The organism is Paenibacillus sp. R14(2021) (assembly GCF_019431355.1).
GTDB lineage: Bacteria > Bacillota > Bacilli > Paenibacillales > Paenibacillaceae > Paenibacillus_Z.
In genome coordinates this window covers 5,888,014-5,945,684 of record NZ_CP080269.1, presented here as the reverse complement: position 1 = coordinate 5,945,684, position 57,671 = coordinate 5,888,014, and the positions used below count along the sequence as shown (strand labels likewise).

Below are 57,671 nucleotides of genomic sequence, written 5' to 3'. Positions count from 1 at the left end.
TTTCCATTACGCCGAGCGTATGCTTCCAGCGCCGCGCGGGCATCTCGGCCTGGACAGCCGCCATCATCTCATTCCGATTCATAGAGTCTATTCCTTCGGATGAACGAATGCACCTTCTCCGGTACCATAAATCGAATGGAACGGCCCGAAGCAATTCGCGCCCGGATATCCGTTGAGGATATCTCAATCAGCGGCATCTCCACAATCGTCAACTTTTCTGTGATGAATGCCGGCAGTCCTTCCAACTGGAAGACTTCGCCTGCACGTGTCACGCCGATGAATGAGACCAGATCGGCCAGTTCTTCGATCTCGTGCCATTGCGGCAGATCGTTGACGCGGTCGGTTCCGATAATGATGCTGAAGGTTCGGCCAGGGTACAACGCATGCAGCGACTTGATCGTATCGATCGTGAAGCTGATACCTTCCCGCTCCAGTTCAACGTCCATTGCGCGGAAATGAGGTTGAAAATCGATCGCCCGGTATACCATTTCGAGCCGTGCAGCGCCTTCCGCTTGAGGACCATTATCCTTCAGCGGCGGCTGTCCGGATGGGAAGAACCAAATCTCGTCCAGGCCGCATGCTTCCCTTGCCGTCTCGGCAGCTAGCAGATGTCCGTAATGAACGGGGTCGAACGTGCCCCCCATAAATCCTACTTTTGTCACTAGCCGAAGCTCCTCTCGCATCCATCTACAAGCAAGCCCTCTTAGGGAAGCTCGATCGTTTTATGATCCTTGGATTCTTTGTAGAGTACAATTGTTTTGCCGATGACTTGAACGAGCTCTGAGCCGGATTCTTCTGCAAGCCATTGACCGACTTCCCGCGGATCGTCCGAGCTGTTATTGAGCACGGAAACTTTGATCAGCTCGCGAATTTCGATGGCTTCTACGATATGGCGAACGAGATGATCGTTCGTGCCGCCTTTGCCAACTTGGAAGATAGGCTGAAGATGATGCGCAAGAGAGCGCAAATGACGTTTTTGTTTGCCTGTTAACATAGGTTGTGTTCCTTCTCTCATGAAATTAACTATTGGACTGGAGCGCCGCGAGCACTGTTTCCCGCATCGCTGCCGCCGGTGCCGGCTGTCCCGTCCAATATTCGAACGCGTAAGCGCCTTGATAAATAAACATACCAAGTCCGCCGTGAATACGGCAGCCCTGTTCCTTCGCTTCTGCCAAGAAACGCGTCGTCAGCGGGTTGTAGATCAAATCGCTGGCAACGGTTCCCGGTCTCAGCCAGACGCTTTCAAGCGGCGTCGCCTCCACATTCGGGTACATGCCGAGCGAGGTCGTATTAATGACAATATCGCTCTCGGCGCAAGCATCTCGAAGTTCGTCTTGGCCAATCGCCCGAATGGAAGGCACGAGACCGCGGAATGCGTCGGCAAGCTCCTGCGCGCGGGCAACCGTCCGATTCGAGATGGTCACGGAAGCGACGCCTTCCCCGGCCAGCGCGTACAGTATCCCTCTCGTCGCTCCGCCCGCACCGACAATGAGCACGCGCGCTCCCGTCAAATCAGGCTGCACTTCTTCTTTGAGGGACCGGACATAACCAATCCCATCTGTGTTATAGCCGACCAGATGACCGTCATTGTTGACAATGGTGTTTACGGCTCCGATCGCGTGGGCGCTCTCGTGAACTTCATCCAGCAGCGGCATGATATCCAGCTTATGCGGAATCGTCACGTTAACGCCTCGAATGCCCATGGCTCTGACGCCAGCTATGAAATCGCCGAGACGTTCCGTCGTAATATGAAAGGCGGTGTAGACCCCATTAATGCCGCATTCCCGAAAAGCGCGGTTCATCATGATCGGCGATTTAGAATGCCGGATCGGATCGCCGATTACGCTGTATAGCACGGTATGACTGTCCACCGCGTTGCCCATTGTCCCTCTCACTCTCCCCCAAACCTCCATGAACCATCCATGCCCTGCTTAGATAAGCGCCTCGCGGGTTAGGACGCGAATGCCCTTGGGTACGTGCATGTCAATCAGAGCTCCGCTGGCGCCATTCACATGAATCCACCCCAAACCCGAGACGAAGATATCCGTGTCGGTGCCGCGGCGAATATTCAGCCGATGGCGTGTCCACGCAGGCATTTCTTCCAGCTGCTCCCGTGACGGCGGCGCAAGCATCTCGCCTTTATGTTCCGCGAACAGCTCGTCCGCCCGTTCCAGCTTCGTCCGATGCACCTGAAGCGCATTGGATACATAAAGCGAGAAGGATTGACGTTCCCCTTCGATAAAATCAAACCGCGCCAGCGCACCGAAAAACAGCGTCTGCCCTTCGTTCAATTGATAGACGAGCTGCTTAATCGGTTTGTCCGGCAGCAGCGCGCCCAGCACGTCGCGCGGAACGATTTCCGTCATCCGATGCATGTAGACGATGCCCGGCGTATCAATGATTTCCTTGCCGTCATCAAGCGGAATATGAACCGCGTCAAGCGTCGTTCCCGGGTAACGGGATGTCGTGAGCTCGCGTTCCAAGTCGCTGTAGTCATGGATTAACCTGTTAATAAGCGTAGACTTGCCCACATTCGTCGCCCCGACCACATATACATTCCGGTCGCCGCGATGTCTGCCGATTGATTCAATGACGCGCTCGAAGCCGATATTCCGCTTCGCCGAACAGAGGACGATATCCACGACCTTTAGGCCCTGCGCCTTGGTCTGCTTCTGCACCCAATTGAGCAGCCGGTTCGGGTTAATGCTCTTCGGCAGCAAATCGATCTTGTTCACGACAAGCAGCACGGGATTATTGCCGACGAACCGCTGGAGACCGGAAATCAAGCTGCCTTCAAAATCGAACAAATCCACGATATGCACGACAAGGCTGTTCGTGCCGGCAATGCCGCTCAGCAGCTTCAGGAAGTCGTCCTGATCAATGGCGACGGAGGCCGCTTCATTATAATTCTTAATGCGGAAGCACCGCTGGCAAACCGGCGGTTCTTTGGCTAGTGCCCCTTCCGGAATGTAACCGAGCTGGTCTACAGATTCGGTCTGCAGCTTTACGCCGCAGCCGGCGCAGGACCGGCCTTCTGCTTGCTGTTTCGTCATGACTTACGTTCCTCCTCGGGCCAGAGCCCTTTTTTCCTCAGACGAGACAGGGCGAGTTTCTCGAGCATCCGATTGAAACGGGTCATGATTCCTTCATCATTAGGCGCGATCGGGCTGACCAGAATGGTGAACAACCCCATTCGCCGTCCGCCGAGCACGTCCGTCATCATCTGGTCGCCGATGACGGCGGTCTTCTCCGCAGGCAGTCCAAGCTCAGCGAGCGCCCGGTTGAATGCCCGGTTCGCAGGCTTGCGCGCAGCATGTACGTACGGAATGTTCAGCGGCTTGGCGAATTTGGACACGCGCGTCTCGTTGTTGTTGGACACGATGACGACCTTGAAGCCCGAATCTCGCACATCGTCCAGCCATTGCGTAAGCTGCGGCGTTGCCAGAGGCACCTTTGCGCCGACAAGCGTATTATCGAGATCGGTAATGATTCCGATGATGCCCTGCTCTTTCAGGGCATTCAGATTGATATCATATATGGTATTGACGCGCATTTGCGGCAACAGCCGTTCAAACATAGTTTCGACTCCCCTGTTATCGCTATCACGCAAACTATACCATAACTTGCGAATTTGTTGCAAAAAAGCCGGCTCGATGCTTTCACATCTTCGCCGGCTGCAGCTTAACGCCCTAAATGCTCGCGGATTTGCTTCATCATGGCAGCTGCATGGTCCGCTTCCTGCTGGGATATCGCCTTGCTGCCGTACATAGCTTGCTCGAATGCATGCTGCACGATCCGGAATTGAGGCTGGAGCGCAGTCAATCGCGTCGACCAGCGTCCCATCGTTTCGCGCACCGTTTCATGGTCTTCAAAATCCAGTCCCTTCTTGCGGCAGTAACGCATCAGACGGTTCGTCTCATTGACGATTCGCGCATTTACGGAATCCGAGCCGCCGCGATAGCGCCAGAACACGGCCGTCAGCCTGCGATAATTCATCCCTGCCAAGAACAGAACAAGAATTCCGGCTGCTGCCCAGAACATCCAAGGCTGTAAATGGAACCCCTCGCTGCCTGGATCAACTTGAGTAAGAGGAGCATCGTCCGCAGCCCCCGTATCCGGCACCGTAACCGGCGCATCCTTCGGAAGCGAGTACGGATACGCAAATCCTGCCGTCGCTTCGAACGGGAGCCACCCATACCCATTGAAGTAGATTTCGACCCACGAATGCGCATCCGAGTTTCGGACCGTATACGTGCCTGCGCCATCGGGATTTCGATCGATCTCAGGCATGCCCTGAATCCGAAGCGCATCGGGATCGACGGGCAGCGATCCTGAGGAATAGCCTTTCACCCATCTTGCCGGAATCCCGATGGAGCGCGCCATGACCGCGAGCGATGTCGAGAAATAATCGCAATAGCCTTCCTTGATTTCAAATAGAAACGCATCAACGAAATCATTGCTTTCCTTCTGGTTTAAGTCCGGCGTATTCGTATAGCTGTAGTTCACCTGCAGATAAGTAACGAGCGCCTTCACCTTGTCATAAGGCGTCGCTTCATTCCGCGTCAGGTCTATGGCCAGCGTCTTAACGCGATCAGGCAATTCCTCAGGCAGCTGCATATACATCGGGTCGATCCCTTCAGCAGGCTGCACCGCGTCACCGGCACGCAGCCGCTTCTCGTCCAGCACCGGCACGTTCGACTCCACCGTATAGGTACTCGGATATCGAGGGACTGATTTCGCAAGACGAAGCTCCCACGAAAGCTGCAACCAGCTCAATGCCGGAAACGATGTCAAGCTGTTATTGATCGTATCCACCTTCGTAATCGGTCCAGCGCCGAATAAGACAGGAAATTTATCCTTACGCACCATTTCAATAGCTTGCTTCACGACTTCGACATTGGCTTCAGACGGCTGTCCGCCTGCTGGAAGCACCGAACCGTTAGCAATGCCAGTCAGCGCTTCTTCCTTCTTCTCATCAGGAGCCTCTACCCAGCCGCTGCCGCTGTAAAGCGCCTTGGTCTCACCGCGCCAATAGCTCTTCTTATTCGTCGTAACGGTCATAACCGGCGTGTAGTCGAACGTGAAGCCTCCGCCCAGCACGCTGTCGTTGCGGCCGTAGCCTGAGCGGGTATCGGCATCGCTCTTGGTCGAGGCAATTGTGATTGCCTTGTCTCCAAGCAGGGAAGTAATCGGCTCCCCGCGCGCTTCCTTCCAAGCCGTATAGGGGTCCGTCAGCACCGGCTTGATCGAGGGAACGAATAATCCGGCGCCCATCACAAGCGTAATGATGAGCAGAATCGGAAGAAACAAGCTGACGGGGTATTCCAGCAGCTGCGCCCAGTTCTCGGGATGGCGCTTCTTGAAGGCAGCGAAGTGGCTGACCACGAGCCACCCGAGGCCGATGAATACCAGCCATGCGATTTCGTCCCAAAGATAGAGCGGCGTAAGCATGGAGTCGGCCACTGTCAGCGAAAACACCGCACTGCCTATAAGAAGCATGATATAGATGCGTCTATGCCTCAGAAGAACGATCAGATGGAAAACCAGCCATACGCCTAGGCTGATCCAGAGAAACGGACTGAGCTGCGTAATTTGGTCGCTGATCCAATGCAGCCATTCGGAGGCAGACTTCCGATTTCCTTCGAATGGCATCCAGGCATAGCCCGAGTAAGCGACGTTCAGCACCAGCAGTATAATCAGCTGCACGGCGCCGGAGACGAGCTTGGACGGCAGGAGCAGATTCGCCGCAGCGGCAGCAAGCAGCACGCCGTTCACGATCGTAAACGTCTCGCTCCACCAATAGTCACCGAAGGAGCGGATCCATTGGTAGACAATCATCGAAGCAAAAATGGCGGATAGTTTCCGATAGGCTTCGGCAGTTATCCATCTTATTGCCGTCCGTCCAATAGCCGTCATACCCGGCCTCCTTCCAGCACGTCCGGCAGCTCCTGCAGGCTGCTAATACCATAGACGGCAAAGCCGCTGCGACGGAGCAGCCGCAGCCATTCGCCGGAGCGTATGTCGCTGACCTTGCCCTGCGCGCCTGCTTCGGCCTGCTTCAAGTGAATAAGCAGCGGCACAACGCCCGTCCGGTTCATCCATTCCATTGCACGAATCGTATCCTCGCCCGGCTGCGGGCTTACGATAATGACGAAGGTTCCTGCAGCCGCAAGAGCGCCGGACTGCCGAAGCGCGCGATACAGCGGCTGATCGCCGTCGGCCTGTACGCGGACGAGATGCTTCATCATCAGCTCGCGCTGTTCGGCGGAAGACTGCGGTGCATAGCCCTCGCTCTTCGAACCAACGGAAATCAAGCCAACCGCAGTCGAACGGCGAAAGCCGAATTCCAGCAGGGAAGCGGCCGTCGATACGGCAAGCTCAAACTGTTCCTTATTCGCGTATGCCCCGGAATAGCGGTCCAGCATAACGATCGTGCGCGGAAGCGATTCCCGTTCGAACTCTTTGGATTTCCATTGGCCCGTTTTGGCCGTAGCATTCCAGTGAATGCGGGACAAGCGGTCGCCATAAATATATTCGCGCACGCCGTTGATCTGCGTTGTTTCTTTCGCAGACTGGCGCGAGGCCGACGTGGAATACGGTCCCTTGGAGCCTCGCTTCAGCTGCTGCCAGTTCCGGATCGGCGCCGTTCGCGGATAGACGCTGAACGGAACCGAGGAACTAAAGGCACCGGTATGTTCGAACAAGCCGAAAATATCGCGGGTCGAGCATTCCGTTGCTTCAAAATGGTAGACTCCTCGTTCGAGCGGCGGCGTCATATAGGTTACATTCCCTGCCCGCCGGTAATTGGGCACGAACGAGGCTTCGAACGGAATCACGCTTCCGTTCTGACCGACGAGCCGGTCGCGGACCAGTACGTAAGGAATCGGCCAGACGCCTGGAATTTGCACGTCGATGTTCACTTCAAGCCGGGTTCCTGCGACGAGCGCCTGTTCCGTCAGCGAGCTTGCGCCGTTGTGCAGCCTCCGCTCGCCCGATACCTTCGCGATGCCGCTCCAGCGGCCGAATACCAAATAAATGAGCAGCACATTAAAGATACAGAAGAGCATAAAGGACGTTTTGCCGCCTTGAAACAGGACAAATAGCAGAGCGGATACATATAGAAAGCCGATCAGCCGCCACCTGTGCATCGCTGCTTTAGCCGTAAGCATGAGCGTTATCGCTCCATCCGAACGGGAACGTGCGTCTCACGTATGACCGTTTCGACGACCTGCTCCGTTGTCATGCCGTTCATCCTGGATTCCGTGTGAAGAATGATCCGATGAGCGAGCACGGTGGAAGCAAGCTGCTTGATATCATCTGGAATGACGTAGTCCCGCTCCTGCAAAAAAGCACTTGCTTTGGCGGCTGCCGTAAGCGAAATTGCCGCCCGCGGGCTGGCTCCCAGCTGAACGCCGCTGTGCGCGCGCGTCCCGCGGACGATGCGAATGATATAATCCGCAACCGCATCATCGAGATGGACGCGTTTCACTTCCTCCATCATTTGCGCTACCTGCTGGGCCGTAACGACGGGCTCCAGCAGCTCTGCCGGCGAAGTCGCATGCGGCGACGTGATCATCTGCCGCTCGGTTGCCGCATCGGGGTAGCCGAGCGAGATTTTCATCATGAAACGGTCAAGCTGCGCTTCGGGCAGCGTATAGGTGCCATCGAATTCGATCGGGTTCTGCGTTGCAATCAGGGTGAACGGAACCGGAAGCTCATAGGTATCGCCGTCGACCGTAACATGGCGCTCCTCCATCGCTTCCAGCAGCGCGGACTGCGTCTTCGTCGTGGCCCGGTTGATTTCGTCGACAAGGACAAGATTGGCCATGACTGGGCCAGGACGGAACATGAAGGTTTCATTCTTCGGATGGTAGATGGCAACGCCCGTAATGTCCGTTGGCAGCAGATCGGGGTTGCATTGAATACGGCGGAACTGACCGCCGATCGTTCGAGCCAGCGCTTTCACAAGCTGCGTCTTCCCCGTGCCGGGCACATCCTCGATCAAGACATGGCCGCCGGCCAGAAGCGCTGTCAGCATGCGTTCGATTTCGGCTGCCTTTCCCAGAATGCAGCTTTCCAAATTGCTGCGGATTTCTTTGGTCAACTGGTATTCCGCTGTGCGTGTATCCATGAACATTCCTCCCGGATGATGCTAGAAATAAGTGCGGATGCAGGTCCTATTATTTTACAAAATATACAACTTCCCGTATAGTCGCAGAAGCGCCAAAAAAAATTGGAGATTCCCACAGGGAACCTCCAATTTATGACGGTTGGATGACGCTCGGATTACATTTGGATATCGCTTGCATTACCCCTTCGGCCTGACGGCAAGCGCCGCGAGGAAAGAGAAAATAATCGCCGCCGATATGCCGGCGCTGGTGATGTCGAAGATTCCCGTAATGATCCCGATCCATCCATCGCGATTCAGCTCCGTGATGGCGCCGTGCACCAGCGCGTTGCCGAAGCTAGTGATGGGAACCGTAGCTCCTGCTCCGGCAAAGCTGATCAGAGGATCATACCAGCCAATGCCGTCCACGATGGCTCCGATGACGACCAAGACGGCCATCGTATGTGCCGGCGTCAGCTTCACCACATCGAACATCAGCTGCCCGATGAGGCAAATTCCGCCGCCGACTATAAAGGCCCACAAATAAATCATGCTGCTCCGCTCCTTTGGCGTTTAATTGTGCACTGGACTTTCGATCGCGACCGCATGCGCGATGCAGGGAATGGATTCGCCTTGCTGATACGATAATGGCGACAGCAGCGCCCCCGTGGCGCAGACGAGAATACGTTTCAGCTCGCCCTTCTGCAGCCGCTTCAGAAGGTGGCCGTACGTCACGACGGCGGAACAGCCGCAGCCGCTTCCTCCTGCCTGCACCTTCTGCTTCTTCACGTCGTACACCATCAGCCCGCAGTCGCCGAACACCGTATCCTCCATGGGCACGCCGTCCCTTGCCAGCAAGTCCTTCGCGATGCCATGGCCGACAGTCGCGAGGTCACCCGTCACGATCAGATCATAGTCCTTCGGCTGGCGCCCCGTATCGTTGAAATGCGCCTGCAGCGTGTCCACCGCCGCCGGAGCCATCGCCGCACCCATGTTAAACGGGTCCGTAATGCCCAGATCCACGATACGGCCGATCGTCGCGCATTCGACGATCGGCCCTGCGCCGTTCGCCGCCACAACCGCGGCGCCGGCGCCGGTTACGGTATACTGTGCCGTAGGCGGCTTCTGCGAGCCGTATTCCGTCGGATACCGGAACTGCTTCTCGGCCGTGCAATTATGGCTGCACGTTCCTGCCAGCACGTAATCGCCCGAGCCGGAATTCACAATCAAGGACGCAATCGCCAGTGACTCCATGGAGGTCGAGCACGCGCCGAAAACCCCCAGATAGGGAGCACCGATCGTTCTCGCAGCGAAGCTGTTGCTAATGATTTGGTTCATCAGATCGCCGCCGACGTAGAACTGGAGCTGCTGCTTGTTTACCTTTGCGGATTGCAGCGCCATGTCGGAGGCTTGCTCCAGCAGCAGCCGCTCCGCTTTCTCCCAGCTCTTCTGCTGCATATCCAGCTCGGGATGGACGAGATCGAATTCCGCCGCAAGCGGCCCTTCGCCTTCATCCGGACCGACAACGGTAGCTGCGCCGATGATGACGGGACGTTGGTCGAACCACCAGGTTTGTTTGCCGCGCAGCATGATCAGTGCCCTCCGATTCCGAAGATGAGATAGACCAAGCCCACGAAAAACGCCGCAACGACGCCAAACACGATTACTGAGCCCGCCAGCTTGAACATATTGGCCCCAACGCCGAGCACAAGACCCTCGCTGCGGTGCTCAAGCGCTGCAGAGCACATGGAATTCGCGAAGCCCGTGACAGGCACTGCCGTACCCGCTCCCGCCCACTGGGCGATCTTATCGTAGACGCCTAAGCAGGTCAGAATAACCGAGAGCAGGATGAGCACCGCGACGGTGGGATTCCCAGCTGCCTGCTTGGACATATGCAAACCATAAATAAACACTTCGGAAATGGCTTGTCCGACGACGCAAATTGCTCCGCCGACCACAAACGCCCGAATGCAGTTCATCAGAATCGAGCGGGAAGGCTCTCGCTGTTTGGCAAAGTTTTGATATTCCTTGGGCGACATAGCCATCTTCTTGTATTTGTTCTGTCCTGCGTTCTTTGTTGCGATGATCGTGCCCTCCTTATAAACGTCCTTATAGAAGTATGTGTCAATCCGGATATCCTTATGCCGAAAATGGAAGCCGTCTGCGCTGTGACGAAACAAAAAACCCCCGGCTCCGCGCGGCGGTGCTGAAGGTTTAGCCTCATTAGAATAGGGCGACGAACAACAGAACGACTAGCAGGACATAGAGCACAAGCGCGAGCAGCATGATCATGAAGCGCAAGTCGCGTTCCAGTTGCATGAATGGAAACTCCTCTCGGCCAGGTATAGGCTTCTGATGTATCCTATGCGGGCGAATGCGGAAGCGCGACATGTCCAGCGGTTTATGCCCTGCTCTAACCCGATTTGCGGACGAGCAGACGAGCGGAGAGAATGATCTTCTCCGGCTGGGCCTCAGGCTGCCGGGCTCTGCGGATGAATGCTTCAACGGCGCGGATGCCGAGCCATTCCTTCGCCAAATCGACTGTCGTGAGCGGAACGGACGCCTCCATGCCGGGTGCCGTATTGTCGATGCCGACAACACGGATGCCAGGATGCAGGCCGCGCGCCGCCAGCACCTGCAGCGCATGAAGCGCGATATCGTCATTCGCGCAGATAATGCCGTCCGGCAGGCTGCCTTCCGCGGAAGCGGCCTCAATTCGCCGCTCCAGAGCCGGCTGCCACGTCCGCACCGGCATATTACCGTAAGGCAGGGTCCACTTCTTCAACTGCAGTGCTCTCGGATCGCCTGCTGCGCCTCTGCCGGCATAGACGAAGGTGGGCATCGCTCCCGTATCTGCAGACGTCTGAGAACGCCGGGGTTCCTTCGCTTCCTCCATCGCCTGCCGGCAGCCCCACCAACGCTCCCGAAAACTAACCGCGAAGCTGTCGCGTCCTGCGAATACTAGTGACCGGCAGCCCTTTGACAGCAGATGGCGGCAGGCCATCCGGCCGGCTTCCGTATTGGCATTCAGCACGGCGTCCGCGCCGGTAAGGGGCTCTTCGTGATCGGCCAGAACCATTGGCAGGCCGAAATGTTTCAGCTGCAGAAGCGTGCTCAGCGGGCAGCTGCCGGCAATGAGGAAGCCTGCCCCGTCTGCCGCCGCGTCTTCAATGCCAAGCTGCGCCGGGAAATCCGCTGCCGAATAGGCATGCTGACCGAATGCGAAGAAATGCGGAGCAAGGCCGTGCAGTCGACAGCCGGCTTCCAGTCCTTCGATGACGCGCTGCCAGAAATTTGGTTCTTTGACATGCCGCTCGTCCAGACCGATATAGAGCTTCTTCGTATCGTTTGGCGATAATCGAGCGTCTGCCGGCGATGTCTTCAAGCCGTAGCCCAGAGCTGCGGCAAGCGCCGTCACCTCCCGGCGTGTCGCCTCGCTGACGCCGGGCTTGCCCGAAAGCGCCTGCGAGACCGTATATTTGGATACACCAAGCCGATCCGCAAGCTGCTGCATGGATATTTTTTGTGCCATTTGGACGCTTCTCCGTTTCGAAGGGATTGAGGGGAAATCGTGTTGACATTTCTCTAGTTTACCTCTAAAGTGGGCCGCGGATAAAGAGTCGATTCACCTAACAAACCTAACAAAAACAAGAAGCATGACATCGAAATCATTCCTAATTCGAGAGGCAGTGGCGATTATGAGCCGTTTGGTTCTGTTTTATGACGAAAGCTTTCCTTATGCGGGCGAACGCCCGAATCCGGTCGCGCTTGCAAGGCTCAAAGAAAATTTCCGCATTGTCGATGCATCCGAGCTCGAGGAAGCGCTGAACGGAGGCGCGGCCGCTTATGTCCATCTGCATGGCCCGTACTTCCCGAAATCGGCGTGGCCGGCCATTCTGGCACATGTCAGCCAAGGCAAAGGGCTTCTTGCCGCAGGCGGCGCCCCCTTCAAGACGCCGGTTACGGGTTCGACAGGAAGCTGGACGGCTGAGCCTGACCAAACCGCTTATCATCAGCAGCTGCATATTCATGAGGCGCTTCCTGTCGGTGTCGATGGCATCGCCAGCTTGAGGCATCACCGCGATATTCCGATCTTCGAAGGCTATGAAGCCCTCTTCGAGATTGAGCCGACTTACGGTCTCGTCCTGCACGTATCGCGAACCGACGATTGCCCAGGGGAGCTTGGCTCGAGCGGCCCGATCGATGCGCACATCTACCCGCTTCTTAAAGGCATCAGCGGCGACGGCTTGGCCCGCGAACGTTCGGCGCCCGCCGTGCTGCTCGAGCATACGAAAGGCCCGTTCGGCGGAAGCCGGATGATCTTCATCAACCAGCCGATTCGTTCCGGCTTCTGGTCCGGCAGCGGCGCAGAGGCACTTGCCGCATGGGCGGATTTTACGGCGAAAGGCGTTACGGAATTATGGCTGAAGCCCAATTACGGCTCTTACGAGCTTGGCGAGCTTCCGGTTCTGATGCTGCAAGGCCAACAGCTGCTGCAGTCGCGCACGGAGCGCATCAGCGCATCGACCGCGGCATGGAGCTTCAAGCTGCGTGTACTGAAGGCCAACCACAGCACGGTGAACGAGCCCGAGCCATTGTTCAACTACGATAACGGCGAATTTACGCAGGTATGGAGTACGGAAGCAGTTCTTGAGATCGGCCGCGAGCTGGTCATTCAGCGGATCGTCACACCGCTGGACGCGGAAGCAGGCTTCTATGCGGTGGAATGCGAAGCCGTGTCTCCTTCGGGCGAGCGCCGTCTGCTTCGCCAAGGCTTCTGGGGAATGGACCGCGAGCTGCTGCAGGCCGGCGAGATGATCTCGTGCGACCGCGACTATTTCCGCAAGAACGGCAGGCCGCTGCCGATCGTCGGCATGACGTACATGACGAGCGACGTCGCGCGCAAATTCCTGTTTCTGCCGAACGCAGCCGTATGGGACCGGGACATGGCGCAGATGAAACGTGCGGGTATCAACTCCATCCGCACAGGTGTATGGACGGCTTGGCGCAGCGTCATGTTTGTCGACGGCCATCCTTACGAGGAAGTGCTTCGCGCAATCGACGCGTTCTTCTTAACCGCGAAGCGCTATGACCTAGAGGTGACATTCAATTTCTTCGCCTTCACACCGGAGACGTGGCAGGGGGTCAACCCTTATCTCGATCCGCGCAGCGTAGAAGCGCAGAAACGGTTCATCACTGCCGTCGTCTCCCGTCACAAGGATTCGGCGCATGTACACTGGGATCTGATCAACGAGCCGTCGATGTTCGATCCCAAACGGATCTTCAGCGGCCCGCGCTCCGCGCAGGACGGTTTCGAGAAAGCCGCCTATATCGAATGGCTGCGGAAGCGTCATGGTTCGATTACGCTGCTGCAGGAGCGCTGGAACATGACGCCGGCGGAGCTGCCTTCCTTCGAAGCTGTCACGCTGCCTGAAGCAAGCGACATCAACTTTAATACGACCGAAATGCTCGCGAAACGCGGTGGTACTTGGCTCGACTACACGCTCTTCACGATGGACATGCACAACCGCTGGGCATCGCAGCTGATCGATACGATCCGCTCCATTCAACCGAAGCAGCTCGTAACGGTCGGTCAAGACGAAGGTCTTGGCGGTCAACGTCCTTCTCCGTTCTTCTACGCGGAAGAAGTCGACTATACGACCGTTCACTCCTGGTGGAAAATGGACGATCTCGTCTGGGACGGCGTCTTCACGAAAGCGCCGGATAAGCCGAATCTCATTCAGGAGACCGGTATCATGTACGTGGAAACGCCGGACGGCCGCGCGAAACGAAGCGAAGAAGAGCTGCGCAACATTCTCGAGCGCAAGTACGCTTACGCCTTCTCGACTGGTGGCGCAGGTGCGGTCCAGTGGATATGGAATATCAACTTCTATATGAACAATGTCAATGAATCCAACATCGGCGCGCTTCGCGCAGATGGCACGGAGAAGCCGGAAGCAGCCGTATCGTATGACTTCGGCTCCTTCATGGCCGAGATCCGCGACCTGTTCGAGGACAGGAAGCTGGAAGAAGTCGCCGTTATTTTCCCGTATTCCAACGACTTCTCCAACCGGAAGCTCGCGTTCGCTGCTACTACACGCGCCATTCGCACGCTGTCGTACACGATGAACGTGCATGCCTTCGGACTGGGCGAATATCAGCTGGATGCACTCGCGGCTACGAAGCCAAAGCTTATTATCGTGCCAAGCGCGCATAATTTCAGCGGCGCGGCACTTGAAGCGTTGACGACACATGTGAAGACGCATGGCGGGACGCTGCTCTTCACTGGCCCGCTGGGGCTTGACGAGTACTGGCGTCCGGCACAGCGCCAAGCGGATGCGCTTGGCCTTGGCGCCGTAGGCAATCTGCTCCGCGAGGAGCTCCTAGAGCTCGGCGGCAGGCTCCTGCCCGTCTCTTTCGGCGGTACGCGCATTGCGGACAGCTGCAAAGGCTTGCCGGCAAACGGAGCCAAAGGCCCTGCAGAGCTGGCGGAAATCGCGCTCGGCGCAGGCCGCCTGCTCTACTGCCCGCTTCCGCTTGAGCTTAACGAACGGCTGGAGCCGCTGCAAGCCGTCTATGAAGCCGCGCTCTCGCAAGCCGGCGTTGAATCGGAGCTGGAGTGGCTGCTCGCCGGCGACCTGCCAGGCGTATACGGGCGCAAGCTGTCCTTCGCAGCCGGCTCGCTCTATATCTTCGTCTCGGAATTCGGCTGCGATGCCGCGGTTGAAGTCCGCGATCCGAAGACCGGCACGGGCTATGCCTTCGACCTTCCGCAGGAGCGAACCGTTATGTTCGCCGCCGATGCCGACGGCAAACTGCTGGCAGTCTACCGTCCGCAGGAAGTCAGCATCACCGTGAAATAAGGCAAGTAAACGCAAAAAGAGGCGAGCATGCGGATCAACCGCTGCTCGCCTCTTTCTCGTTTAGTTGTCGATCCAGGTCGTCTTCGAAGCCGCCGGCGCCCGTCTCGCTGCAGGCGTCTCCATATCGGGTACGCCAAGATAGATGAAGCCCAGCATCTTGTCCTGCGGCCGCAAGCCGAAGCAATCGTTCATGATCGGATTGTAGCAAGGCTCGCCGCTGCGCCAAATAGCGCCGAGTCCTAGGGCGTGGATAGCCAGCAGCATATTCTGAATGGCCGCATTCACCGCGCCGTATTCCTCCAGCTCGATCACGTCGCGTCTATCCGACGGTACAACAGCTGCGCCAATGATGACCGGCGCGCGGTGCGCTTTTTTCATCGCGCCTTCGAGCCTCGCTTCCCTTTCTGCCGGGATCGCGTCTTCTGGTTCATTCGCTATCGCGATGGCACCGAGCGCCTCGCCAAGCTTGTTTCGTCCATCGCCCGTCAAGACGAAGAACCGCCATGGCTCCGTCAATCGATGGTTCGGCGCCCAAACGCCGGCCTCCAAAATTTGCTCGATCGTCTCTTTGGCGATCGGCTCCTGCGTAACTTTCCCCATGCTTCTTCTTGTGTGAATCGCTGTTATGACGTCCATGCGTTTCCCCTACCTTGATTCGGATTCCTTGTTCTAATTGTAGCATAGATGGAAGCAAATTTTGATCGGCACCTGACGTTCTTCTGCAAATTCATGCCTCGCGAAAAAATCCCGTTCAACCCGCTTGCCGCAGATTGAAACGGGATCACGCTGAATCGAGAGATTAGGCTAAGCCAAACCTGCCGCTCTATACACCTTGTCGAAGCCGGCTTTGGAACGAGCCAGTAGCTCCGTTGGCGAAGCTGACGGCGCTTCGGCCGTCAAAATCTCCTGCGATACGGAGCCTTTATAGCCAATGGCGCTCAGGGCACGGAGGAATCCGGCCAGGTCAATGACCCCTTCGCCCGGATAAATTCTTCCGTTGTCGCGCGCATCCTCGACAGGCACGTCCGGCGCATCGTTGATGTGCACGTGAACGAGCCGATCCGGCGTCAACGCTTCGATGTCCGCAACGGTATGGCCGTTCGTGTACCAGTGATACGAGTCGAACAGGAGGCCGACATTCGGCTCGCCGATGGCGTCGATCCAATCCAGCGTCTCGTGCATCGTCCACAGGAACGGGTTGGCCCATGCCGTGCGCAGATGATGCGGGCCGACGAACTCAAGACCGAGACGAATACCGTAAGCGCCGAGAATTTGCGCGCAGATACGGAGCCTGCGGGTTGCCAGCACCATAAAATGCGCGGCCTTGTAATCCGTCGCAGGCAGTACGTAAGTGCAGCAAACTTGACAGCCAAGCGCCGCCGCTGCAGCCGCTTCCTCGGACAGCCGTGCCAAGCCGGCACGGAACGACTCGTCCGTCGTACGCCAGTCCACCGACAAGCCGAACGCACCCATGGTGATGTTATGGCGAGCCAGCAGCTCGCGCGCTCCGTCCACGCCGTTACGGTCGATCAGCCCTTTGGCATCAATGTCGACCGTTTGAAAACCGTATTCATGGGCGAGTGCAATGAATTGCTCGTCGCTGCCGATATTGCCGAGTCCGGCATGGGAAAGTCCTCTTAACATAAGTTCAGCCTCCGATTCTTATAAGTTCCAGTCCAGCTTCACTTCATGGTCCATACGGGATGATTCTCAAATCGCGTCATGCACGTAAACAGCTCAGACGCACAATAACGCATATGACGTATTTATGATAAAGTAAATCATAGAAAAAAGCTTGTCTCATATTTCGATAAACGTCCCATTTCTTCGGAGGATCCAAAGAAACGATGACTCATTTTCCAGCTTATCTGAAAACCTACCCGAACGCGGACTCGACCTTTCCCTTTCATATCGGGCTTCATTCCCTGGAGCGCGGCTATCCGGCGCATCGGCATGACTTCCTGGAGCTGTCCTATGTCATTAAGGGCAGAGGCTCGGAGCTCATCAACAATGTCCGGCACGAAATGGTACCCGGCACGTTCACGTTCGTTCAGCCTTACCAGGTGCATGAGCTATTTACGGAACCGGGAAGCACGCTCGTGTTGTACAACTGCATGTTCAGCATGGATTTGCTCATGGATGCCGGCGGCCAAGGCGACGGCTTGTCCGACTTGGTCGAACCAAGCGCGATGGCGCCTTACATGACGTTTACGGGTGCGATGGCTGAGCGGACACGGTTTCTCATCGAAGATATGATGCGCGAATATCAAGGGGATGACGCTTGGCGGCTGACCATGCTGCAGGCACGGTTGAAAGAGCTGCTCATCTGCTTCGACCGCGAACGCAGGAGGCATCAGCTGGTCCCCGAGACGCCGCTTAGGCCAGGCAAGAGCGGTGCTTCCGTCTGGCCGATCATCCATCATATTCACCGCAATTACCAGGATAATCTGACGCTCTCTCAGCTGTCCGGCTTATTCGGCATGAGCGTCTCGCGCATCAGCGAGGTCATCAAGGAGAAGACTGGGCAGACGTTTCTTCATTTCCTGCAGGACCTGCGTCTGCGTCATGCCAGCTCCCTGCTCGTCTCCACCGATTACAGCGTCATCGAGGTCGCGCTTGAAGTGGGCTTCGGCTCGTACAAGACATTCGTCAAAATCTTCCGGGAACGCAAGGGCATGGCCCCGCTCGCATACCGTAAGGCGAAGCGGCCTAGCTAAGGGAAGATAAACAGCCTGCGTCCGAATCGGGTCTTCACCCCCTAGACCCGGTGCAGCTTTCTTCCTTTCACCTCTTTGGCAGCCTGCCACATGCGGCGCCATTCGGCCCAATCGGTAAGGACGCTTTCCGGCCTGGAGGCGCTTCGCACAGGGAAGGACGGCTGGAACGAGCGTCCGGAATTGGCTCCTGTTTTGTGATAGCGCAGGTCAATTGACCATCTGATGATGTCCGACCTGTTGCTGATGCCGCGATGCGGTGTATATTTGTTCATGATGACAAGACTGCCTTTCGTGCAGGCCGCTAGAATGGGCTCCACGTCCGGAAGCTTGACGGGGTCAATCGTCGTGCCGCCTTCGGCACGATGGTTGATATAGCCTTGCTTGAACACGCGCGGCATGATTTCCATGCAGCCCGTCTCTTCCGTTGCATCCACGAGCGGCATCCAGAACGTGATAATTTCCGAGGCTTCGGAATCCTGCGTGGTGACAGCGCAATCCTGATGCCAAGGGACATTTTGAAAATAATCCGGTTCGCCGCTTGTCGATCGCGACGGCAGCTTCGCGCGCACATGCTGAATGGGATTGCAGCTGAGCTCGCTTCCGAGCAAACATTCCGCAACGTCCAGCAGCTGCTCGTTCCCGAGATGCCGGAACATCGCTTCACCCAGGTAATCCGCGATATCAAGGCCGCCGGCAAACTCCCGGCACTGATCGTACAGCCGCGCATATCTGCGTTCGAACGGCTCGTCTTCGTGCAATTCGCTCAGTTTCCCCTCCGCGTAGAGCCTTCTGGCGCGCGCATCAATTTCCCTTTCCAGCTCCTCAATTACCGGGCGAAGCGCTTCGCGGCTTAAGACATCAGGCACGATCAAATAACCTTCCGTTTGATAGGTAATGATTTGTTCGACAGTTAACCGCATGTTGGCCGACCTCCAAGGACTGATATCCATTGCGCCTTTCTTACTGCTCTTATCGTAACAGTCGAAAGCGCTTCCTTGAAGGGATAAAACAACGCCGCATGCGGACGATCTTATCCTCCTGTGCGGTATACGCTTGGCGCGCGCCCGTAATAACGTTTGAACAGCCGCGCAAAATAAGACGGGTCCTCGTAGCCCAGCATGTCCGCAACCGTAAACACCGGTAGATCCGTGTACAGCAGCAGCTTCTCGGCTTCCGTCATGCGCAGGCGCTGCAAATAAGCGAGCGGCGTGCAGCCGGTTCGGGTCTTGAACACGCGGCATAAATAATTTGGGGTCCAGTGCACGAGACGAGCGAGCTGCTCCAGCTGAACGGCATCCCCGAGATGTGCTGCCATATATTGCTGCAGCACGGCGATTTCTTTGGCACCGCCCTCGGAGCTCGGACTTGTGCTTGACGAGACCAGCTGCCACAGCAGCTCTTCGACCCGCAGCGCCAAATCGAGCGTCATGAGTGACATATGCTCAGCCGTCACATAGCGATTGCCTGGATCCAGCAGCCGGTTAAAGCCCTCGAGCAGGAATGGCCGCAGCTGCACCGGTACGTCAATAGGTTCGTCCCGAAGCGCCGCAGGAACTGCAATGCCCCGTTTCTCCTCGAACCATGCGAAGAAATCGACTTCCGCGGGTGCATGATCTTCGCTTCGCAGCATAAAGGTGCATTCCAAATTATGAAGCCGCTTAGCTTCATCGGCATAGAATTGATGCCACTCATTCGGGCTGATGATATACAGGCAGCCAGGCATCGCGCGCGTTACGCGATCATTCAGATGGAAGCTGCCTTCGCCGTCCAGGATGTACATCAGATGAAAGACGGGATGACGATGCCGGCTGTTCAGCGTACCTATTCGTTTCTTCTGGTGATTTGTCGCAATATGCTCGATCCTTAGATATCGGTTATGGATCAGAAGCCTTAAACCCATGGGCGGAGCCTCCCGAGTCCGGTGTGTTTTCTCCTTATTTTAGAGGAAGACAGGAACGACGAATAGACCGGAATTCGAAAATTCCGGCCATTCTTATAGGAGCCTCGCCATGCTTAGCGCATTTGGCCGAGACGGTTGCGATGGGGCAGGAAGGGGGTATTGCCGTCATCCGCGCTGCCGTCTTGTTGAAGGACGGCATGAAGCCGCTCCGTCAGCTCCTCGAACCATTCCGAGTCCCGCGTCGACAGGGCCAGCTCGATAAAATCAAGGATCGGCTCTTCATAATCCAACACCGACAGCGTTGGCTGTTCTTTCAGCCAGCTGCTCAGAACAGCAACCGTAGTGCCTACGGCAGCATCGTTATCGGATTGAACCACATAGACGCTCGCAACATTGTGTCCCGCATTAATCGCAGTAATAAACCCTTGAATAAGCTCTCCATCCTTGGTTCTGCCTTGTACCCAATCACTGATTGCAAAGCTCATCGTCAGCACCACCCGTCATTAGATTCGAATTGCACGAACTGTAACAATTCCAGTTACATTATATCTTAAAAGAGAGGACGATCCGCAGGTCTAGCTCGTCGTCCTGTTCTCTTGTTACTGTAATTATATGAGTTACAGTTAATAATGTCAAGCAACTTACTTAAATAAAGTAGAGTGTGTTTACAAGACCTTATGAATACGCTCATAACCGATCAGACGGCTCTTGCCACCTGTACTTTACCGGAGAAGAAGGTCGCACCGTTCCCCATGTCGGCCACCCGATCGGGCGTAAGCGCGTTAACGCCCGCCATGCCCGACTTACTATCCGCCCAGAGACCTTGGCTGACCACGACACCGGGCAGCACGTCTTCCCCGACGACCGCCGTGAGCTCGCATTCGCCCCGGCTGTTCCATACGCGCACTTGTTCGCCGTCAGTGATTCCCAGCCCTTCGGCATCGCTGACGTTCATATAAAGCTTAGCCGTTTTCTCCATCGACTTATGCTTCTCGTTATGCGCAAACGTGGAGTTCAAGAAGTTATGGTTCGCGGTCGGTATAAACAAAAACGGATAAGGTCCGTCATCGACGAGCGGCGTATACGTTGGCAGCGCCGGCAGACCATGGCGCTCCATGCTCGCCGAGTACAGCTCGATTCGGCCGCTCGCCGTGCGCAGCTTACCTGGGAACAGCGGCTTGACGCTCGCTTTGACAAATTGCTTCTCAAGCAATAATTCAGCCGTGATGCCTGCCAGCGCCGGGTTGTTGGGATTGCTGAGCCCTTGTCCGATCAAATCCAGATCGCTGTCGAGGAACATCTCGTCCACGTAGCCCATCGCTTCCGCAAGCAGACGAAACACATCCGTATTGGACTTGCTCTCCCCGTAAGCCGCAATGACCGGCTGCTGTACCTGCACATAGTGGTGCCAGTACGATGTGTAGAAGTCCGTATTCTCAAACGTAGACGTTGCGGGCAGTACGATATCGGCGTATTTCGCCGTCTCCGTCATAAATAGCTCGTGTACGACGGTGAACAAATCCTCGCGGGCCAGCCCTTCTCGAACCTTGCTCGCGTTTGGTGCAACCACAGCCGGATTGGAGTTGTAGACATATAAGGAAGAGATCGGCTTATCGAGCTCCAGCAGCGCTTCGCCGATCAGGTTCATGTTAATCTCGCGCGGCCGATTATCTCCCCTTGGCATCGTATCCGGCCGCTCCAGCGCACGCCGGTTGAGTGCCAAATGGCCGCCGTTGCCCTTGATGGCGCCGCCGCCCTTGCGCAGCCAATGTCCAGTAACGGCAGGCAGGCAGGCGATGGACCTAATCGTCATACCGCCGTTGTCATGATGTTGCGGGCCGTTTCCGATGCGGATAAACGCAGCTTCTTCCGTACCGCCGTACATGCGGGCCAGCTTGATGATATCTTCGGCATGCACGCCGGTGATGGCTGAGACAACGTCCGGCGCATACGCCTTCACATGCTCGCGCAGCGCTTCATGTCCGACGGTATGCTGCGCCATGAAAGCTTCGTCGACGAGGTTCTCGGCGAACAGCACATGCATGAGGCCAAGCGCAAGCGCGGAGTCGGTCCCCGGCTTGATTGGAATAAACCAATCCGCCCATTTGGCCGTGCGGTTGCGGTGAACGTCGATGACGACGACTTTGGCCCCATTCTTACGGGCCTTCTCCGCAATCGCCACTTGATGCATGTTCGTGCTCACTGCATTAATGCCCCACATGATCATAAGCTTGGCATGCACGGTATCCTCCGGATCCGTCCCGAAGCTGCCGCCCATCGTATATTGGTAGCCGACTGTTCCGGCCGCTTCGCAGATGGAATAAATCAGCTGGCTTGCGCCCATCCGGTTGAACAGCCTTCTCCCCATGCTCTCCGTTTGGACGCGGCCCATGTTGCCGTAGAAGCTGTAAGGCAGAATCGACTCTGCGCCTTCCTCGGCAATGAGCGACTTCCACTGCGCAGCGATGGCATTGATAGCTTCCTCCCAGCTGATGCGCTGGAATTCGCCGCTGCCCTTCGGTCCGGTCCGCTTAAGCGGATACTTCAGCCGCTTCTCATCGTAAATTCTGGCATTCATATTTCTCACCTTATTACAAATGGCGCCCTGCGTGACCGGATGCGACGGATCGCCCTCGATCCGAACAATAACCCCATTTTCTTTATGCACGAGAAGTCCGCATTGATCGGGACAATCGAGCGAGCAAACGGACGGAAATACGCCGTTTGGCTGGTTCAGATAATCATTCATGCTGCCGCTCCTTTCATAACCCGATAATCAACATCATTTCAGCCCATTATACTTGAAATCCCGGCATTCGCAACCAATTCCCGCCTATAAAAATACCGCACAGCAGTTACGCTATGCGGATTATTCATGCCTTGGTATGAATGGCGGCCATCAACGGCCCTTCTGCACGAAACGCCGCCCTGACTGCGAGCGGCGTGCTTCATTATGGCCGTTCATTCGCTGCTTTCCGACTTCGGCGGCAAATACGACACGTAGCTGTCCGATAGCCGCAGCAGCCTCAGCGCCCGATTGTACTGCTCTTCCGTCGTTCGCATCGCATGACCGCTCTGACCGGGCAGCGCAACGTCCGTCCCATCCGCGAAGCCCTTCCCTGTCAAGAACAATTGATCGTCGGTCACGACGGAGCCCGTCGGCAGAAAATGCCGCATCGGCAGCAAATTGGACGTTTGCCGAAGCAGGTCCTGGCCGAAATGAAGCTGATCGTCCATCGGCACGCCCAGCAGATTCGCCACGGTCGGGGCAATGTCGATTTGTCCGCCCACCTGATGCTGAATGGACGGATACGTCACGCCGGGAGCGCTAAGAAGAAGCGGAATCCGGAACATGTCGGGATATCCGTACGCATAGCCGAGCAGCTCTTCAAGCAGCTGCTTCTCCTCGCCCCCGAGCGAATAATTCGGCAGCCCTTGATGGTCGCCGTACATGACGATGACGCTGTCGTCCCAGAGTCCGCGTTCCTTCAAGTCCGCAACGAATAAGCCCAGCGCATAGTCCGCGTAATTCTGTGCGCGGATGTAGCTGCCGACCAGCGTATTCTCGTAACGCTCCGGCAGCGTCATCCGATATTTGGACGACGGAATGTTATACGGATGATGCGCGCTCATCGAGATGACCTGGGCATAGAACGGTTTATCGCTTCGATCCATGCGCTCCAGTTCATCGACGGTCTTGGCATACAGCACCTCGTCGGAAGAACCGAAGGCAACGTGATCGTCGTCGCCGAAAAATGACTCGTCATAATAACGGTCCCAGCCGATTGAGGCATACAACTCGCTGCGATTCCAGAAATGCACCTCGTTTGTATGAAAGGTTGCCGTATCGTAACCGTTCGCGTGAAGCAGCTTCGGCAGGCTCGGAATGGCTTTCTCCACGTAATGATCCGTCGCGGCCTCGTGCTTGGGCACGTACAGCGACGTATTCACCACGAACTCTGCATCGGAAGTCGTGCCTTGCCCCACCATCGTATAGAAGCGGTCAAAATGGAAGTTCTCCTGTGCCAGCTTGTTCAAATTCGGCGTAATCTCCTGCCCGTCTAGCTTCAGTCCGATCAGCAAATCCTGAAACGATTCCATTTGGAGAATGATGACGTTCTTGCCCTTGGCGGCACCGAAGCCGCTCGCTGCCGCCTTCTGCGGGGCAATGCCTTTCAGCTCGTCGATCGCTTGCTGCGAAATTTCGGCCTCCGGTACAGGTTCTTGCTCCTCCGTGGAATCGGAGAGGAGCGTGTATAACTCATAATTAAGAATGCCCATACCCTCTGCCTGCTTGTTCTCGTTCATGCTGGCCCGGTTCGGCCAGACATTGAAGACGCACAGCATCAGCGACGCGGCAAGCAGCGCATACAGCGCTATTTTTCTTGCAGGTTTCAATCGTTTGGGCATCATGTACGGCTTGAAGGTTCTCTTCGGCCAATAGAAGATGAGCGCCAACACCACGACATCGACGAAGAACAGCAAATAGTACGGGTCCATGAGGGAATACGTGCTCTCGCCGACCTGCGTCACCTTATCGGCTTGGGCGATGGCGTGATAGGTCACGATGATGCCGTAATATTTGTAATACATGAGGACGGTGAAATAGAGCAGTGTAATGACAAGATTGGCGCTTAAATAATAGATGGACTTCCGCTTGCGCGTAAACAGCTCAATGCAGCAGAAGACAAGCCAAATAAACGGAAGCTCTGTGACGATCGTCATCGGGGTCGGACCTTCGTCGAAGACGACGAACCAAACTAAGACGCCTTTGACCAACAGAAACAGCGTAAACAGGAGAAATCTTCGATTCAAGAGCTTAGATCCTACCATCTTCGTTATCACCTTCAACATTATAAAATTTGAAGCACAGCCAAGCTTATGTAGACCTGTACTTCGTTTGCTTATTCCGGTTGATTGAACGATTGCTCAGTAAAGAGGCAACAAGAAATCCTTGCCCAGTCGACAAGCCTGCTCAAGGATAAGGTGTGTGTCTATTCGTCAACCTACCGGGGATCGACGCATCATGCCCGCCATAGGCTCAGCGTGAAATCGATCATCTCTTCCATATACGCAGCAACATCCGGTTCGGTTACCAATTTAATCCCGCTGATTGTGCTCAGCGTATACTGCATCCACATCGACGAGAACTGCTGGGCAGCCAGCGAGAAATTCATCGGCCTGATTTCGCCCTTCGCATGCCGCCTGCGCAAGAAATCCGCGATCCGTTCCGTCTGTTCCTTCAGCATTACGGAGAGCTGCTTCGCTTCTTCCAAATCCAGCAGGTCGTTCTCCCGGAACAGGATGCGCATGAGGTCCAAATCATTGACGAACAGCTCGTTGAATTTCGTCGTCATGACTTGAAGCGCATCGCGAAGCGGCAGCTCCTCGTTCGCTTCGTTCGTCAGCCGTACGATCTCAAGCTCGCGGCGTTTGAAGCTTTCGCGCAGCAGCACGGACATGATCTCCTGCTTGCCGCCAGGAAAGTAGTGATACAGAATACCATCGCCCATACCGATCTGTCTCGTAATTGCACGCACGGGAGTGCCGTGGTAGCCCGTCTCCGCGAAAAGAGCTTTAGCTGTCTCCAGCAGCTTCTCTCGTGTTGCCAATGCTTGCTCTTTTCGAGTGTTGATCCTTGCCATCCAAAGGTCCCTCCAACGTTTCATTGAACGATCGCACAGCGAAAAGTATAGCCGCCATTGGTACCTCCTGTCAATCGTAAGCAGCGGTCACCGCAGGCTTGCGCCGGCATCCACTGGCGCGGATGATCTAGCCCGAATCGTGCGAGCGGACGCCTTGCCTTATGCGCGGGAAGCGGCATTGACGCCCTGCAAATGGACGGTTTCCAGCAAAAGAAGAGGCCCCTGCGGCAATCGCAAGGGCCTCTTCTTTATGACTTTATTGGCGTACATCCGCCATGACGCTCGATTCCGGCGTCTTTGCTTACCAGCTGTCCGTCATCGTGACCGGCCCAATAACACCGTCACCGATCTGCATCTTGTCGATGCACAAAGCGCGGTTCCCCCGCTCCGTGTCCCCGATGATACGGCGGTGATACACGATCAACCATTCGTCGTTCTCCGGCAGATGCAGGTAGCCGTGATGGCCTGGCCCTTCTGCAATCGGCTCCTGCCGCTGCAGAATCGTCCCTTTGGACGCGAATGGACCGATCGGACTTTCGCTCACGCCGTAAGCCACGCGGTACGACCCGTCTCCCCAGCCGCCTTCGGACCACATCAAGTAATAGAGACCGTCCTTCTTGATCATGCAAGGCCCTTCCACATAGCCTTCCGGCGTGATGCTGATATGCGTCTCGCCGTTCTCGAACGGCACGAAGCCGGTCATGTCCTCGTTCAGCTTCGCAACGTTGCAGTGGCTCCAGCCGCCGTAATACATATAGATCGCGCCGTCATCGTCTTTGAAAAGATGCGCGTCGATCGGCTGAGCGCCATGAATGAACCGGTCGATGAGCGGCTTGCCGAGGTAGCCGCGGAAAGGTCCTTCCGGCGTATCGGAGACAGCGATTTCAAGACCGCCGACCTCGTCGTTGCTCTGAATATCGTTGGAAGCGAACACCAGATAATAGCGGCCCTTGCTCTCGATGATGGTCGGTGCCCACACGGCACGCCAAATCCAAGGAAAATCCTCCATGGCGATAATGCCTTCATGCTTCGTCCACGTGATCAGATCGGGAGAGCTGAACGCCTCCAGATTCATCTGCTTCGTATATTCCGTAATGGATCGGGTCACATAGATCCAATATTGGCCCTCATACGTTCTTGCTTCCGGGTCTGCATACCAGCCCGGCACGATCGGATTGACGATCCCTCTCACATTGACTCCTCCTGAATGGGTATAATGAATTCCATATGATTATACGAAATTCACTATGAAGGTGTCTATCGTAATCTCGATCTTCCAGCGCAGCTTTCCTAGATGACCTCCCGTTCGTCATTGCCAGGTAACGCCGGGAACGGCGCATGCGGCTCCGATTGGTACCAGAACGTCGTCGACGCGATATCGCTCTGCTGGGGCAAGTAGCGTCCTCCGGAGCGCCAGCCAAGATCTTGAATGGTCACCTTGATCTCCTTCTCGAAACGGATCGGATCGAGCACATGCCACCGATACATGCCGAAGCGTGCTTGGCTGCGGTACAGGCCGTCCGGCTTGATCACCTGATGCATGCCGAGATAAGCGGTGGAATACGTCCCGTACTGCCCCTGCGGCTGCTCCCAGTTCCATGCCCCGCCAAAATAATCCTCGGTGCCCGTGCCGCAAATCGTCGGGAATTCCCCATCGCCGTCCATGAAGAACTTGATTTCGCCTTCGCCCCACCAGCCTGTGTTGTTAACCTGCCATGCGCAGTACGTTCCCACGTAATGACCCTTGCCCGACACGCCGTCCAGAAGCGTATGGACATCCTTGTAAGGAACGGGATTGCTTCTTCGCCATTGCGCGTGAAAATAAGCCATGTCCTCAGGCACTTCCGTCAGCGTGTAATCGATTTGGTAGTACAAGACGGCCTTCTCCGTCGATGTATTCTCCATCGTGATGCGCGCCGACTGGCGGAAGGGCATCTGCCAGTAGCAGTTCATGCCGCCTGCCGGATTAACAGCCACAGGCTGCGAATTCACATTGCTGCGCTCCTGCCAGCCGTTGCAGAAGAAATCGCCAACCGGCACCTCGACCGAAGGATTCGCTTCTCCGTCCCAATAGAAGCGGAGAATCATATTGCGCCAAGATGTCGGTATGCAGGTCAGCCAAATATGCTGAATGGCACCAGGTCCTTGGATTTCGCCCATGGTGAACGTTGCACCGGGTGCAATCTCGACGGACGGCGAAACCTTCCAGCCAACGCCGAGGTCGCGTGCGCAGTTCGCGCCCGTCCCGGTGTCAGCCATGCCGCCTTTGCCCTTCTCACCGGTGAAATTTTCCGGGCTGATGGATCTTGTTCTTGCATCCGATAGTCTCGCCAAGCTGCCCAAATGCATATCCAGTCCATTGAAGCTGTTCATCGTCGATCTCTCCTCATCGTTAGGTAAGTAGGTTGCAGTCCAATAGCAACGTTCTGTCGTTTTGCGGGCTAGCGATACAGCGGTCCGAGCGCTGCGCAGGCGCGGAAATCGGCACCGACGGGATCCATGCCGCCAAACACACTCCAGAGGCTTGGACGAAATACGCGGTCATCCGCAACGTTGTGCATGCTGACCGGAATGCGGAGCATCGACGCAAGCGTAATGAGATCGCCGCCGACATGGCCATAGCTGATGGAAGCGTGGTTGGACCCCCAATTGTTCATCACCGTGTACACGTCCTTGAACAGCCCTTCGCCCGTCACATTCGGCACGAACCAGGTCGTCGGCCATGTCGGATTGCTGCGCTGATCCAATTTGTCATGCACATCGTCCGGCAGCTCTACCGTATAGCCCTCGGCAAGCTGCAGCACCGGTCCAAGCCCCGCGATGAGGTTGATGCGCGCCATCGTCACCGGCATGCTGCTCTTCGTCGTGAAGTCCGTGGAGAAGCCGCCGCCGCGGAAGAAGTCGACCGCTGGACTCCAGCGTACGGCAGCGAGGCAATCCTCCACTTCCTGCTCCGTAATGTTCCAGAACGGTTTCATCGCCGGCTTGCCGTCCAGCGTCTGCCGGCCCGTGCCGTCCAGCGCCGCCGGTCCGGAGTTGATGAGATGAATAATGCCGCCTGCCGCCGGGCCTTCCAGCTGATGGCCTGTTACCCGCTTCACCGCGTCTGGGCTCCAATACGTGCGAACGTCCGCGAAAATTTGCGCAGCGTCCGTCAGCAAGTGACCGAACAGCATGGTGATGCCGTTAAGCGTATCGTTCTCCGTCGCCAGCATGAATGGCTCACGGATGCCGTTCCAATCGAAGGAGGATGTGAGCATCGCCTCCATGAAATCGCCATTCGGATAATAATCCGTCCATGCGCGCTGCCCTTGGAAGCCGGCGGCAATCGCGTTATGCCCGAGCGCCTCTTCGCCGTATCCAATCGCGTTCAGCTTCGGATTGCCGATCATAAGGTCGCGCGCAATAAGCGTCATTTTGACGACGGTTTCCCAATCGGCTTCCTGCTGCTCCGCTGTCCGCTGCAGGTGGACCGGATTGACTTCCGCGCCTTCCCTGCAATTTGCCTTCACCCAAGAGAGAGCGCTTTCAAATTCTGCTTTATCATAAATGCCCAGCTCCATCCGGCGCACGAATTCCGTCATGTCGACGTACTCGTTGCGAATGCCGAGGTACCGCTGGAAGAAGGACTCATCGACGATACAGCCGGCGATGCCCATGGATACCGAGCCCATGGATAAATACGATTTGCCCTGCATCGTGGCAACCGCAAGTCCAGCTTTGGCGAACTGCAGCAGCTTCTCCTGGACATCCGGCGTCAGGGTTGTATCGCCGATATCTTGGACGTCGCGGCCATAGATGGAGAATGCCGGCAGCCCCTTCTGATTATGCGCGGCAAGCACGGCGGCGAGATAGACGGCGCCCGGACGCTCCGTGCCGTTGAAGCCCCATACGGCCTTCGGCCTTGCCGGGTTCGTGTCCATCGTCTCGGTCGGATAACACCAAGACGGCGTCACGGAAATCGTAACGCCGACCCCCGCGCGCGCGAACTTCTCTTCCGCCCGCGCGGCCTCTGCCGCTCCGCCGATGCACGTATCCGCAATCACGCATTCCACAGGCAGTCCGTTGCTATGCCTTAGATTGCCGGACAAGAACGCCGCTGCGCTCCTCGCCATTTCCATCGTTACGTCCTCAAGCGATTCCCGGATGCCCCCGCGGCGTCCGTCGATAATGGGCCGAATGCCGATCTTCGGCATGCTGCCTTGAAGCCGATTGCCGATCTGAATATCCATTGCTGCATTCCTCCTAAACGAGTGTTAACAAACGAATTCAAAGCATCTGCTTTACTTCATTGCTGAATATCGCCGTAACAGGATCCTCCGTGCCGCTATCCTTCTGGATCAAACGAAGCAGTAGTTCACCGGCTCTGACACCCATATCATAGGGGTGCTGGTCGACATAGTAGAAGCCCGGCTGCTTCAACAGTAGAACGGATTCCACCTCCCCGAAGGAAGCGACCGCCATGTCGTTCGGGATATGAAGCCCGCTGCGCACCAGCTCCAGCAGCACGCCAAGGCTCATCTGGTTGTTCAGCGAGACGATCGCCGTCGGCTTGCTTACCTCCTGCAGGAACTGCCGGACGGCCCGTTCGCCGCCAGCGATTGAGAAATCGCCGCTGTAGAGCAGCAATTGATCCTCCAAGCCGTGCTCTTTCATTGCTTGAAGCACGCCCTCAAGACGTTCGCGCCCCGTGCTTACGCGGGTCGGACCGTTCACTGCGCCGATGCGCGTATGCCCGTCGTCCAGCAGCGCTTTCGTCAATAAATAAGCGCTATGGCTGTTGTCCTCGGCTACAAGGTCAAGCTTGGGCAAACCTTCCGACAATTCCAGCTTCCGGTCAATCAGCACGATGGGCTGTCCGTTATCGATCAAATTGGCGATAAGTCCGCCATTTCCTCCCGACGTGGCGAGCACGATCGCGTCTACTCGTTTCTCGTGAAGCAGCCGCAGCAACCTGTCTTCCTTGGCCGAATCCTCGTCAGAGCTGCAGAACAGCATCTGAAAGCCTTCCTTCGAAGCGACATCTTCTATTCCCCGGGAAATGCCCATAAAGTAAGGATTGGATATATCGGGGACGACCACGCCGATCATAAACGTCTTATCCTGCTTCAAGCTTCTGGCGATCGCGCTGGGCTGGTAATTCAGCTTGGTTACGGCATCGTAGACGCGCGCTTTCACATCCGGACTGACATAGCCGGAGCTGTTCAGCACACGGGATACCGTGGCTGTCGACACCTCGGCCTCGGCCGCGACCTGCTTAATTGTTGCCTTGGACAAAATAATTCCACCTCTGTCGTAAATCGTGTAATCGTTTACGTAATCGATTACATGTGAAGCATACTATTAGATTTTCGAGGTGTCAACGAGATAGTTTCGACAAAAAAAGCAGACCCCGCCCGGAAAATCCCCGATAGGACCTGCTTCGCCCGGCAGCGCTAAGATAAAAACACAATGAACAACAGCACAAGCAGAGGAACGAGCCAAAGCAGCGGGACCGCATTCCAAATCAAGGCCGCCTTCAATCGTCCACGGGCAAACTTAATCCAGGCTGCAACCGCCGAAATGAGCACTGCTGCCGGATACACAAGAATATAAGCCAAAATCAACCACAGCATGACGCTGTTCATTGCTTTGGGGTCGTCGAATCCCATGGCGGACATGCCCAAGACGAACAGCCAGCCAATCAGGGACACGACGTAAATCAGCTGCGATCCGATTAATAGTATCATTGCCGTCGAACGCTTCATCACTCGTATACGCCGTCCTTTGTCGTTTTCTTCATCTTGCCATCGTTCTAAAGCCCTATCTATTATAGCAAATATAGACAGAGAGAGACGTAAAAATTGGAAAAGACCTGCCATGCCAAGCGAAAGTACCTTCCGCGCGGCTGCCAAAACGCAAATAAAGCGAACAGCTCCCGCTGTCCGCTTCCTGTTCAGAATCGTTTTCTTTTACTACGTGCATCCCTCATCAGGAAAAGCTCTTGATCTTCGTTTTCTTGTATAACCAAACCATGCCAAGCGAGCAAAGAATGACGATGAATAAGATGCCGTAGACGTTCTGGTAGCTATGTACGAGCGTTGTTTTCTTCTGCACTTCAAGCAGAATGCCGCAAACCGCGACCGAAATGGAGCCGCCAAAGAACTGTATCAATTGCATGAAGCCCATCCCTGAGCCGATGAAAGACTTGGGCAGGATTCGCGAGGTTTCGTTATTAAGCGAGGACAGCGTTCCCGAGAAAGCCGGCGAGAAGCATAGATAACCGCAAAGAATGACGGCCGGCGAAGCGCCCGCGTTCATATAAAAAACGAGCATGACGAGCGCCAGCACGCCGTGACCGATCAGCATCATCCGCATGCTGCCGTATCGGTCGATCAAGAGCCCGACGAAGCGCGCGAGCAAGGATGACAAAATCGCGCCGGGCGCAATCATCAGACCGATCACGAGGGCGGATTTGTGAAACAAATTCGCAAGCACCAGCGGCATCAGGAACAGATTGCCCAAATTCAAGACCAAGATCGAGAACCCGACCGCCAGCAGCTTCAGATAAGCGGAATTGGCGAGCAGCGCCGGATTAATGAAGGCCGCCCCGTTCGCCCTCTTCATATGCCAAGCATGAACCAAGAACGACAGCACGCTGACGATTAGCCAAATAATGGACTGCTGCGTCACAGCCAGCAGCAGTGTTGCCGCATTAACGACGGTCAAGCTTGCCCCGTTAAGATCAAATTTAGATTTCGTCACCGTCTCCCTTGGCAGGAGCCGCAGCAGAATCGGGAGAATGAGCAGCACCAGACAGGTCATGGCGAACAGGCCGTTCCAGCCCCAGTAATGGCTGATCGCTCCGCCTACGATGGGACCAAGACCGAATGCCATGGCGCTGCCCGAAGAAATCATCGCAATCGCCGAGCCCCGCCTCTCCGCCGGTACGTACTGGCTTACAAGCACAAGACCTAGTCCCGCCATAACCCCTGCTCCCGCAGACTGGCATATCCGCGCCAGGAGCAGCGCGTTGAAGTTTGTTGCAAACAAGCCGAAGACCGATCCTAGGCCGAGCGTAATGAGTCCGATCGCCAGCAGTCTGCGAATCGGGACGCCATCCGATAGCCGGCTGTAAATAACGGTGGATAACGCGTATCCGATGGAATAGCTTGAAATAATCCAGGAACCCAGGTCTGCGGTGATGCGAAGATCCGTAATAATCGTAGGGATGGATACGTTAAACATCGTCGTATTCATGACTACAATAAACAAGCCGATCGTCCAGACCGGCAGCACCATTTTGTCGTTCATACGCAACCTTCTGTCTCTTATAATTGCGGAAGCGAAGCAATGGAAGTATTTGCTTGCCGTCTGCCGATTATGCAATCCGGCGCTCTGCTGCTCCCAGCATACCAAAAGGACAAGCATATCCCAAGTTTTCACAAAAAATAGCGCTCCATCGTCATCTGGGATGTCCCATGGAACGCCTCTGTTTACTATGTTTCCATTTCTATGAGCTGCCGTTACAAGCGGCCGGCGGCCGGCTAGAGAGGAACATCAAGAAGCGCAGCAGACGCGCGCATCCGCAGGTTCAAATATCGAAACCGCTCAGCGATTCCAACGTATAGAAAAGTTAATCTATCAAGGAGGCGATTGCATTGAAATGTCCGGTTTGTGATGATTCTCGTATGCGGGAAGTGGAGAAGAATGGCATCCTGATCGATGTCTGCCCAAGCTGTAAGGGAGTTTGGCTGGACCGAGGCGAGCTGGACAAGCTGATGAGCAATGTCCGCGAGGTCCGTGACGAATATAACGAATGGCATCACCGCGAACGGGACGATGAACGGCGCAGCGAGAACGCCCACCAACCCGGCGGTTATTCTTCCTCCTCTGCTCATCAACCTGGTTACAAACCCCATGATGCTTACTCGAAGAAGAGAAAGAAATCAGTCTTGGATGTGTTCGGCGACTTGTTCGACTAAGGGACAGCTCGCGCAAGGCACTTCCTATGTAAAGTTGTCCGTTCGTCTATGGATCCCACAAGCGGGGCTGTACCTGAAGGCATCCAAGATGTCTTCAGATACAGCCCCGTGTATTTTCTTGAGCGCTTCCGCGACCGCGGCAGGAATCGTATAAACCCGGTCGATTCATACGACTTGCTGGCATAGCGGAATACGCGGCGGTATACACTAAGGCTTACCATGCTTGGAAATGCTGTTACCTCCTGCCAAGCTTAGTCAGCAGCCATGGCCTATTTCGAACAACAAGGAGAGCTTGGATTCCCATTTTTCAGTAAAGAGAGGCATCGCCTATGACGCAACGTGTGAATTTTGCCCAGCAATCGCCGGAACTCTTCAAAAAGTTTCTGGCCTTCACCAACGCCTTGAGTGAAGGCGCCATTGAAGGAAGTATGGTAGATCTTGTTTCAATCCGAGCTTCGCAGCTAAATGGATGCGGATTCTGCCTGGATATGCATCTCAAGCAAGCCAAGATTCATGGTGAGAGCGAGCTGCGCCTTGATGCAATCTTAAATTGGCAGGAATCGACGTTGTTTACGCCGCGGGAAAGGGCCGCCCTGAAATGGACCGATATATTGACGAATTTGCCGGATCAAGGCGTACCTGACGATGTGTATGACAATGTTCGCGCGTATTTCTCGGAGAAGGAAATATCGGATCTCAGCTTCCTGATTGTCTCGGTCAATGGATGGGACCGCATAAACGTCGGCTTCAAGACGGAAATCGGCGTAATGACACGGCATTTGAATTAGCATGTGAAAGCAAACGATAACCGCTGCAGGATAGCGGCTTGGTCAAAATGTGATCGTTCCCGGCAGCCTTGTCCGATGGCTTCGGTACGTAACCGAAGTCATCGGGCTTCCAGCCTGCTTTCAATCCATCCTTACGTCCCATCCGCCATCGAAACTTCAATCGAAACTTCATCAAGCGGCTGGAACAAGAACGGCTCCCCGTTCACGTAAGCATTCAATAAGGCCATCGCATAGGGCTGCTCTTCTATCAAGCCTTCCGCCTCTAGCATATTCTCCGCATGGAAGCTGTACGCCTCCATCAACGACATGATCAAGAAGCTCTCCAGCAGCGGAATGGCGTCGTCGCCCATCGTCCTCACCTTCTTGTAGCCTTCTATGAATTGCTTTCTATGATGCGGACGAAGCCCCATAATCGATTGAGCCATGTCGTACAGATGATGGCCGAAGCCGCATCTGCCGAAATCGATCGCATAGGGTTTATCCGCATGGATAACGATATTCCCGATATGCAGGTCTGCATGAATCATGCCATAGTGTCGTTCTATGGGAATAAGGGCAGCGAGATGACCCGCTACTTTGTCAGCTGCCCTGGAATACAGCTCGAAAGCATGCTCGGTAATGAAGTGGCTGTGATGCCGCTGCAAATGCGACCAGTCTCGCTTAAAGCTCTCGCTTCCCCAGATTGGACGCGTGAAGCCGCTGGGCGGAATGAAATCAGCACTGCTCTCGTGAAGCTCCGCCAATAACAACCCCATTCTAGCGATATGATCTTCCGTAAGTGTTCCTCGATCCAGCCGCTCACCTTCAATCCACGTTAATAGGGTTGCATCAAACCGCTGACCGTCATCGAGCACAAGATGAACTATCATCCCCCCTGCACGGTTAGGTACCCCATGCGGCACGATTGTCCCCTTGCTCCTCAGAAATGCTAACCATTCCAGCTCGGATTTCGTTGCATCATCCGGCTTGCTGGACGCATGGATGCGGAGCAAATAGTGTTCCCCCGTGCTGCTCTCCACGCGAAAGGTCGCATGCTCAGATACTTGGATAAAGTGGATGGCATGCCAATCCACCTCATATTCCTGCAGGGCGATAAGCGCCGCTTGCTTCGTTCGTGCCAGTGTTTGCCGCCGATTGGCATCGGTATCCATCTGAAAGCCGCTGTTCATGTCATTCCTCCAGTCTTCGAATCGTCGTCGTGTCCGCAGGTAGGTTGGGAATAGAAAGAAAGCAGCGTTAGCCCGGCTCATACCGAACTAAGGCTGCTTTGGGTCTAGAAAGGGCTGGCTATTGTCGCAGCTGCGGTAGCGGCGTAAACGTCATTGCGATCGGCAGGTTGCTCCCCGATGCGATCGTGAACACGATATCGATCGCTTCCTCGTTCTCTCCCGTTCGATACATGACAGCAGATTGGGCGTTACTCCGCAGTGCCTGGTTATTCGCGACCGTCACGAGCTGCCCATTGACGAGGAACGCCCCCGTATACAGACCGCCCCGCGCATTAAGCGAGATCAAAGTGCGCGGCGCGACATGTGACAGATGCAAGCGGTACAGCACGCCGTAATTGCCTCGATTGTACTCCAGCTCACCCGTCGTCTCGTCGATTCCGTCCAAGATCGAATCCGCTCCGCCCTTATCGCCGAACATGATACGCTGCGGCGAAGCGCCGAGCTGTTCATCGATATCGATAGAACGATCGGCATTGTTAAACGTGCCTCTTACATGCTTGTCGTAGCGCGGCATCACCGCCAGGTTTGGCAGCTCTGCAATCGGATCCTTGCCCACGGCCGTGACGACGATGTTGTATAGCAGCTCTTTATCAGAATAGGCGTCGACGTAAGAGCTAAGCGACTCTCCCTGCTTTATTGGCGTCTTGGCAATGTCAGGCAGAACTTCGATCGTCTGGCCTGGCTGGATCGTCGACCACTGCGGAGTCGGATTGCTTGCCAGCGAGGTTAGATAACGGGACGTGGACAGCTTGCCGGCCAGCTCGGGCGAAGCCGTCGGTCCGCCCATGCCCGAAGCGCTCTTACTATAACTCGCTGCGGAACTCCCCATATTGGTCGCCAGTAGATGTATGGTAACTGGGTACCCGATATTATTGACATTATGAAACATGAACCGGACTTTCCCAGTCAATTGCGCGCGGTACTCAATGCCTTCTTGCAGTAGTGTCTCCGGGCTGTTACTGCGAACCATTTGGGCCGGCTCCGATACGATCTTGTATGCGTAAGCCGGGAAGTTCAACACGGAAGCACCGTCAACCGCATAGATATCGCCAGTCGCCGTGAACAGCCGGTCATATTCGTCTTTGGTATACAGCACTTGGCTCGTGACTGTAATCGTCTTCGTCACGGTGGACGTCATGCCGTTCTTGTCTTCGACGACCAGCGTGACGAGCTTGTCGCCCGGCTCGAAGAAAGCCTTGTCGTTGCCTGTAAACGTGCTGCGGACGATAGCGTTCTCGTCATCGGTGCTCAGGTCCGTGTACGTCACGTTCTCGCCGATGCGGTACTGCGGCTTATCCGTGGAGAAATCCGCCACCGGCGGCAGATTCGGCGGTTTGACCGTCACGGTGACGGAGAACGGATCGCTCCAGACGCCATTGCTGTCTTCCACTTCTCTTGTGATGGTATAGGTGCCCGCTGCCGGGAACATATCCATCCGGCCGTCCCAACGTTCGTTCATGAGCGGCAGCCCCGTCATATTCGTCGCGTGATCCACGTAGGTGACGATCGTTTGCCCTGCATATATCTCGGCAGGCTGGACTTCGAAATCCGCCGTTGGTTTAGGCGGAATGACCACTGTTGACCATTTCAGCGTAATCTGATTGCCAACGACTGCGATCGTGCTGTCGGCCATCTCGCCCCATGAACGCAGCGGCACCATGAGGTAACCCTTCGAGATATAAGCTGCGCCAGTCAGCTGAACCTGGACGCCGTCTCGCGTTGCGATGGCGCTGCCTACCTTGAATACGAGCTCATGCTGATCGTTCTTCGCGATGGACGCCTTCTGCTTGGCATCGTACGAAATCTTATAGCCGTAGCGGGCTGCGATGGAGCTGAACGGGATAAAGGTTCTGCCCTTAATAGCGGCTACCGGCTGCGCGGATGTATAGGTTACGCCATTATGGATCATCTTGGTGCTCCCCATCGTCAGGACCAGCTTATCCGTGGCGGAAGCGGGATCCGCTTGCCCCAGGCCTTCCGCGGAAGCGAGATTGGATGCTGCTGCGGATGTAAAAGGCAGCAATAAGAACGATACGACCAACAACCATTTCAACAATTTCATGCTACGTCTCCTCTACGCTCTCTTTTGCCCCGAGCGCATGAAATGCGTCTCTCGGCAGTGCTAGTTACCAACATTGCTTAGTAAGACGTCACACTCCCTGTAATAGTTGCGAAATTTTGGAAAACATTTTTTTGAGACCGCATGCATAAGCCGATGACCGATGATGCCGGCTGTTGCCTAATTGTTCAGAATTACCGGCTCGTTCACGTGACCCGTCAACAAAAAAAGGAAGCGCATCGCGCTTCCCCCTTGATTTGCATTCAACAGGCCGTAACCAAAATTGGTAAACCCTCTACCTTCAAGCCCGGCAGATCCGAAGGCTCTTGCTGTTCACGGTCCATCGTTTTCCGGTTGTTGTCCGCGAGGCCAAGGAGCCCTGAACGGAGCAGGTCGCATGATTCTGGAGAAGCGTCAGCGTTCGCCTATGTGAGCGGATTCCTACCTTAACCAATTATATTCAAGGAATCCATCGTCATCTTTTGATGACTTTTGGGACACCCCCGTGCGCTGGCTCTCGATTTATTTTTTCTCTAACGCCGATTGATAGATTTGGATGTACTGCGGCAGGTTCAAACCGTCGAACCCTTTCACATAGGCATCCCAATCCTTATCGATGTTCTTATCGCCGATGATGAACTGTGCCATGTTGGACTGCACGTAGTCTTTAATGGACGTCGCCAACTGGGCGATCGTGTCCGTATCTTCGGGACGAACGAATGCGCTGGCCGGATAGAATTCCTTAGGCGCATACGGAGCGAACGCGGCGGTAGCGTCGGCCAGACGCTTCTCGTAACCTGCGCCGGTCAGCGGATCCTGCGCTGTTGCGAACAAGTCGCGGAAATCCTTTGACAGATCCTTCGGTCCCAGCAGCGACCAGCTGTCGTTGCGAACGACATTTGGGTCAACTGGTGTAAGATTTGCGAAGCTGTATTTGGCCGGTTTCCCGTCAATGTTCTTCTCATCGGCTTCTGCTTTCTTCCAGCCAATTCCCTCTTTCACGCCATATTCGCTGAGCAGCGCACCTTCCTCACTGAAGGCATAGTCGGCAATTTTAATCGCTGCGATTTGCTGCTCTTCGCTTGCTTTATTTGTAATGGTCATGGCGAACTCGCCAAAGCCCTGCCACATGCCCGCAAGCTGTACGCCCTCAGGTCCTTTAAGCGGCGGCACGATGACCCAATGCTTGTGGCGCGTGATCTTATCGTCGTACGTGTTTACCAGGTAGCTGAGCAGCGCCGTCGTGATGGAACCGACGATTTCGTCGCCCTCGCGATTACCGAGCTGACCGACCGCTTGGTCGTTTTGCGTAAAAGACGCTTTGTCGATCAAGCCGTCGCTGTACAGCTTGTGCAAGTAAACCAGACCTTCCTTCCACTGCGGCTTATTCGCGGCAAAATCTATTTTGCCGTCCGTAACGGTCAAGTATTTGTCATTATCATTGTAAATAAAGGCATTCATGAGGTACGCATCGATATTACCGTTCCAGACGTATTTGTTCGGCGCGCCGGTGAGCGGTATTTCATCCGCTTTTCCATTGCCGTTCGGATCTTTCGTTTTGAAGGCTTTCAATACGTTATAGAGCTCGTCCGTCGTCGTCGGTACGGAAAGACCAAGCTTGTCGAGCCACTCCTTGTTGATCCAATACTTCTGCGAGAACGTGCAGTGGTAACACTCGTTAAAGCGCGGAATCCCATAAATATTGCCGTCCGGCGCCGTCATCGCTTCTTTCAAATAAGGCTTCTTGTCCATCATCGCTTTCAAATTCGGCGCGTACTTGTCAATCAAATTGTTAAGCGGAATCAACACACCCTGTTTGCCGTATGTCATCAGGTCCGAATTCGTGAATTTGCCTTCCAGGAACACCTCCGGATAGTCGCCGCTCGCGAGCAGCAGCTGTCTGCGGTCTACGAGCGCATCGGTTGGCGCCAAGTCCCACTTGATCTTGACGTTGAATTTCTGTTCCACGAACTTGGTGTAATCGTTGTCCTCGAGCGGCGCCTTCCCTTGCGGAGCAAAGAATCCAATATCAACCGGTTTGGACGGTGTTTCGTTCGCAGCCTTGTCGTCCGCAGCCTTGTCGTTCGAGGCTTCAGCTCCAGTATTGGCTTTACCGGCTCCGGCATTATCTTTCTTGTCGCTGCTGCCACACGCGGAAAGGACGATACTGCTGATCAATACAAGCATAAGCGATACCCAAATGGACTTTTTCAAAGGTCTGATTCCTCCTTGGATCATATAAGTTGTTGCCTGCTCATACGTATTCGTGAAACTTGAGCAGTTCCCCCAGCTTTATTGCCCTTTGAACGCTTTGAATCGGCTGCCGCCTCACCTCCACCTTTAATTCACGTTTTCGCTGGCTTATCTTCAATCAGCTAGCCCTTTAAGGAGCCGATCATAACCCCTTTGACAAAATGCTTTTGCACGAACGGGTACATAATGAGCACCGGCACGCAGGCAACGACGATAAGCGCGTACTTCAGCACCTGCTCGAAGCCTTGATCGCGCAGCTTCTGGGCCGTATTCGCCAGCATCTCCGGGTCGGCCGCGTTAAGGATCAACATATTCCGCAGGACGTATTGAAGTGGAAACAGATGCTCGGATCTCAAATAGATGAGTGCATCAAAGTAAGCGTTCCAGTGCCCTACCGCATACATCAGCGTCATCACGGCTAGAATCGGCTTCGACAGCGGCAAAACGATGCTCCACAAATAACGCGAATCTCGGCAGCCGTCAATCTGGGAAGCCTCTTGCAGTTCCAACGGAATCGAGGTTTGGAAAAAGGTTCTTGCGATAATCACCTGGAAGACGGAGAACGCTCCGGGAAGCCATAGCGCCCAACGTGTATCCAGCATGTGCAAATTTTTGACCAACAGGTAAGTGGGTATAAGGCCGCCGCTGAAAAATAACGTGATCATCATGAGAATCATGATGTACTTACGGCCAGCCATCGTTCGCTGCGATAGGGGAAAAGCCATCAGCACGGTAAAGGCCACGTTGATAAATGTGCCGACGACGGTATAGACAATGCTGTTATAATAGCCCAGCATCAACTGGGAGCTCTGAAAAATCGACTTATAGGCTCGGAGTGAAAACTCGACCGGAAACAACCACACTTGGCCGGAAACGACGGCGTTAGGCGAGCTGATGGACGAGCTTAAAATATAAAGCAGCGGATAAAGCACCGTCAGCGTCAACGTACCGAGCAGGAAATAAATGATGGTTAGCAGTACGCGGTCGCCGAACGGTTCCCTGATTCTTTGTTTGGTCAGCATAGACGGCCGCCTTTCTACCATAAGCTGTTCTCTGAAACTCTACGGGCAATGGCATTGACGATAACGAGCAGCATCAGGTTGATGACGGAATTGAACAACCCGACCGCGGAGGAGAAACTGAAGTTGGCCCCAAGGAGACCGACCTTGTATACGTAAGTGGAAATAACCTCCGATGTACTCAGGTTGAGCGAATTTTGCATCAGGTAGATTTTTTCAAAGCCAACCGCCATGGCGCTACCCAAACTGAGAATCAGCATCGTAACCGCAATCGGGATCAATGAAGGCAGATCGATATGAATGATTTTCTTGATTCGGGACGCTCCGTCCATCCGCGCTGCCTCATAGAGTGAAGGATCGACGCCGGCTAATGCGGCGATATAGATGATGGAGGCATACCCCATTTCCTGCCATACGCCGGACCAAACGTAAATGGATTTGAACAATGTCGGCTCGCCCATGAAATTCGTCCCTGGCCATCCGAAAAACGTGAACAACCGATCCACGACGCCGACATGCGGCGAAAGCATCAGGATAACGATCGATACCATGACGACGGTTGAAATAAAGTGAGGCGCGTAAGTGATCATCTGTACGGATCGTTTGAAAAAACCCGTTCGAATTTCGTTCAGGGCCAGCGCCAGGAGAATCGGAATCGGAAAACCTGCTATCAGAGAATATAAGCTGATTAGAAGTGTGTTTTTGATTAGCAGCGGAAAATTCGGTGATTGAAACAATTCATTAAAGTGCTTGAAGCCCACCCACGGGCTACCCAAAATCCCTTTTATCACATTGAAATCTTTGAATGCGATGATAACGCCGAACATGGGAATGTACTGAAAAATGATCAGATAAAGCACCGGAAGAAGAACCAGGAGATACAATTCCCAGCTCCGCCTCATTTTGATCCATGTTTGTACCATCCGCATTTCTCCTTCATTCAGACTCATGACTTGTTTCAAGCCCCGGCCAAGTCTCTCTTTACTAGCTTACTAGCTGCCTCGCCGGGCTTGGTTCGATAGCTTGATTCTAGCTGGCATTGCATCGAAACAGCAATGCGTAAGATTCCTTGAGCACGCAATTTTCTCCAAAGCGCTTTTCCGCGCTGCGCATGCGCGGGAAGCTTGCCTATCCCGCATTTTTCTACTTTGCCTATTTTTCGCCGCTGCTTAGATGATCGCCCTAGGCAGCCTATTTAACAGGGACTGCCTATTCACGAAAAAAGCAAAAAACCTTGGACCGCCATGCGTCAGCACGTCCAAGGTTTGATGGATCATCGATAAGCTTGTTGTTTGCGATAATCGCTTGGAGAAAATCCTGCAACATTTTTAAATGCCCGGTTGAAAGAATTATAGTTGAAATAGCCGACCTGCGAGCTAATTTCCTGAAGGGACTTGTCCGTCGAAAGGAGCAGCAGCTTAGCCTTATCCATCCTCAGACCGATTAGGAAATCGACGAAATTGCAGCCGCATTCCTCCTTAAACAGCTTGCTGATATTCTTGGCATGAAGCGTAAACTTATCGCTGAGATGATCGAGCGACAGCTCCGGATTCGGATAATTTTCTTCTATGTAGGACCGGATATCGCCAATAACTGCTCGCGTCCGCTGTGAATCCTTCAAAACCTGAAATTTACCCGTCACTGCCTCGAAAATTCGCGCGCATCCCTGCTGCAGTTCGGATAGTGTCTCCCAGTTCCTCCAAAGCTCAAACAGCTCGGCGCCTGCATCCTTCCACACATTCCGATAATCCTTGGATAGCTCCAGGAATACCCGGTTCAGCTGCTGCTGCAGGAGCTGCAGGAGGCTCTCGATTTCCTTCCGTGACGAGACGGAATCCGAGATTTGGTCAAACAACTCGTCCAAATGCCTCTTCCATCCGCTCTCGGCGAGCCGGATCCCTTGCGACAGCGCATGGATCGTCCCGAAAAAGTCATGAACGCGATGTTCGGCCCCGTCCAATTCCTCCGAATTCAGCACCCTTCCCGTACCAAGTACAGCCTTATATTGCAGCAGGTTGCGCGCGATTTCATGAGAACGCCTGATTTCCTCGAGATTTGCCGCCATACCGTGAACGCCAATCGTGACGGTGAAGCTCAAATTGCTGCGCACCCACTCTACGATCTGCTCTCCAATCAGCATGCTCAGCTGGGCGCCGTCCGCTTCGTCTGGCACCCATACAATGGCGGAAAGCCTGCGATCCGTGACCCATTCCACCCACGTCGAAGCGTCGCTCTGACCCGCTGTCTCTTGGGTAACGCTCGAAACAACGAATTTGAGTATCGATTGATCTTGATGATGGTAACCAGCGGTAAACTGTGGATACCGATCGATTTCCAGCTCGAGCATGAACGCTAGCGATCCCGCCGGCTTCACGTGGAAAGCAATCAAATCCGTTTGCCATTCCGTTTCGCGAACCGGGGCGGTACCTTCTACGGTCTCTTGGAACCGATGCTTCTTCTGTAAGATGATCGTTTTCTCGTCCTTCACCCTCGTTCTCGTGGTTTCCTCCATCAGATGTTCCAGCGCCCCGCGAATAAACCCGAATTCATTACTGCCGGGCTGACCGATGTCGGGCTTAATCAAAGCACTTGTTCGGATTAGCAATACCAATTGGCTGATCGGCTTATAATTCCGGCGAGTGACATGAACGACCCAGACAACGCCAAGCAGCACGACGGCAACGGCTATAATGACCCAAATACTGTAGAAATTGAGAGCAAGCCGTGACAACCTTCCGTTAGCCGGACCGCTTTCGAACACCCATCCGGTATAGGGGGAAACATACCGGGACAGGACGCTTCGTTCCCCTGGATTGACAGCTTTGTCATCCATCAGGATGCCGCCCTGGTTATCACTGATTCGAACAAACGTAAGCGAAGGATTATACATCGGTAAGAGGGTTTGTTTCAGTTTGGACAAGCTGACATTAAGGACCACGAAGCCTTTTTTCTTCATCGTAAAATGCGGGTACCCCTGCACCAGGGAAATGACATCCGATCGCTCCGATGCTTCATACGGCTTATAGCTTCGCTTTCCCGACCATTTGCCGGCTGCCGCTCGTTGCTCGATATAGGGGCGTATGAACGCATTATCCATAAAGTCCGACTGCAGTCCCGATCCGTCCCCTAAGACGAAACGGTCCTTCAATCGGATAAAATAAACGGAGTCGATAATCGGGTAATTGAGTTTCCAGTCATTGATGAGCTTGTTGGCTTGAATGTTGCCATACACGTCGCTGCTATCCGTGCCAAAGAACCGCTTCAGCTCTGCGGAAGAAAGCGTATCGCGTAACACTTGATAATCGATCGTCTTCAAGGAATTGTCCGTAAAACGGACTTCTTGTTCCGCAAGAAATCCGTTGGCTTTCAGCGCTTCTTTGCGATTCTGCTCGCTTAGCGTTAGGAAGAAAACGACGAACAAGATCGTGACCACCACGACAAACACAGGTAGATAAGATAAAAGCAATTTTTGAAACCAGCTGCTGCTCATTTTATCCCCCCGGTCATTCGCTTTGGTGAATGAATCTTTGAAAATATAATTTTACACCATATACCCCAGCAATTCTACCGTCGTAACCGCTTTCAATGCCTCACGCTTAGGATCGAATACGGAATACGTGCGCGATCGGCGCTTTCCCGTTCAGCTGACTTGCCGGAAGCTGCAGCGTGAGTCCAGTGCCGATCCGCTTGAAGGGCAAGGGTTCGTCAGTCCCGACAAGCTCGATCGCTTCAACCGCATCCGTATAGGGGATTGAGATGTGCTCGGATACCTGCGAAATTTCGCTGTCATATAAATAGGTGCAGTATACGGTGTCGCCTTTTCGCGTGAAGGCGCACTCGCCCGTGAAGTAAGGCGCGCAAATACGCGTGCCGTATACTGCTTCCCCATTCACCTTTAACCACCCGCCAAGCTCCTTCATGCTCTTAATGGCGCCCTTCGGAAGTCTGCCATCCGGCTGCGGTCCAACGTTCAGGGCTAGATTTCCGCCCTTGGCGACCACTTCCATCAGGATATGAACCAATTGGCGGGCAGATTTATATTGATCTTCATATCCGAACGAGAACGACGTTCCAATCGTAATGCAGCTTTCCCAGGGCACATGCAGCGGACGGTCCGGAATCGTTTGCTCCGGAGTGACATAGTTTTCGTAAGAACCGCCCACGGTCCGGTCGGCTGAGAGCAGCCACGGCTGCATTCGGCGTGCACGCTCCAGCACATCGCCAAGGCGAATATCCTGACTGACCCTGCCGCCTTCTCTCACCCATCCGGCATCCAGCCATAGAATATCTATTTTACCATAGCGGGTCATCAGCTCCATGATTTGCTCATGCGTGAACGATACGAATTTCTCCCACAGCCACGGATGCTCCTGCGGGTCGTAAGAAGGACCACGCCACATGTGACGGCCTCTCTTCATACCCGGAGCCCAATAATAGGGCGTGTTCCAATCCGCCTTGGAGAAGTAAGCGGCAATCGCGAGCCCCTTATCGCGGAACGCGTCGAAGACGTTCTTGCAAATGTCGGCGTATCGATGCGCATGAAAAGGTGTCTCGCTGCCCGTGATCCGGTAATCCGTCGTATGCGTGTCCCACATGCAGAAGCCATCATGATGCTTGGTCGTAAAGATCAAGTATTTAAATCCGCCCTCAAAAGCCGCCTCCGCCCATTTCGCGGGCTCGAAGCGGATGGGATTAAATGTCTTGTTTAGCGCAAAATATTCCCGTTTCATCTCTTCATAATCATTCGTCCAATCGACGTCGTTTCTGGACCAATCTCCGTCTTCATCGCTCAGCGTCCACGATTCTACCAGGCCAAGCTGGGAATAAGGCCCCCAATGCATCATAAGCGCCAGTTTCTGATCCTTGAACCATTCCAGTCTTTCCAGCGTAATCGGATCCTCCGGCTTAACCCATTCCGATTCGCTGCTGTAGTTATGTACGCCATTCTCTACTTCTAGTAAGGTATCGCTCATCGTACATCCTCCTTAGGTGCCATACAACGTCCGTTGCGGGCCTTTGTTCCAATATTGGCCGAGATTGAAGCCACTGACGAAGACGCTTGCTCACTCCTTCAATAATACCTATGCAGAATTAGGATAAACGCGGCATTGGACGTACTCAACGGGATTTTTTCAATAAGTTCACATTTTTCCTTCATTGTGTAAGCACTTTACTATTTTCGCCTCGACCGCTTAGGCCGAAAAAGGAGAAGTCCGCGAAATAATCCATGAAACAATAGCGTAACAGTTAACCATTAGCAAAAAAGGCAGGATGTGAATGCAAATGATCATAGAAAAAACCAGTCCTCTTAAACGGACTGGTTTACGCTGCATTCATTTAACTCCCTCGATACGATTCCGTTATTACCTGAGCATAGGGAAATAGCTCCCCTCACGGCACCAGGTTTTATTATTCACCCGTCTACCGTATGGGGAGCAATTAATAGAAATGATGCGCGATTTATCCCGAGCCATTGACATCCATAGTACGGGTCCTATTGATGTCCCATTTCAGTGCCTTCTCGTGGATGTTTTCCGTCCGGGCGCTTACTTGTAAATCGTAAAGATCAAATCTCTGCTGCCGCTGTTCTCCGTGGTCCACGTCGTGCCGCCGTTGGTCGATAGTCTCTCGAACCCGCTGGCATACGGATTGCTGTCGCTGTACGCGAAGCCATACTTGTTGCTCGTCGATCCGTCGTCGATCGTCGCTGGGGAACGAACGATGATGCCGTATTTCTTGGTCGTATCGAGACCCGTCAGTCTCGGATAGACCGCGTAAGGCGTCGGTACGCCCGGAACGTTGTTCGGCGGAAGAGCCGCCGTAAACAGCTTCGCTGCCGGGTTATTGCTGGCATCCAGCTGGACGATATCGATGTACAGATTGTCCTCGGGCACTTTGTTCACATAGCTCTCGTACAGATAGAAATCAATGCGAGGCAAGCTGGACTGCGTGAGCTGGAACGTTTGCATGCGCTGCACGCCTGCGCGTATGTCCGAATAGGAAGAATACGCCGCACCGCTGTCGTCCTGATCGATGATACTGCCAGTGTTGCCGGTGACATTGTAAGCTTCGATTTCATTCACGGACGGAATGAAGTTCGACGTCGCGGCGTACAGCCTGATCTTGGTCGTGGACACCGTAGGGAAATCGATCGTCTTGATATCCCCAACGGTGAAGCCCTTCGTCAGATTCACGTAGCTCGTGCCGTTCCAGTATTGAAGCGCATACGTATTGATTTTGAAGTCTTGGGCCCCGTATCCGTATTCCTTCAAGACGACCCGGTTGACGCTGGTCGCGCTGCCGAAATTCACTTCGACCCACTGATTATTGTACGAGCTGCCGTCCGCGCTCCACCGTGTTCCGATATCGCCGTCCGTTACTTTAGCGGCTTCATACCCCGTACCATATACCGTCGAAGCGGTTGCCGTCTTGCCGAGCGCCAGGTTGGCCGCAGGCGCCGGAAGCGAGGAAGCCGTCGTCGATATGCGCAGGATGACCGATTCGCCGGGCTGCTGAGTGCGGGAATAACTGCCGGTAAACGTACCCAGCTTCGTGCCGCTGTAAAGCTCCGTAACCGTATAGGTGGTCGTCGGGCTTAATCCGAGATCGGCAAAGGTTACCGTCCTTGAGGCCGTGGCGGTCATGTTCCAGTTGGACATGCCGACGATCTTATCGCCGTTCGTATCGGTCAAGTAGATGAGCGGCGGCGAATGCTCCAGCTTGTGGTAGTAATTCGTCATGCTTACCGGCCTTGCCGCGATCCCCTTCTTGGCGATACTGATCAGGGCCGGATTAAGGAAAGGAGCGATCCGATCCTCCGCGAGAAACGGCGTATTATCCCCCATAATCAGATGACCGCCGCCGAGGATATCCACGGTCGTTAAGAGCCTGCCGTAATTTCCGCTGAATTTACCGAAGCCGTTCGCGATATTCTCCGGAATGGCCATATCCGGGTCGTTATGCTGGTACAGCGTCCCATTCGTCCACCAAGAGGCGGCCGAGTTGAGCGCCTGGCGTTCGATGCCCGGATATAAGTTGTTTTGCAGCGGAATCGTCGTATCCACGCCGGACCTCCTGCCGTGCGTATAGCCGGAAGGAAGCAGCGGAGCGATCGATGCGTCGATGTAAATCGCCCGCGGGGCAGCCAATACCGTATTGCGGATGATCCCCATGCCGATCCGGTACGCTTGTATGCCGTTTTTCGTGGAATCATAATGGTTCCCTTCGAACATGCCAAGGTCTAAATAGTCCAACTTGACGTAATCCATGCCGGCGTTGACGAAGTAATCGTTCATCAAATAAGCCAGGTAAGCTTGGGCGCCGGGATGCGTGGCATCGACGATGTAGGAATTCACGTAGGATTTAATCGGCACACCGCTGCTGTCCTTCAGCGCGATATCGTTAAACGTGTACGAAGGCGCGCCCGGCACCGTATTCGTTAGCGGTTCATAGATGCCAAACGGCGAGCTGTAGTTGCCGGCCTTCATGCCTTTGCTGTGCACGTAATTCGCGAAAGCGAGGAAGTCTGCCGTCGTCTTCGTTCCCGTCGGTCCGGCGTAGCAGCAGTCCAAATTCATGTACGTGTAGCCGAGCGGCTTCAGATAAGCGGCATAATAGTCGATCGTCGCGTTCATCGCGTCGACGGACGGCTTGTCGTAGAAGCTGTAGAAGCTGTTGTAGCCGACTGGAACGTCTCCGCTCCACGCGAGCTTCGGCTCCGAGACGGCATAGGCGCTGCCGAACTGCTCCAACCCGTCGCGGTAATCATTGTAGTAGCCGAGGAAGAACTTATCCGAAGAAACGGAGGTTCCGCTTTGGCTGCCGCCGGCGTTGTAGACCGAGAAGCCGGTCAGCGGTCCGTTCGCGGCCGTCGCCTGCTTCAGATACTGCATGCTCTTCCAATTCTGCGTGGAAGCGGCGCCTGCAATGAAGCCTTTCTTGTTCGTGTTATCGAACATTGCGGCCACCCAGTAGCTCGTTCCGTTGAAGGGCGACCACGTCAATGTGGAACCGAACGGACGGTCGAAGCCGTTCTCGCTGCTGCCGAAATCATTGACCGGGGCAACGCCAAAATCGAAGTTGTTGCTGTATGGGGTCGTATAGATTCGTTTGTCCGAGCCCGTGCCGATGTCGAGATTTTGCGCCGCGATCGGTTCCATGAAGTTGAGGCTCTGCGAGATGCTTTTGTTGACGGTCATGCTAGTCAGAATGAAAGGTTTATCCTCGTACATGGTGATATTCAGGATAATCGTCGTGCCGGCAGTCAAGGTATTCGTAATCGTGAGCTTCTTGCCATTGGTGCCGTAACCGTCCGTACCGATCGTGCTCCAGCTGGCCGTTCGCGTTCCGGCATCGTACGAGCTGATCCGCGTCGAACTGCCCGTAACCCCGTAATCGGAGTAGAAGCTGCTCATGATGGCCGTGGAGCCTGCGTTATAATTTCCTCTGCCTGTCGAGAGATCGTAGGTGATGGTTAACGTGCCATTGGTCGCCGTTACGACGGTTCCGGTCTGCGAGATGGTGACCGCGGATGCGAAAGTCTTCGCAACGTGAAACGAGAAGAATCCTGTAACCAATAAAGAAGCAATGACGAGCCCTTTCAGTAGCCGCATGAACATTACTTATCCCTCCGAATGACTATGATTTGACCTCCAGCATTTCCAGCCGTACGCCAATTCGCCCGACCTCGGGGGCAAGCTCCTCATCGTGATAAAGCTTGATACGGTTCGCTCCCTTCCTCAGCCGGATTCTCACCTCCTTGATGCCGGAGATATCCCAGCGGGCCGGCCCCCAACCGCCTGTATTAAAGAGAACGGAACGAATAGATGGCTCATCGTTTACCGCAATGAGCAGCGCCCTGTTCTCGCCGGAATAGTAATCAAGGGTAAGGATATAGTCGCCGTCAGCATCCGCCATGACAGCATCGAACGTTAGTGAGCCGCCGCGGCCGATTCCGACGGCTTTCTGCAGACTTGAGGACGCATCGACATGACAGAGGGAGGCGCCACCCGCAAGAATCCCTTCCTCAGCCGAATAATAGGTATCCTTATGCGGCGCCCATCCGATGATTCTCACGCGATCGATGATAGGCGCAGGATCATCCGCTCCAGATCGCCGAAGTAAGATCGTATTGTTCCCCTTCTTCAGCGTCACGACGATATCGGAGGTCCGAACCACTTCGTCGCCGCCGGACGATTCCAGGCGGAACATCTGAGGCTCGCCGCCATTAACGCTCACATGAAGGCTGCTTGGTTGTGCGGAGAGATAGAACAAGCGAAGCGTATGCCTGCCTTCCCGGTCAGCCGTAATGCCGCCAAAGATGAGTTCGCCGCTGCTGCCCAAGCGAACCGCGCTTCCTTCCATGGCATTCTCGCAGTCCGTTCTGTCCGCGGTCCCATGTAGAACGGCGGCAAGCGAGGAATAAGTTTGGGCGTCGGCATCCATGTAGCCGCCGTGAACGCCCGATTTGAGCGGGAGCTCCGCGTCGCTGATGTACAGGGAGAAGCCGCCGTTATCCAAGACCTGCAGGGACAAGCTGTCTTTATTGGTAAGGAAACGGACTTCTTTCTTGAGCGTATCCCCGTTCTTCCCGTCTCTGAAGATTTCCACCCGGTACTGATTATCGGGAAGGAAATCGAGCGGCACGGTCACGCTCCGAGCAGAGGTCACGATGCCGCCTACGAACCATTCCCGCTCCACGCTGCGCATCAGCACCGCATGATCGCCCGGAAAGCCGGACAGCACCTTGACGCTATCGAATTTGGCAGGCAGCCTGCGAATATACTCCGTCCCTATCCACGGTTCATACGTATAGATGGAATCGGCAAAATGCTGTACGCCGGAATCGAAGACGACGGCGAGCGCCAATTGATGCGCCTGCGTCGTGTTGCGGTTCACGTTGGAGAAACCGGTTACGGTATAATCCATCGGGCCCACAACGTTGCGGGTGAAAGGAACGGTACAGTTATGCACGGCATGCGGCAAGCCGCTCCACTTGTAATGCTCCAGCCCCAGAATCCCTTCGGCCGTCATGATGTTCGGGTAGGTTCTTCCTTCGCCGGCCGGCTTCGTGCTGCCATGGAAATTAATCATGAGCTTATGCGCAGTCATGATGTCCGCAATCATGTTGTACTGCCACATCGTGTGCTGGGAGTCGTTCATGAAGAAATCCACCTTCAAGCCCACGACGCCCCACTGCGCCCAGCGCGGAATCTTCTCCTGCGCCTTCTCCAGCGTGTCGATCGCCTGCATATCCGACCACAGCCAGACATCCACGTTCCGCTCGCGCCCATAATCGCACAGATCCTTCACCCAGCTGTCATCCCAGCCTGCATCCACCGTAATCGCCTCGAACCCCATCGCCGCGGCAAAATCCACGTATCGCTTCTGCTCGCTGTACAGCTGCGCGCCATTCTCGAATGCCCACCAGGACCAGATGCTTCGGGCAGGCTTGATCCAAGACGTGTCTTCCCAATCGCAAGGCGGATTGAGGTTGTAATTGATCGTACTGTTCACCAATTCATCCAGCGACTCGCTGACGGTGACGATGCGCCATGGCGTCTCGAAGGGCAGCTCGCCCTTCATCGGCTCGAGCTGCTCCGGCGCGAAAGCAATCTTCATCCGGCCTGCCGCTTCGGTCTGCAAATGACTGGAGCAATAGCTGCCGCCCGTGTTCAGAATACCCGCTTCGGTAATCATCACCCACCTGCTGTCTTCGGCACTGTGCAAGAGCGCCGGCATGCCGTAATCTCTTCTTCCCGCCGTCTCCCAGCTGCAGCGGTTATACGTGCCTTCGTACGTATTCACCCAATCCTGCAGCCACATGTCGCCATATGTCTTGGGAAAGGCAAAATCGGTATATTCCCCATAGATGCGAAGGGGCTGTCGGTGTTCGCCGCGAATCGTGTAGCGGAAGGCTAGGCCGTCCTCGAATAAGCGGAAGCATAGCGCCGCATCCAAGCCATTGACCTCGAAAAGCAGCATAAGCTCGTTGGCTTCATTGCTATAGACTGCTTTCTTGCTGACGGGCAGCGAGTAACGCTCCGAGATGCTGGCTTCCTCGCGCTTGACAAAGCGATAGCCGCTGAGCAAATCGCCTAGGCTTGTCGCCATGCCCAGCCTGGACTGCGCAATTACTGTGCGCTCGCCGGCTTCGAGCGAATAATAGAGACCTTCTTCATGATCCTGATAGACGGAAAGCGTAAGCTTCTGATAAGGTGATGTGAGTTTCCACATGGGCGTAATCTCCGTTCTGATGGTTGATTTGTATCTTGTGCGCTACCCCTTCACGCTGCCCATAACGATGCCGTCGGCAAAGTATCTCTGCAGAAACGGGTACACGAGCAGCACCGGCAGCAAAGCGACGATCACCTGAGCCGCCCGCGATGTCCGGTCGGAAATCATGGACCATTTCGTGATGTCGACGGCCGACATCAGTGACAGATCGCGGTTCACGATCACCGTTTGCAAATAGCTTTGCAGCGGATAGTTCTCGGGACGGTTCATCAAGATCAGTCCTTCAAACCAGGAATTCCAATGGTTAACGATACAGAACAGCGTCAAGGTCGCGATTGCCGGAGCGGACAGCGGCACGGCGATGCGCCACAGCGCCTGCCACCGGCCCGCGCCGTCCATAAGGCCCGCTTCCTCGATCTCGTCAGGCAGCGATTTGAAGAAATTGAGCAGCAGGATGACGTTCATGACCGGTACCGCGCCAGGCAGAATGAGCGCCCAGAAGGTGTCAATGATACCGGTCATTTTGATCGTCATGTACCAGGGAATCAGCCCGCCGCTGAACAGCATCGTCACCACGAAATACCACGCATACAGCCCGCGGAACCGAAAATCCCTGCGTTCCTTGGACAGCGGGTATGCAATGAGGACCGTGAGCAGCATGTTCAAGGGTACGCCGACCGCCACGCGCAGCACCGAAATCATGAACGCGCGGCCGAATTCCGGCTTGCCGAGCACGAATGCATAGGAGTTCAGGTTGAAGTCGACGGGCCATAGCTTGACCTGTCCCGAGCCGACGGCGGCGCTGGTACTGAGGGATAGTGCCAGCACGTTCACGATCGGCAGCAAGCATGCGGCAGCGACGGCTGCCAGAATGAAATAATTCAGCGCAACAAAGGTTCGTCTTCCCCAGGATGTATCGTTGTTCATAGCAGACCCACTTTTCCTAAAAGATCCGGTAATTCGTCAATCGATAGGCGAGTACGTACGATGCTCCGATCAGCCCGAACGAGACGACCGATTTGAATAACCCCACGGCGGTGGCGACGCCGTAATTCGCATTCTCAAGCCCGATTCGGAAAACCAGCGTATCGATGATATCCCCGGTCCGGTAGACCTGAGGACTATACAGGTTGAATATTTGTTCAAACCCCGCGTTCAAGATATTTCCGAGACTTAGAACAGACATTAAGATGATCATCGGAAGCAGACCCGGCAGCGTGACGTGGAGCGTCTGACGCAGCCTTCCGGCGCCATCCAGTGCAGCAGCCTCGTACAAGGCGGGATTAATGCCGGTTAACGCGGCAAGATAAACAATCGTCCCGTAACCGAATTCCTTCCACGTATCGGACATGACCATGGTGTACGGGAACCAGCGGGCATCCCCGAGGAAATAAACCTCCTTGATGCCGATATTGCGAAGCAGATCATTCACGATCCCCGTGGATGGCGAGAGGATGTCGATCAGCAGACCGCTTAAGATAATCCAAGAAAGAAAATGCGGGAAATATATGATCGTCTGCACGCTCCGCTTGAACAGCCGGCTGCGGGCTTCATTCAGCATCAGCGCGAACGACACGGGTACGACGACGCCCGCGGCCATCTTCATGATGGCGATGAAGACCGTATTCCAGATCACAGTTGAAATCTCCGGCATATGCATCATGTATTCGAAGTTCTTCCATCCCACCCAAGGGGAATGAAACATCCCCTTGGAAGGAACGAGCCGCTCGAATGCCATGACGATTCCGGCCATGGGCACGTAACAATAGATGAATACCAATACGACGCCCGGCAAAATCATCAGATGGAAAGGCAGTTCGCCGTATAGCTTGCGCTTCATTCCAATCGCCTCTTCCTGTACGCAGGCTGCGCCTTATTATTGAGACGCCTGCCACGCATTGACTTCATCCGTTATCGCATTGCCCCCGAGCGAATTCCATTGGCTGACGAACTGTTCGAATTCGTCGATGGAGCCTCCCATAATCATCCGCGTGAAGGCTTCCAATTGCAGCTTGCTGAGCGTTGCGTTGTTATCCGTCATCCCTTGCGTCGGTGCGCCGTAGAACGCATCGTCCCTATGCGCGCCGTCTTTGGCATAGCCCTCGATAACAGCCAGCGATCCCTCGGGGCCGTACATTTTCTCACTGTCCCAGAAGTTGTTGTCGCCGCCGCGATAGGAGACGATTTTGTCGTAATAGCTTTTCTCCTCGGCATTAAGCGATGAAGGATCCTTCGCATCGAGTGCCTTCACCACGTTTAGATGTGCATCGAGGTTTTTGCGCGGCGCCTCCCCGTACAGCAAGGCGAATTCGAATACCGCGTTGCCGTTCTTGTCGGCGTTGTAGACCTCGGGTTCGGCCGTTTTGCCCCACAGCTTCTCCAAGTCGAAGTTCAGCAGCTTAATGGCGGCCTCTGGATTCTTCGCGTCTTTCTTCACGACGTAGTACGTGCTGATTGCGAACGGCACCTGCGCTTGCGCCGGTTCCGTATCAACCGAAGGCAATGGAAACGGCTTCCACTCCATAGCTGGATTCGTCTTCTTGCCGTCAAGCAGCCAACCGGCGTTCCAGAAGTAGCCGTAGAACAAGCCGAGTTTGCCCGCATTGGCGGCATCCTTCACCTTGGTGGCATCCTTCGTGCCGAATTCCTTGTCGATCAGGCCGTTCTTATACATCTCCTGAAGCTTCTGCAGCGCGGCTTTCGTCTGCGGCTGCACGCTTCCGTAAGCAAGCTTGCCTGTGTCTGACTTAATCCAAATGTTCGGATACGCGTGATAGCCGTTAAAGAAGCCTTCCAATGCGCCGAAGAAGCCGAAAATATCTTTGGTGGCGCCAAGCCCGTACGTATCCGCTTTACGATTGCCGTCGGGATCTCCCTTGACGAAGGCTTCGGCGATTTTCTGTACGTCGTCCATCGTCTTCGGTTCGGATAGGCCGAGCTTCTGCAGCCAGTCCGTTCTCACCCACAGTACATCCGTCTGTCCAAGCCCGGAATTCATTTTGGGAAGCCCATATACTTTCCCGTTAAACGTGCCGGACTTGAGCGCGTTGCCGCCGTCTTCGCTAAGCAGTTTCTTCGTCAATTCGGATCCGTACTTCTCGTACAAATCGGTCAAATCCAACACTTGATCGTCGTCTACCATCCGTTTCAATTGGGCCGCGTTCACCGGCATAATGTCGGGCAAATCGTTCGAAGCAATAGCGATGTTGAGTTTCTGGTCATACTGCGCGGCAGGCGTCGTCCATAAATAGTTGACTTTGATGCCCAGCTGATCTGCATAGGCGCGCGACCAGACGTTGTTGTCGATCGCCTCGCCTTCGCCAAACTTGGTGCCCTCCGAAATCGGGCGCACCGCGGACACTTCAATCGGCGTTTCGTACTTGCCGAGCGGATCGGCTGGGGCTGCTGCATCGTCGGATGCGGCCCCATTGTCGCCTGTAGACGCCGAGCTACCGCCATTGCCGGCGTTTGCGGAAGTGTTCCCGTTCGTTCCTTTGTTCCCCGTGTTCCCGTTGTTCTCGTTATTGCCGCTGCTGCAAGCCGCGAGCGCCAATAGAAGCGCGAACGAGAGTAGAATCACCATGACCTGTTGTCGTTTCATCGTGCCATTCAACCCCTTGTCTTCAGTGTCTAACTTTCAACCAAATTATAGCAACGGGCGGGCCGCTGACGTGAGTGACGGAATTCCAAGCGAAGTAAGGGAATTTTCCGCATTATCCTATCGTCCGCCAATCATCCTCCCACCTTACGCAGAAAAAAGTCTACATGCAGCGAAAAAAAACCAGCGGAAAGCCGGCGGAAATCTCCGTTCTTCCTGCTGGGCGTTCCCATGCACGCTATTTCGTATGCTTCTGCCTGTACTCGCTCGGAAGCAGCCCGGTCTGTTCCTTGAACATTTTGCTGAAATACCGCTGATCTGCAAATCCGCACCGTTCAGCAATCCAATAGACGGGATGATTGGTGGAGACGAGCAGCTCCTGGGCGGCGCGGACGCTGATGGTCTGAAGAAAATGGCTGAACGTCATGCGCGTGATTGCGCGAAAGCTCGTGCTGAAGTAATTTTTGCTTAAGTTGACCCATTGGCTCACTTCGCCCTGCTTCACATGCGCCACCGGCTGCTCCGCGATCCGGCTGACAGCCCGGACAATCGCTTGAATAATTTCTTCGGAATACGCAGAACGGCGCAGCCAAGCTTGCAGGCGAATTCGCAGCTTCTGCAGCTGCTCCTCCATGCCGTATGTATCGATAGCGACCTCGCCTGCGTCATCCTGCCAATCGAACATGGGAAAGCTCAGCTGCCAACGATCCATGGCGAAATGCCACATGTCCCGGAGCTGCCCGGCGTCAAGCTCCTGTAGCCGGATCGACTCAAGCAGCGATTCGAACCTGTCGTCGTCCATCACCCACAGTACGCTGCCCGCCGACTCGGCGATCTGCTTGATTGCTGATGCGTGCGAGCCGCTCTGCCGCGGGCTGGGCGATTCCGTCCGCACGGCCTTGACAATTCGTTCCAATGCCTGATCCAGATCCATCTCCTCCAGCTGAGTTTTGACGATGTAATCAACCGCGCCCATGCGCAGTGCCTCTTGGATGTATTCGAAATCCTGATGGCATGTCAGAATGACCACTTTAATGGCAGCATCATGCTGCTGCGCTTGGCGGATCAGCTCGAGTCCCGACATGCCGGGCATCGTAATATCGGTCATCAATAGTTGGATGGGGTTACTTCGTAGAAATTGCATCGCTTTCTCGCCGCTGGCTGCTTCCCCGGCGATTTCAACCCCGTACTTCTGCCAAGGAAACAGCAGTCTCAAGCCTTTGCGCACCAAATGTTCATCATCCACGATCAGCGCTTGAATCAATGCCGAACCCTCCTGTCTTGTCAATGGGCAGCCGAATCGATATGACCGTCCCGTTCCCTTGCTTGCTCTCCATCTTCAAGGCTGCCAAGCCGCCATAGTAAACGGCGAGCATTTGTTTCACATAGCGCAGCCCAATGCCAAGGCCCGACTTGTTCGAAGACTCGCGCTGATCCAGCAGCTCCGCCAATTTATCCTCCGGAATGCCTTGCCCGTTATCCTGTACCCGCAGAAACAAGAATCCGTTTTCTTGGTAAATAACGACGTCGATTTCGCCGCCCTCGTCCGCATCGAAGCCGTGATAGAGCGCATTTTCCACGATCGGCTGCAGGATGAACCGTGGAATGGGCAGCTCGAGCAGGGCCGAATCGACTTCAACCCGAACGTTGAAGGAGTGATCGTAGCGGATATTCTGGAGCTCGATATAATCCCGTATCGCTTCGACTTCCTCTCGGACGGTCACCACCATGTTCTTCTTGCCGAGATTATAATGCAGCACTCTCGTGAACACGGATACAAGCTTGGAAATGTTCGTCTGTCCCTGCATGCGGGCGAGCCATTGAATCGTATTGAGCGTGTTGTGCAGGAAATGCGGGTTGATTTGTACGAGCAGCTTCTCTACCTCCAGCTGTCCCCGACGTTTTTCTTTCTCCTCCACGTCCGTAATCAGCTCCGCGATCCTCCGGCTCATCTGCTGAAAGTTGGTCAAGATTCGGTTGAACTCCGTCAGACCGGTGGCGGACACGTTGGTCAACGACTGGTTATAACTAAACCGCGTAATTTCCTTGTTGATGATGCGGATCGGACGATAAACCATTCGCCATATGAGCCAGGCGAGGAAAATGCCCAGCAGGAGCGACAACGAGGCAAACAAGCCGAATTCTCTCAACCATCGGTTTAACTCGCTGTTATACGAAGCTTTCGGAATCAGCTGCACGACGGTCCAGCCGTGGCTTCCCTCGGCACTGAAGATCTTGTATGCGGTTTCAAAATCTTCGTATCGGATACCGGCAGGAGCTTCTGCGCTCAACGT

General features: G+C 54.8%; 44 protein-coding genes and 2 pseudogenes (2 of these 46 only partly in view). 4 read left to right on the top strand and 42 right to left on the bottom strand.

Annotated elements, in window-relative coordinates; all coding sequences use genetic code 11:
* From yqeK to KXU80_RS27495, 13 genes and pseudogenes are all read right to left on the bottom strand, one after another.
* A protein-coding gene (gene yqeK / locus KXU80_RS27555) for a bis(5'-nucleosyl)-tetraphosphatase (symmetrical) YqeK (protein WP_219836257.1) crosses the window boundary here: on the bottom strand, positions 1–82 show its beginning. It extends 494 nt beyond the left edge of the window; only the first 82 of its 576 coding nucleotides appear in the window; its start codon is at positions 80–82; the stop codon falls past the left edge of the window.
* Positions 69–662 (bottom strand): nicotinate-nucleotide adenylyltransferase, encoded by a 594-nt coding sequence (gene nadD, locus KXU80_RS27550; RefSeq protein ID WP_258171180.1) that lies wholly within the window; start codon positions 660–662, stop codon positions 69–71. Before nadD ends, yqeK begins: the two co-directional genes overlap by 14 nt.
* A 41-nt stretch (positions 663–703) precedes the next feature.
* Positions 704–994 (bottom strand): ribosome assembly RNA-binding protein YhbY, encoded by a 291-nt coding sequence (gene yhbY, locus KXU80_RS27545; protein WP_219836255.1) that lies wholly within the window; start codon positions 992–994, stop codon positions 704–706.
* Between the two features lie 25 nt (positions 995–1,019).
* Entirely contained in the window at positions 1,020–1,883 is an 864-nt protein-coding gene (gene aroE / locus KXU80_RS27540) for a shikimate dehydrogenase (RefSeq protein ID WP_219839277.1), read from the bottom strand.
* A gap of 48 nt (positions 1,884–1,931) precedes the next feature.
* Positions 1,932–3,053: a ribosome biogenesis GTPase YqeH gene (gene yqeH / locus KXU80_RS27535; protein WP_219836254.1), complete on the bottom strand. Its 1,122-nt coding sequence runs from the start codon at positions 3,051–3,053 to the stop codon at positions 1,932–1,934.
* Positions 3,050–3,802, bottom strand: a complete 753-nt coding sequence (locus KXU80_RS27530; protein ID WP_374987810.1) for a YqeG family HAD IIIA-type phosphatase — start codon at positions 3,800–3,802, stop codon at positions 3,050–3,052. Before KXU80_RS27530 ends, yqeH begins: the two co-directional genes overlap by 4 nt.
* Before the next feature lie 431 nt (positions 3,803–4,233).
* A pseudogene (locus KXU80_RS28590) lies at positions 4,234–4,617 on the bottom strand (transglutaminase family protein); the annotation flags it as partial.
* 1,295 nt (positions 4,618–5,912) lie between these two features.
* A complete protein-coding gene (locus KXU80_RS27520) occupies positions 5,913–7,169 on the bottom strand; it encodes a DUF58 domain-containing protein (RefSeq protein WP_219836251.1) in 1,257 nt (418 codons plus the stop codon).
* 5 nt (positions 7,170–7,174) lie between these two features.
* Positions 7,175–8,131, bottom strand: coding sequence for an AAA family ATPase (locus KXU80_RS27515; RefSeq protein WP_219836250.1), 957 nt, complete (start codon positions 8,129–8,131; stop codon positions 7,175–7,177).
* A gap of 177 nt (positions 8,132–8,308) precedes the next feature.
* Complete coding sequence (spoVAE, locus tag KXU80_RS27510; RefSeq protein WP_219836249.1) at positions 8,309–8,659, bottom strand: stage V sporulation protein AE; 351 nt, start codon at positions 8,657–8,659, stop codon at positions 8,309–8,311.
* Between the two features lie 21 nt (positions 8,660–8,680).
* Entirely contained in the window at positions 8,681–9,697 is a 1,017-nt protein-coding gene (gene spoVAD / locus KXU80_RS27505) for a stage V sporulation protein AD (protein WP_219836248.1), read from the bottom strand.
* A 2-nt stretch (positions 9,698–9,699) separates the two neighbouring features.
* Entirely contained in the window at positions 9,700–10,152 is a 453-nt protein-coding gene (spoVAC, locus tag KXU80_RS27500) for a stage V sporulation protein AC (RefSeq protein ID WP_219839276.1), read from the bottom strand.
* 368 nt (positions 10,153–10,520) lie between these two features.
* A complete protein-coding gene (locus tag KXU80_RS27495; RefSeq protein ID WP_219836247.1) occupies positions 10,521–11,639 on the bottom strand; it encodes a LacI family DNA-binding transcriptional regulator in 1,119 nt (372 codons plus the stop codon).
* Positions 11,640–11,805: 166 nt separating this feature from the next.
* Here KXU80_RS27495 and KXU80_RS27490 point away from each other — a divergent pair, with 166 nt between their 5' ends.
* Positions 11,806–14,970 carry an alpha-amylase family protein gene (locus KXU80_RS27490; RefSeq protein ID WP_219836246.1) on the top strand — a complete coding sequence of 1,055 codons (3,165 nt, stop codon included), beginning with the start codon at positions 11,806–11,808 and terminating at the stop codon, positions 14,968–14,970.
* A gap of 60 nt (positions 14,971–15,030) precedes the next feature.
* Here KXU80_RS27490 and KXU80_RS27485 read toward each other — a convergent pair whose 3' ends face one another.
* Both KXU80_RS27485 and KXU80_RS27480 read right to left on the bottom strand, forming a co-directional pair.
* Positions 15,031–15,606 (bottom strand): nitroreductase family protein, encoded by a 576-nt coding sequence (locus KXU80_RS27485; RefSeq protein WP_219836245.1) that lies wholly within the window; start codon positions 15,604–15,606, stop codon positions 15,031–15,033.
* A 168-nt stretch (positions 15,607–15,774) separates the two neighbouring features.
* Positions 15,775–16,614 (bottom strand): sugar phosphate isomerase/epimerase family protein, encoded by an 840-nt coding sequence (locus KXU80_RS27480; protein ID WP_219836244.1) that lies wholly within the window; start codon positions 16,612–16,614, stop codon positions 15,775–15,777.
* 203 nt (positions 16,615–16,817) lie between these two features.
* On the opposite strand from KXU80_RS27480, the gene KXU80_RS27475 reads away from it, so the two are divergent.
* Entirely contained in the window at positions 16,818–17,687 is an 870-nt protein-coding gene (locus tag KXU80_RS27475; RefSeq protein ID WP_219836243.1) for a helix-turn-helix domain-containing protein, read from the top strand.
* A 41-nt stretch (positions 17,688–17,728) separates the two neighbouring features.
* Here KXU80_RS27475 and KXU80_RS27470 read toward each other — a convergent pair whose 3' ends face one another.
* The 12 genes from KXU80_RS27470 to KXU80_RS27415 all read right to left on the bottom strand — a co-directional run bounded on the left by KXU80_RS27470 (position 17,729) and on the right by KXU80_RS27415 (position 32,525).
* Positions 17,729–18,607: a phytanoyl-CoA dioxygenase family protein gene (locus KXU80_RS27470; protein ID WP_219836242.1), complete on the bottom strand. Its 879-nt coding sequence runs from the start codon at positions 18,605–18,607 to the stop codon at positions 17,729–17,731.
* Between the two features lie 110 nt (positions 18,608–18,717).
* Positions 18,718–19,587 carry a helix-turn-helix transcriptional regulator gene (locus tag KXU80_RS27465; RefSeq protein WP_219836241.1) on the bottom strand — a complete coding sequence of 290 codons (870 nt, stop codon included), beginning with the start codon at positions 19,585–19,587 and terminating at the stop codon, positions 18,718–18,720.
* A 113-nt stretch (positions 19,588–19,700) separates the two neighbouring features.
* A complete protein-coding gene (locus KXU80_RS27460; RefSeq protein ID WP_219836240.1) occupies positions 19,701–20,072 on the bottom strand; it encodes a hypothetical protein in 372 nt (123 codons plus the stop codon).
* A 212-nt stretch (positions 20,073–20,284) separates the two neighbouring features.
* The gene (locus KXU80_RS27455) at positions 20,285–22,336 is read right to left on the bottom strand and encodes a molybdopterin-containing oxidoreductase family protein (RefSeq protein ID WP_219836239.1); all 2,052 of its coding nucleotides are present in this window, start codon (positions 22,334–22,336) and stop codon (positions 20,285–20,287) included.
* A 212-nt stretch (positions 22,337–22,548) separates the two neighbouring features.
* Complete coding sequence (locus tag KXU80_RS27450) at positions 22,549–24,402, bottom strand: LTA synthase family protein (RefSeq protein WP_308858137.1); 1,854 nt, start codon at positions 24,400–24,402, stop codon at positions 22,549–22,551.
* 209 nt (positions 24,403–24,611) lie between these two features.
* Entirely contained in the window at positions 24,612–25,232 is a 621-nt protein-coding gene (locus tag KXU80_RS27445) for a TetR/AcrR family transcriptional regulator (RefSeq protein ID WP_219836237.1), read from the bottom strand.
* A gap of 301 nt (positions 25,233–25,533) precedes the next feature.
* Entirely contained in the window at positions 25,534–26,424 is an 891-nt protein-coding gene (locus tag KXU80_RS27440) for a glycoside hydrolase family 43 protein (RefSeq protein WP_219836236.1), read from the bottom strand.
* Between the two features lie 98 nt (positions 26,425–26,522).
* A complete protein-coding gene (locus KXU80_RS27435; protein WP_219836235.1) occupies positions 26,523–27,605 on the bottom strand; it encodes a glycoside hydrolase family 172 protein in 1,083 nt (360 codons plus the stop codon).
* A 68-nt stretch (positions 27,606–27,673) separates the two neighbouring features.
* On the bottom strand, positions 27,674–29,464 hold the full coding sequence (locus tag KXU80_RS27430; RefSeq protein WP_219836234.1) for an L-fucose isomerase: 1,791 nt from the start codon (positions 29,462–29,464) through the stop codon (positions 27,674–27,676).
* Positions 29,465–29,501: 37 nt separating this feature from the next.
* Positions 29,502–30,509, bottom strand: coding sequence for a LacI family DNA-binding transcriptional regulator (locus KXU80_RS27425; protein ID WP_219836233.1), 1,008 nt, complete (start codon positions 30,507–30,509; stop codon positions 29,502–29,504).
* Between the two features lie 158 nt (positions 30,510–30,667).
* Positions 30,668–30,982, bottom strand: a complete 315-nt coding sequence (locus KXU80_RS27420; protein WP_219836232.1) for a hypothetical protein — start codon at positions 30,980–30,982, stop codon at positions 30,668–30,670.
* A 220-nt stretch (positions 30,983–31,202) separates the two neighbouring features.
* Positions 31,203–32,525: an MFS transporter gene (locus KXU80_RS27415; protein WP_219836231.1), complete on the bottom strand. Its 1,323-nt coding sequence runs from the start codon at positions 32,523–32,525 to the stop codon at positions 31,203–31,205.
* Positions 32,526–32,872: 347 nt separating this feature from the next.
* Between KXU80_RS27415 and KXU80_RS27410 the strand changes: the two genes are divergently transcribed.
* Both KXU80_RS27410 and KXU80_RS27405 read left to right on the top strand, forming a co-directional pair.
* Positions 32,873–33,196: a TFIIB-type zinc ribbon-containing protein gene (locus tag KXU80_RS27410; RefSeq protein WP_219836230.1), complete on the top strand. Its 324-nt coding sequence runs from the start codon at positions 32,873–32,875 to the stop codon at positions 33,194–33,196.
* 329 nt (positions 33,197–33,525) lie between these two features.
* Positions 33,526–33,984 (top strand): carboxymuconolactone decarboxylase family protein, encoded by a 459-nt coding sequence (locus KXU80_RS27405; RefSeq protein WP_219836229.1) that lies wholly within the window; start codon positions 33,526–33,528, stop codon positions 33,982–33,984.
* 131 nt (positions 33,985–34,115) lie between these two features.
* Here KXU80_RS27405 and KXU80_RS27400 read toward each other — a convergent pair whose 3' ends face one another.
* The 15 genes and pseudogenes from KXU80_RS27400 to KXU80_RS27335 form a co-directional block, all read right to left on the bottom strand.
* Positions 34,116–35,153, bottom strand: a complete 1,038-nt coding sequence (locus tag KXU80_RS27400) for a phosphotransferase enzyme family protein (protein WP_219836228.1) — start codon at positions 35,151–35,153, stop codon at positions 34,116–34,118.
* A 118-nt stretch (positions 35,154–35,271) separates the two neighbouring features.
* A complete protein-coding gene (locus KXU80_RS27395) occupies positions 35,272–37,275 on the bottom strand; it encodes a stalk domain-containing protein (protein WP_219836227.1) in 2,004 nt (667 codons plus the stop codon).
* A 519-nt stretch (positions 37,276–37,794) separates the two neighbouring features.
* A complete protein-coding gene (locus tag KXU80_RS27390) occupies positions 37,795–39,486 on the bottom strand; it encodes a type 2 periplasmic-binding domain-containing protein (RefSeq protein WP_219836226.1) in 1,692 nt (563 codons plus the stop codon).
* A gap of 161 nt (positions 39,487–39,647) precedes the next feature.
* Positions 39,648–40,547: a carbohydrate ABC transporter permease gene (locus KXU80_RS27385; protein ID WP_219836225.1), complete on the bottom strand. Its 900-nt coding sequence runs from the start codon at positions 40,545–40,547 to the stop codon at positions 39,648–39,650.
* Positions 40,548–40,561: 14 nt separating this feature from the next.
* Complete coding sequence (locus tag KXU80_RS27380; protein WP_258171179.1) at positions 40,562–41,467, bottom strand: ABC transporter permease; 906 nt, start codon at positions 41,465–41,467, stop codon at positions 40,562–40,564.
* 350 nt (positions 41,468–41,817) lie between these two features.
* Entirely contained in the window at positions 41,818–44,034 is a 2,217-nt protein-coding gene (locus KXU80_RS27375; RefSeq protein WP_219836223.1) for a helix-turn-helix domain-containing protein, read from the bottom strand.
* 106 nt (positions 44,035–44,140) lie between these two features.
* On the bottom strand, positions 44,141–45,517 hold the full coding sequence (locus tag KXU80_RS27370; protein WP_219836222.1) for an alpha-L-fucosidase: 1,377 nt from the start codon (positions 45,515–45,517) through the stop codon (positions 44,141–44,143).
* A 12-nt stretch (positions 45,518–45,529) separates the two neighbouring features.
* Positions 45,530–45,574 (bottom strand): annotated as a pseudogene (locus KXU80_RS28585) (hypothetical protein); the annotation flags it as partial.
* A gap of 516 nt (positions 45,575–46,090) precedes the next feature.
* The gene (locus KXU80_RS27365) at positions 46,091–49,162 is read right to left on the bottom strand and encodes a discoidin domain-containing protein (RefSeq protein ID WP_219836221.1); all 3,072 of its coding nucleotides are present in this window, start codon (positions 49,160–49,162) and stop codon (positions 46,091–46,093) included.
* A gap of 19 nt (positions 49,163–49,181) precedes the next feature.
* Entirely contained in the window at positions 49,182–51,779 is a 2,598-nt protein-coding gene (locus KXU80_RS27360; RefSeq protein WP_219836220.1) for a glycoside hydrolase family 97 N-terminal domain-containing protein, read from the bottom strand.
* A gap of 42 nt (positions 51,780–51,821) precedes the next feature.
* Positions 51,822–52,706: a carbohydrate ABC transporter permease gene (locus KXU80_RS27355; protein WP_219836219.1), complete on the bottom strand. Its 885-nt coding sequence runs from the start codon at positions 52,704–52,706 to the stop codon at positions 51,822–51,824.
* Positions 52,707–52,722: 16 nt separating this feature from the next.
* Positions 52,723–53,619 carry an ABC transporter permease gene (locus tag KXU80_RS27350; protein ID WP_219836218.1) on the bottom strand — a complete coding sequence of 299 codons (897 nt, stop codon included), beginning with the start codon at positions 53,617–53,619 and terminating at the stop codon, positions 52,723–52,725.
* A gap of 36 nt (positions 53,620–53,655) precedes the next feature.
* Positions 53,656–55,380: an extracellular solute-binding protein gene (locus KXU80_RS27345; RefSeq protein WP_219836217.1), complete on the bottom strand. Its 1,725-nt coding sequence runs from the start codon at positions 55,378–55,380 to the stop codon at positions 53,656–53,658.
* A 235-nt stretch (positions 55,381–55,615) separates the two neighbouring features.
* Positions 55,616–56,641, bottom strand: coding sequence for a response regulator transcription factor (locus KXU80_RS27340; RefSeq protein ID WP_219836216.1), 1,026 nt, complete (start codon positions 56,639–56,641; stop codon positions 55,616–55,618).
* On the bottom strand, positions 56,616–57,671 hold the 3' portion of the coding sequence (locus KXU80_RS27335) for a sensor histidine kinase (RefSeq protein WP_219836215.1). It continues 708 nt past the right edge of the window; only the last 1,056 of its 1,764 coding nucleotides appear in the window; the start codon falls outside the window, past its right edge; its stop codon occupies positions 56,616–56,618. Before KXU80_RS27335 ends, KXU80_RS27340 begins: the two co-directional genes overlap by 26 nt.

Bases quoted from the DNA above. Each gene is read 5' to 3' on its own strand.
- yhbY (WP_219836255.1), bottom strand. From the start codon at position 994: ATGTTAACAGGCAAACAAAAACGTCATTTGCGCTCTCTTGCGCATCAT.
- aroE (WP_219839277.1), bottom strand. From the start codon at position 1,883: ATGGGCAACGCGGTGGACAGTCATACCGTGCTATACAGCGTAATCGGC.
- yqeH (WP_219836254.1), bottom strand. From the start codon at position 3,053: ATGACGAAACAGCAAGCAGAAGGCCGGTCCTGCGCCGGCTGCGGCGTA.
- KXU80_RS27520 (WP_219836251.1), bottom strand. From the start codon at position 7,169: ATGCTTACGGCTAAAGCAGCGATGCACAGGTGGCGGCTGATCGGCTTT.
- KXU80_RS27515 (WP_219836250.1), bottom strand. From the start codon at position 8,131: ATGGATACACGCACAGCGGAATACCAGTTGACCAAAGAAATCCGCAGC.
- spoVAE (WP_219836249.1), bottom strand. From the start codon at position 8,659: ATGATTTATTTGTGGGCCTTTATAGTCGGCGGCGGAATTTGCCTCATC.
- spoVAD (WP_219836248.1), bottom strand. From the start codon at position 9,697: ATGCTGCGCGGCAAACAAACCTGGTGGTTCGACCAACGTCCCGTCATC.
- spoVAC (WP_219839276.1), bottom strand. From the start codon at position 10,152: ATGGCTATGTCGCCCAAGGAATATCAAAACTTTGCCAAACAGCGAGAG.
- KXU80_RS27495 (WP_219836247.1), bottom strand. From the start codon at position 11,639: ATGGCACAAAAAATATCCATGCAGCAGCTTGCGGATCGGCTTGGTGTA.
- KXU80_RS27490 (WP_219836246.1), top strand. From the start codon at position 11,806: ATGAGCCGTTTGGTTCTGTTTTATGACGAAAGCTTTCCTTATGCGGGC.
- KXU80_RS27485 (WP_219836245.1), bottom strand. From the start codon at position 15,606: ATGGACGTCATAACAGCGATTCACACAAGAAGAAGCATGGGGAAAGTT.
- KXU80_RS27480 (WP_219836244.1), bottom strand. From the start codon at position 16,614: ATGTTAAGAGGACTTTCCCATGCCGGACTCGGCAATATCGGCAGCGAC.
- KXU80_RS27475 (WP_219836243.1), top strand. From the start codon at position 16,818: ATGACTCATTTTCCAGCTTATCTGAAAACCTACCCGAACGCGGACTCG.
- KXU80_RS27470 (WP_219836242.1), bottom strand. From the start codon at position 18,607: ATGCGGTTAACTGTCGAACAAATCATTACCTATCAAACGGAAGGTTAT.
- KXU80_RS27465 (WP_219836241.1), bottom strand. From the start codon at position 19,587: ATGGGTTTAAGGCTTCTGATCCATAACCGATATCTAAGGATCGAGCAT.
- KXU80_RS27460 (WP_219836240.1), bottom strand. From the start codon at position 20,072: ATGAGCTTTGCAATCAGTGATTGGGTACAAGGCAGAACCAAGGATGGA.
- KXU80_RS27455 (WP_219836239.1), bottom strand. From the start codon at position 22,336: ATGAATGATTATCTGAACCAGCCAAACGGCGTATTTCCGTCCGTTTGC.
- KXU80_RS27445 (WP_219836237.1), bottom strand. From the start codon at position 25,232: ATGGCAAGGATCAACACTCGAAAAGAGCAAGCATTGGCAACACGAGAG.
- KXU80_RS27435 (WP_219836235.1), bottom strand. From the start codon at position 27,605: ATGAACAGCTTCAATGGACTGGATATGCATTTGGGCAGCTTGGCGAGA.
- KXU80_RS27430 (WP_219836234.1), bottom strand. From the start codon at position 29,464: ATGGATATTCAGATCGGCAATCGGCTTCAAGGCAGCATGCCGAAGATC.
- KXU80_RS27415 (WP_219836231.1), bottom strand. From the start codon at position 32,525: ATGAACGACAAAATGGTGCTGCCGGTCTGGACGATCGGCTTGTTTATT.
- KXU80_RS27405 (WP_219836229.1), top strand. From the start codon at position 33,526: ATGACGCAACGTGTGAATTTTGCCCAGCAATCGCCGGAACTCTTCAAA.
- KXU80_RS27400 (WP_219836228.1), bottom strand. From the start codon at position 35,153: ATGAACAGCGGCTTTCAGATGGATACCGATGCCAATCGGCGGCAAACA.
- KXU80_RS27395 (WP_219836227.1), bottom strand. From the start codon at position 37,275: ATGAAATTGTTGAAATGGTTGTTGGTCGTATCGTTCTTATTGCTGCCT.
- KXU80_RS27385 (WP_219836225.1), bottom strand. From the start codon at position 40,547: ATGCTGACCAAACAAAGAATCAGGGAACCGTTCGGCGACCGCGTACTG.
- KXU80_RS27380 (WP_258171179.1), bottom strand. From the start codon at position 41,467: ATGGTACAAACATGGATCAAAATGAGGCGGAGCTGGGAATTGTATCTC.
- KXU80_RS27375 (WP_219836223.1), bottom strand. From the start codon at position 44,034: ATGAGCAGCAGCTGGTTTCAAAAATTGCTTTTATCTTATCTACCTGTG.
- KXU80_RS27370 (WP_219836222.1), bottom strand. From the start codon at position 45,517: ATGAGCGATACCTTACTAGAAGTAGAGAATGGCGTACATAACTACAGC.
- KXU80_RS27365 (WP_219836221.1), bottom strand. From the start codon at position 49,162: ATGTTCATGCGGCTACTGAAAGGGCTCGTCATTGCTTCTTTATTGGTT.
- KXU80_RS27360 (WP_219836220.1), bottom strand. From the start codon at position 51,779: ATGTGGAAACTCACATCACCTTATCAGAAGCTTACGCTTTCCGTCTAT.
- KXU80_RS27355 (WP_219836219.1), bottom strand. From the start codon at position 52,706: ATGAACAACGATACATCCTGGGGAAGACGAACCTTTGTTGCGCTGAAT.
- KXU80_RS27350 (WP_219836218.1), bottom strand. From the start codon at position 53,619: ATGAAGCGCAAGCTATACGGCGAACTGCCTTTCCATCTGATGATTTTG.
- KXU80_RS27345 (WP_219836217.1), bottom strand. From the start codon at position 55,380: ATGAAACGACAACAGGTCATGGTGATTCTACTCTCGTTCGCGCTTCTA.